The sequence below is a fragment of the Micromonospora sp. DT44 genome (assembly GCF_049841635.1).
Taxonomy (GTDB): domain Bacteria; phylum Actinomycetota; class Actinomycetes; order Mycobacteriales; family Micromonosporaceae; genus Micromonospora.
On sequence record NZ_JBNCKS010000036.1, the window covers coordinates 1 to 54,731 of the forward strand.

Here is a 54,731-nt window from a genome sequence, read left to right on the forward strand (position 1 = left end):
GAGGATCTTGGGCGCGGGGCGCGGGGCGCGGGGCGCGGGGCGCGGGGCGCGGGGCGCGGGGCGCGGGGCGCGGGGCGCGAGGCGCGAGGCGCGAGGCGCGAGGCGCGAGGCGGAATGAGAGGTTCGACCCGCTTGGGGCTCGTGGGCCCGGCAGGATGACGATGTCGACTTGGACTAGCTCTGCGTCGATTGATGCGTCGATTCTTGGAGTGAGCGCGAATGTCCGGACGAGGGGGCTTCGGCCGGGCCACGCTGGTCGCGGTGGTGGTCGTGCTGGCCTGGTTGGTGATCGGCGCGGTGGCCGGCCCGTACGCCGGACGGCTCGGTGAGGTCTCCACCAACGACAACGCCGCCTTCCTGCCCAGCGACGCCGAGGCGACCCGCGCCCAGGATCTCGCCGGTGGGTTCGTCGACCGGCAGACCACTCCGGCGCTGGTGGTCTACGAGCGGTCGTCGGGGATCACCGACGCCGACCGGCAGCGGGTCGCCGCCGACGCGGCCCGGTTCGCCCGGGTGCCGGGCGTCGTCACTCCGTTGCCTCCGCCGATTCCCAGCGAGGACGGCCAGGCACTCCAGGTCGTCGTGCCGGTGGACGACGCCGAGGGCGAGGAGATCGGCGCGGTCGTCCGACAGGTGCGCGACATCGCCGGGGGCGACCGGGACGGTCTCACCGTGGACGTCGCTGGCCCGGCCGGTCTGCTCGCCGACCTGATCGAAGTCTTCTCCGCCATCGACGGGCCGCTGCTGCTCGTCACGCTCGTCGTGGTGCTGGTCATTCTGCTGATCGTCTACCGCAGCCCGGTCCTGTGGGTCTTCCCCCTGCTGGCCGCGGGGATGTCGTACGCCCTCGCCGCGGTCTTCGTCTACCTGCTCGCCGACGCCGACGTCCTCAAACTCAACGGCCAGGCGCAGGGCATCCTCACCGTGCTGGTCTTTGGCGCCGGCACCGACTACGCGCTGCTGCTGATCGCCCGTTACCGGGAGGAGTTGCACCGGCACGACCGTCCGTGGGGCGCGATGCGTGCCGCGTGGCGGGGTGCCGCGCCGGCCATCATCGCGTCCGGCGGCACGGTCATCGTCAGCCTGCTGTGCCTGCTGCTGTCCAGCCTGAACTCCAACCGGGCGCTCGGGCCGGTCGCCGCCATCGGCATCGCCGCCACGCTGCTGGTGATGCTCACCTTCCTGCCCGCGCTGCTGGTGCTGGGCGGTCGGTGGGCGTTCTGGCCCCGGCGTCCCCGGGTGGACCAGGCCGACCCGCAGGCCGAGCACGGCATCTGGAGCCGGATCGCCGGCTTCGTGGCCCGGCACGCCCGCCCGATCTGGTTGAGCACGGCCGTCGTCCTGGCGGTGCTCACGCTCGGCCTCACCCAGCTCGGTGCGACCATCCTCGGTCAGTCCGACCTGTTCACCCAGCGCACCGACTCGGTGGACGGTCAGGAGGTGATCGCCCGGCACTACCCGGCCGGCACCGGCAGCCCGGCCACCATCTTCACCACCGAGCAGAGCGCCCGACAAATCGCCCAGCTGGCGAAGGGCGTGCCCGGGGTCGCTGACGTTCGCCCCCTCACCGCCGGCCCGCAGACCGGCCCACCCCAAGAGAACGCCGCCCCGAAGGTCGTCGACGGTCGGGTGCAACTGGAGGCGACCCTGACCGACCCACCGGACAGTGACGGCGCCGAGCGGACCATCCGTGACCTGCGGGAGGCCGTACACCGGGTGCCCGACGCGGACGCCGTGGTCGGCGGCTTCACGGCGATCAACGTGGACACCTCGGACGCCGCGAAGCGCGACCAGAACGTCATCATCCCGGTGGTGCTGGTGGTCATCGCGGTGATCCTGGCCCTGCTGCTGCGCGCCCTCCTCGCGCCGCTGCTGCTCATCGGTACGGTGCTGCTCAGCTTCGCGGCCACCCTCGGCCTGTGCGCGCTGCTGTTCCGCCACGTCTTCGGCTTTCCCGGCGTGGACTCGTCGTTTCCGCTGTTCGCGTTCGTGTTCCTCGTCGCGCTCGGCATCGACTACAACATCTTCCTGACGAGCCGGGTCCGCGAGGAGTCGGTCAAGCGGGGTACCCGGGCCGGTGTGCTCGCCGGCCTCGCCGTCACCGGTGGGGTGATCACGTCCGCCGGCATCGTGCTCGCCGCGACGTTCTCCGCCCTCGCCGTCCTGCCGCTGGTGGTGCTTGTCGAGTTGGGTACGGCGGTCGCGATCGGGGTACTGATCGACACGATCATCGTCCGGTCGCTGCTGGTGCCCGCGCTCGCGTACGACATCGGGCCGAAGATCTGGTGGCCGGGCCGGTTGTCCCGGGCGAACGGTGAGCGGGAGGCGCGCGATGCTGGCTGAGACCGATGTGGTGGTCGTCGGCGGCGGCCTGGCGGGTCTCGCCGCCGCCCGCCGGCTGCACCGCGCGGGCGTGCCCTGGCGGCTGCTGGAGGCCGCCGGCCGGCTCGGGGGCCGGGTCGCGACCGACGTCGTCGACGGGTACCTGATCGACCGGGGTTTCCAGGTGCTCAACACCGCCTACCCGCGACTCGGCACGCTGCTCGACACCAACCGCCTGAACCTCGGATACTTCACCTCCGGCGTGCTGGTCCGTCGGGGCGACGACCTGCTGCGGCTGGTCAACCCGCTGCGCGAGCCGGCCGGCGGCCCGCGTACCGCCCTCGCCGGTGTCGGTTCGCTGCTCGACCGGATCCGCTTCGCCGCGCTCGCCACCGGTGCCGCCACGCTGCCGGCGTCCCGCCTACTCGCCGCGTCGGAGACCACCACCGAGACGGCGCTGCGCCGGGCCGGTCTCTCCGACGCGATCATCGAGGAGCTGCTGCGGCCGTTCCTGTCCGGTGTGTTCATCGACCGGGAGTTGGCGACCTCCAGCCACGTGTTCGCGATGGTGCTGCGCTCGTTCGCCCGGGGGCGCATCGGCCTGCCCGCCGAGGGGATGGCCGCGCTGCCCCGGGCCATCGCCGGCCCGCTCCCCACCGACCTGCTCGACCTGGACACGCCGGTCGCGCAGGTCGCGCCCGGCCTGGTCCGCACGCAGGCCGGCGACATCAGATGCCGGGCCGTCGTGGTCGCCGTCGACCCGCCCGCAGCGGCCGCGCTGCTGCCGGCTCTGACGACGGTACGGATGCACAGCTACACGACGTACTACCACAGCGCTTCCGAACCGCCGCTTCGCGAGCCGATCCTGCTCGTCGACGGCGACCGTCGGGAGATCGTGGCGAACACGGTGGTGCTCAGCAACGCCGTGCCGACGTACGCCCCGGCCGGCCGGCACCTCGTGGCCACCTCGGTGGTCGGCCCGACGGCCCCGCCCGAACCGACCATCCGGGCCGAGTTGACCCGGCTGTACGGACGATCCACCGCCGACTGGACGCACCTCACCACCGTGTCCGTACCGGACGCGCTGCCCGCCGCCCCGCCCCCGCAGGGACGGCTGCGCAAGCCGGTCGCGCTCGGGCAGGGGCTGTTCGTGGCCGGTGACCACCGGGACAGCCCATCGATCCAGGGCGCTCTCGCCAGCGGTTGGCGTGCCGCCGGCTCGGTGCTCGAGGAGTTGCGCACCGGTTGAGTCGGTGCCGAAAACGAGGGCACCGCAGCCGTAAATGATCACCTATGATCGCCGCCATGCCCGCCACCATCCCGGCGCCCACCTTCGACGTCGCCGACGCGTACCCCGAGGTCAGTGACCTCTACAAGGCGCTCGACGCCGCCGACTGGCCCGCGGTGCGGGCGGTGTTCGCGGACCGCGACCCGGACGGCCGCACGCTGCTCGTCGCCGCGGCGGGCGACAAGGTCGGGACCGAGCCGTTCCTGCGCCAGGTGTACGACGCGGACCCCACCGACCCGCTCGCCGGGACCCTGCTCGGCAACCAGCTCATCCGTGCCGGCTGGCGGATCCGCAGCGGCTACCGGGCCCGGTACGTCAGCCGGGAGCAGTTCGACCAGTTCCACGACCATCTGCGTCGCGCCGAGCGGGTCCTCATCGACGTCACCGCCCGGTACCCCGACGACGCGGCCGCCTGGACCCAACGCATCACCATCGCCCGGGGTCTGCAACTGGGCCAGAACGAGGCGCGTCGCCGCTACGACCGGCTCGCCCAGCACCACCCCCACCACGCGCCCGCCCAGGCGACGCTGCTTCAGCAGCTCTGCCCGAAGTGGAGCGGCGACTGGGACCGTGCCTTCGCCTTCGCCCGCGAGTGCGCGCAGGCCGCGCCCGCCGGCGCGCCCAACGCCGTGGTGCTCGCCGAGGCGCACCTGGAACGCTGGCTCGACTTCGACACCGAGCGGGAACGCGCCGCGTACGTGCGCAGCGCCCCCGTCGTGGAGGAGATCATGCAGGCCGGGCAGCGGTCCGTGTTGCACCCGGACTTCGTCGACCGGCCCGGCTGGGTCTGGGTCCGCTCGTCGTTCGCGCTGATGTTCAGCCTCACCGAGCAGTGGTCCGCGGCGGCCAGCCAGTTCTCCGCTCTCGGCAACCTCGGCTCGGAATTCCCCTGGACGTACGCGGACGACGCCGAGGGCTACACGAAGTACCGCGCGAAGGCGTACGCGAAGGGTGGCCAGTCGTGATCCAGCACCTGGACGTGGACGGGGTGCCCACGCTGCTCGCCCCCACCGGTGGGCCGATGCGCGCCGGGCTGACCTTCCGGGTCGGCACCGCCGACGAGACACTCGCCCGCGCCGGCACCACCCACCTCATCGAGCATCTCGCGCTCGCGCCGCTCGGCCTGGCCGACTACCACGTCAACGGCGTGACCGCGCCGGCGTTCACCATGTTCCACACGCAGGGCTCCGAGACCGACATCGCGGCGTTCCTGACCGCCGTCTGCGGGCACCTGTCCGACCTGCCGGTCGCGCGACTCGACGTCGAGAAGGACATCCTGCGTACCGAGTGGAGTAGCCGGGGCGCCGCCGCGATCGACGACTTCCCGCTGTGGCGACACGGGGCGCGCGACTTCGGGCTCAGCAGCTACCCGGAGTGGGGCCTGGGCGCGCTGACCGCCGACGACCTGCGCGAGTGGACGGCCCGGTGGTTCACCCGGGAGAACGCGGTGTTGTGGATCTGCGGCGACCGGGTGCCCGCGGGACTCCGTCTGCCGCTGCCGACCGGGGTACGCCAGCCGGTCCCGGCGGTCTCGTCGGCGCTGCCGCAGACCCCCGCGTACTTCGTGCACGGCGCCCGGGCCGTGGTGCTCGACGCCGTGGTGCGGCGCAGCGCCGCCGCGGCCGTCTTCGCCGGTGTGCTGGAACGGGAGCTGTACCGGTCGCTGCGCCAGGAATCCGGCCTCTCCTACACCGCCACCACCGGGTACGACCCGCGCGGCGACGGCAACGCCACGCTGCGGGCGCTCGCCGACGCGCTGGCGGAGAAGCAGGACGCCGTCCTCGGGGGCTTCGTCGACGTGCTCGCCAAGCTGCGGGTCGGCCGGATCGAGCAGGCCGACCTGGACGCCACGGTGGCCAAGCGCGCGGATCTGCTCGGCACCGCCGAGGTCGATGCCGCGCGACTTCCCGGGTACGCCCTGAACGTGCTCACCGGGGAACCCAACCTCTCCATCGACGAGCACCGCGCCGAGTTGAAGGCCGTCAACCTCGCCGACCTGCACGAGGTCGCGGGCGAAGTGATGGGCTCAGCGCTGCTGATGGTGCCGCGAGGGCTCACCGCCGACTGGGCCGGCTTCGTCGCCGCGCCCACCCACTCGACGGAGATCCTGGAAGGCACCGGCTACTCGGCGAAGGAGGGCAACGCCGCCCTGCGGATCGGCGTCCACGGCGTGACCCTGCTGCAGGGCGACACGCCGCTGACCGTCCGCTACGCCGACTGCGCCGCCATGCTCGCCTGGCCCGACGGCGCGCGGCAACTGATCGGCGCGGACGCCATCGTGCTGCACATCGAGCCGACGATGTTCCACCTGCACCCGGCGGCGCTCCCGATCATCGACGCCCAGGTGCCGGCCGACCGGCACATCAGCATGCCGGCACGTACGCCGGACGAGATCCCGCAGCCCTCCGCGCCGGAGAAGCCGGCGCGCGCGCCCGGCGACCGCCCCTGGTGGGAGGTCGCGATGATCGTGGTCAGCGGCGTCGCCGTTCTCGTGGTGGGCGCCGTGAGCCTGCTGGTGACCTACGTCATGGTCGCCGCCGGCACCGAGCCGGGGGAAGAATGGCTCTGGGGCGTCGTCGTGGCAGGCTGGCTGCTCACTGTTATCCTCGCGTTGCCCATCGTGCTGCTGTGGCGACGGCGGCGGTGATGGGACGGGGCCGCATTGGCGCTGGCCCGTGATCCACCGGGCGGGATAAGATCCGCGCGGTTCCGGGGCGGTAGCTCAGCCGGTTAGAGCAGGGGACTCATAATCCCTCGGTCGCGGGTTCGAGTCCCGCCCGCCCCACCAACCAGTTCCCCTGTTCAGCCATGCTGCCGACGACCTGGATGGGCCGGCGTCGAGTTCGGAACAGGTGGGGAGACGAGGCTCTGGCCGAGGTCGTCGCCTGTTCGCTCGATCGCGTCCGTGGTCAGGAGGTCGTCGGGACGTGGCCCCGAGGGGCTGCTTCCCAACGCACGCCGGGCGGAACGAGGCCGAACCAGGCTCCGATGGCGGCCATCGAGGCGACGAGGTACGCCGCCCACCACCCGAGCAGCGCCCACATACCGTGGCCGACGAGGTCGGCCAGGCCGAGCACGAGGAACACGAGAAAAAGGTAGGCCAGACGGCCGTACGAGAGGCTCCTGCTCTTCGGCAACTCATGGGCCTTGCGGAACGGAATGAGGCTGACCCCATAGGGACGACGGAGCAGCGTGAAACTGGCCGGCCAGAGCCGCCCGTACCCGGCCACGTCGACCACGCTGACGCCGGGGCCGTGCCGGATCGTAGCCGGACGCGACCTGGTCAGCTCGCGCAACCACGGTTCCCAGACGACACGTTGGTGCAGGACACCGCCCCTGCCCCGGCCGCTCACCGTCAGCCACACGGAGTATCCCCTGGGGCTAGTGTCGGACCCGCCGGCGGCGCTTACGGCGTGCGCCGCAGCGGTGACCCGCCCCGCCCGCCCCGCCCTTCCCCCCTGCGACCCCTGCGCCAGATGCGCGGTCACCAGGACGCGCCTCGCGGGAGCACGAGCGGCACCCCACCACTGCACCAGGCGGACGAGCCAGGACAGCACCAGAAAGGCTCCCGGAGCCAGCGTCGCGCGGATGACGGCCCCTCCGTGCCCGACCCGCGGGTCGGTACTCAGCCGATACCCCAGCGCGATGAGGGCGGCCAACGCCACGACGCTGCCGATCACGAACATCGGCGCGCGAGCACGCCGATTCGCCAAGCTAGCTGCATTTCCGCTGCTGGCCATCGCGTCGTCCTACCTGTTCGCCCCTTAGACGTAGCCACGACGCTAGCAACGCCGAGCAAGGCTCACATCGCGCGTCCGTTCCAGATTCCCACCGCGTTGCTCGACAGGCGTACCGCAGGGGCATGAATATGACTCGCTGGTATATCCGAACGCGAGTCCCTATTCCGGGGACGGGGGATCGACGTACTCGCCGAACGGCTCGACCGATCCGTCCCAGCCGAGCCAACCCTGTTGGGTCATCCGTCCGTCGGCGTAGATGTAGGACCAGCGGGCGCCGTCCTCACCTTCGAAGTGGACGACGCCGGAGCGAACGAACGGCGCGATCGCGACGTAGAAGGCGATGGCCTGCTTCGACCACTTGGGGTCGCCCTCGTCGTCGTGATCGAACTCGATCCAGTCCCCGTCGCGGGTGATCGAGGCCCTGGCCTCGCTCGCTACGTCGACGAGCCGGTCATTCACCTCAGCCATGTCGGGCTCGTACCAACCACTCTGTTCGGCCATGGCGGCCTTGGCGGCGGCGGTCGCAGCGGCATCGTCCGACTCCGGTAGGTGCAGACGGCCGGAAGGCCACACCGAATATCCCACGGCGGGCAGTCTACGGTCGTCGATGTTCTGCGACTCGAACAGCGACCTGGCGCCGGGTCAGTCCGACGGCGGCGGCCAAGCGGGCGACGTCGGCTGTTGTGGGGCCGGCTCGTAGCGTGGCGGTCAGCGTCTCCCGGCCGACGGGACGGGTCCGCGTCTCCGCAGGCGCGATGCGATCGGCGCTGACCAGGGCCTGGCCGGCTCCGGCCGCGTCGCCGAGGTTCAGGTGAGCACGTGCGATGTCGATCAGGTGGGCGGCTCGATGTTCGGCGGGGAGCGGGTGTCAGCCGTTGGCACCGATGGCCCGTCGGCGATGTCTGGTCGCACGAGGACGTGCTGCGAACCTCACGTGAGCCGACGGTGGGCCGATGAGCGGCATGGCGTAGCACGGTGCTACGCCTCAGTAGACTCGCCACCTTCAGTGACGTAGAACTGCCTCTCGTTCCAATGATCAAAGTGATAGCTGACATCGGGGGTCAGTGCCAAGTCACTGGTGAACAGAAGGAGTTCGACATCCGTGTCTCCCAAGATTCCGGCTAGCCACTCGCGCCAGTCGTCCTCCTCTTCATCGAAGAGCGCAGGGCTCATGTCGGCGAGAAGCTCGGCCTCCTCGAAGATCAGGTAGAGCGCCAGTTCCTCCAGCACGGTGTGCGCGACGAGGTCCCCATGAGCAAACCGCCGACGAAGTCTGATGACTGCTGCCCTGAGTTCGTAGACGAACTCGTAGTCGTAACGGGGCAGGAACTGGGGTGGCAGTTCACCGTCGAACCACGAGGCTGCAAGTTGGCCCAAATGCGTGCCTCGCGGATGTTCCGCTAGAGCCCTGAGGTCGTCCGCGAGGTGATCGTGGACGAGGTCGCTACCTACCGCGAACGTCGTTGCGCAGGCTTGGCTGTACAGTTCGTTGAGCGCTTCGGACCAGGCGTCATGGCTCTGGTCGATCTTGCGAAGCCAGTCGTCCTCGGCTTTGTCGGAGCTGTGCACGTCTCCTGGCAGCTTGCTCCAGCCCAGGGCCCGGCAGACACCCCGAACCTTGTCTCGGCGGATGGCGGCCCCCGACTCGTAACGACTCCAGGACTTCGCACCAACTCCAGCCTTCGCGGCTGCCTCGTCGATGCTCAGGTTGAGCGCGATTCGTCGTTCACGGATGGCGCTCGCCAGCGCCGTGCTTCCCGAGGTGGTGCGAGGAGGCATGAACGTCTCCTTAGTGACCGGACACAACCAGGTAAGTATAGACAAGGCAGGGTGGCGAGTCGAGCAGCGGCTATGGAGCTTGAGTGCCTGGGCGTGTACTACCGTCACGGGTGTGAAGGAACGCGCTGCGGCTTATGAGCCCCTGACGGTGGAGCGTCTGGCTCCCCTGCTTGTCAGTGCTAGTGAGGCGCGGCGGTGGCGGCTGGTGGCAGAGTTCCTGGAGGAGTATCGATGGGAGCCGGCCGAGCTTCGAGCAGGTCTGCTGGACGTGGAACCGGCTCCAACCGGCGATGAGCGTTGGGACGTGTTCCTCGCGGCGTTGGCAGAGCACCTGGCTGCCAAGGATGGGCGCGGCGCGCCATCGTGGGTTGCGACGCGGTCGCTGCGCCAGTTCTGGTTCCCCTTCAATACCCCAGCAGCTCGGGTCGACGCGGTGGTGCATGCCCCGGCAGCGTTCAGGCGGCGTGGGGTGTATGTAGCGGCCCAGGAGTTGAACGTCGCGTGAGCGCGGATGAGCCCCTGCTGGATCGCGCGTCGATCGAAGACGCTTTTCGCCGACTGGGCGACCGGCTGGCGAAGCGGGGGGTGGTTGCGGATGTTTACATTTTTGGTGGGGCTGCGATGGCTCTGGCCTATGACGCCCGTCGGGCGACCCGGGATATAGATGCCGTTTTTCAGCCGCACGGTGTCGTGCTCGACGAAGCAAGGGCTGTCGCAGACGAGCTTGGTCTTCCGTATTGGTGGCTCAACGAGCAGGCGAGCGTCTACGTGGCTCCCGGCGGCGATGTGATGGCCCCTCGTGTGTTCGACCACCCTGGCCTACGGGTGGCGGCGGCGTCTCCAGAGCATCTGCTTGCCATGAAAGTGCTCGCTGCGCGGCGACGGGACGCCGAGGATATCCGCTTCCTGGTCGAGCGACTTGGACTGACCAGTTCGGATCAGGTGGTCAGCCTGTGCGCGGAAGTATTTCCAGACGAAGAGGTACCGGCCCGGGCTCGACTCGTACTCGATGACGTTTTCACCGACGGCAAATAGGTAGCCATTCTTCGAACAATCCGCCAGGCGATACCGGAAGGGCTTCCGGAGGCACCACCGGCGTCGATGAACGTCGTACCGTGTTCCGATGGTCTCGGGTGCGGTGCGGTACTACGACGATTTCCTCACCGAGCGGGACTGGCTCGCCGAGGGGCTGAGCTGGGCCGTGGTGCAGCCGGCGAGTGTCGAGGCCACCGTCGACGGGGTCATCAGGCGGCTGCGGGCCAGGCGTGTCGAGCCGGGTGACGACCAGTCGGGCGAGCTTGCCGACCTGGCCCAGATCGGCCCGAACGTGCTGGTGTTCCAGGACAATGGCTGCGCGTTGAGCCGGCCCGAGGTGCTGCGCTGGCTGAGCGACGGCACGCGGGTGCACACCGTCGAGTGGACCGTGAACGGCAACGGCGGCCTGACGTACGCGGTGTACGGCCGGGTGCTCGCCTGGATGGACCTGAACGACCCGGAGCGGCGACACGGCGACGACCCGTCCGCATTCGCCGAGGACCTTGACGACGTACGCGCCGCGCGCGGAACCGGGTACGTGCGGTCGGCGGCGATGGCGTTCGTCGAGCGGCGGACCGGGGTGCGGCTGCCGGCCGAGTGGATGGGCGACGAGGGGGCCGATCCGCAGGCCGGGCCGTGGGTGACCGTGCGGCTGCCGCACATCCCGGCCGACCCCAGGCCGCCGTCGAACTTCGGGCACTACGAGCCCGACCTGGACGCGCGGCTGCGGGCCGCGCCGGATCAGGTACGGCGGGCGGCGGTGGCGCACGCCGTACGGGCGGTGGCCACGCGGCTCCGGTTCAGCGACGACGACCTGGCGAGGCAGGCGGTCGAGGCCGTCGAGCGGGGCCTGACCGTGGACGGGGAGACCCGGTGGAGGATCGTCCGCCTCACGGCGCAGGGCGGTGACGTCCGGGCCGGCGCCGATGCCGTGCACGCCCTGCACGCGGCGCTGGGCGCGGGAATGGCCGCCGTCGACGCGCTGGGCGCCGCGCGGCACGCGCTCGGCGACGGCTGGCCGGCGGTGCGTCAGGACCTGTACCGCCTGGTACGGGAGACCGGCTGACCGAGCTTGATCGACGCCAAGATCTGCACAACATGCCTGATGTTGCTGCCTCAGCCACGCGTGAGACAGCAACATCCCCGAAGTTGCTGCCACGAACACCACGCCACGAACACCACGCCACGAACACCAGGTCAGCGGGCGGCGGGACTTTTTCCGCCACCGCGTCGAATCGGGGGCTGCTCGTTCGTGGTACGGGTGGAGGCGGTCGGCGGAAGGCCGCCCCGGAGAAGGGGAGTTCTGAGATGGCGCGGTACCTGATCTCGTTCAACGACGGTGCGATGGACCACATCCCCGCCGAGGAGTTGCCCGAGGTGGGCAAGGCGGCGCACGCCGTGCTCCAGGAGGCCGTCGACGCGGGAGTCTGGGTGTTCGGCGGCGGCCTTCAACGGCAGCAGGCCAGCATCGTAGCCACGGACGGGTCGGTCACCGACGGCCTCTACCCGGAGACCAAGGAGGTCATCGGCGGGTTCGTGGTCGTCGACGTGGCCACCCGCGAGGAGGCGCTCGGCTGGGCTGCCAAGTTCGCCGCCGGCTGCCGCTGCGCCCAGGAGGTCCGGGAGATCATGGCCGACCCCGAGATGGAGGAGATGCTCCGCCGCGCCGACCGTCGAGGGTGACCTCGTGTCCAGTGCGCGACGAACCGATCGAGGCTGCGGCCTGCGGATTTAGCCCGGGCCAGTGGCGTCGATCGCTGACCCGGGCGTACGCGTCCGGCTGCTCGAGCCGGTGGAGGTCGTCGTCGCCGACGGCCCCCAGGCGGTGAACGGCGTACGCCGCGAGGCGGTCCTGGCGACGTTGGCGCTGCACGTGGGCCGGGTCGTGAGCGTCGACCGACTCGTCGACGTGGTCTGGGGTGAGAGTCCACCCGCGACGGCCGGGAACACGCTGCAACGTCACGTCTCCTACCTGCGCGGGGTGCTCGGCGAGCCTGGATCGATCGTGGCGCGTCGGCCCGGCTATCTGCTTCGACACCGGGCCGGAGTCCATGGACGTCCAGGCCGCCGAGCGCCTTCTCGACCTGGCTCGGCGTACGACGGATCGGGCGGAGCGGGTGGTTCTAGGTGTGCTGAGGAGCGGTATACCTCAGAGGTATGAACATTCCACCGAGGTATACCGCTCACCACCGCCAGCGCCCGCCGCGACCACCGGCGACCCAGCCGGCCGGGTAGCGCAGGCTGTACCAGAAGGAGGGCAGCAGGGGGGATCGTCCCTGGATCGGAATTCTTGAACCCTTGATGGCGTCAAGCGTTTCCGAGACAGAGGAGCAGTCATGCCGCCGCACGCCGTTACGTCCACGCGCCGCCGAGCCCTGCGGGCGGTCGCCGCGACGCTGGCCGCCGCCACCATCCTGACCGGCTCGGCCGCGTTCGCCGCCACCGACAGCGGTCGCCCGGCCGGGCCACGCGACGCCGTGCAGCGGCAACTGGACGGCCTGGTCAGCGAGAGCGGCTTCCCCGGCGTCCTCGCCTCCGTGCGGGGGGCCGACGGCCGGGTCCGCGACTACACCGCCGGGGTCGGCGACCTCCAGACGCGCCGCCCGGTTCCCCGGGACGGCCAGGTCCGCATCGGCAGCAACACCAAGACCTTCACCGCGGTGGTCGTCCTGCAGTTGGTGGGGGAGGGACGCATCGACCTGGATGCCACGGTCGAGCACTACCTACCCGGAGTCGTGCGAGGTCACGGCAACGACGGCAACGCGATCACCGTACGTCAGCTGTTGCAGCAGACGAGCGGCCTGGCGGACTACGACGACGTGCTCTTCACCAAGGTGCAGGACCTCGTCGACAAGAGCCACTCGTACTACCAGCCGAGGCGGCTGGTGGATGCCGCGCTGACGAACGCGCCGCACTTCGCGCCGGGTGCGAGGTGGGAGTACAGCAACACGAACTACGTCCTCGCCGGGCTCGTCGTCGAGCAGGTCACCGAGCGTCCCATCGGCGAGGAGATCACCAATCGGATCATCAGGCCACTCGGCCTGCGCGACACCTACTGGCCGGGGGTGGGGGAGCAGACTCTTCGGGGTACGCACCCGCACGGTTACGTCGGACTGGCCCCGGGCGCACCGTGGGTGGACGTCACCGACATGGACCCGTCGCTGGGCTGGGCCGCCGGCCAACTGGTCTCCACGCCCGACGAGCTGCGGACCTTCTTCCAGGCGCTCGTCGACGGCCGTCTGCTCAAGCCCGCGCAGCAGAAGGCGATGATGACGACGGTGCCCGCGCCCGGCTTCGAGCCGACCGGCGAGTACGCGTACGGGCTGGGCATCGCCAGCCACGAGCTGCCCTGCGGCGGCGAAGCCTGGGGCCACGGTGGCGACATCCAGGGCTTCGAGACCCGCAACCTGGTCACCCGCGACGGCCGTGGGGCCGTGGTCGCCGTGACCGGCCTGCCGACCGGTGAGCAGATGCTCGCCGAGGTGAACGAGAGCGTCGAGACGGCGCTGTGCGCCACCGACCACTGAGCATCGTCGGCCCGGTGACATCGCACGCCGACCTGCGCGCCTACCTTCCGGCCGCTACGCCGAGCCGACGCCGTAGGAAGGCGGCTCCCAGCGGGTGCCGGTAATCCCGGCCGCCTGCTCGTGCGCGCGGTTGAGGATCGACTCCGCCTCCCGCCGCGCGGCCGTCACGATGCTCTCCGCCTCGAGTCGCGCGACGGCGCGGTGGTCCTCGGCCTGCTTCTCGGCGAGGTCGAGGATCTGCTCCACGCGGGAACCCAGGCCGCTGAGGGTCGGCGTCTCCCGCTTGCGCCGTCGCGGAGCGGCGACTCCCGTTCCGGCGGCGGCCCGGTCGTCCTCCCCCCGGTCGGCCAGGCCGTCCTCGACGAGGTGGGACTCGCTGGTGCCGATCAGGGAGAGCGCGACTCCGATCGCGGCGACCGCGACACCGGACCAGACGGCGGCCGGCCCCAGGGCCGGACCGACCGCGCCGCCGACGCCGAGCCCGACGAGGACGGCTGCGGTCCTGGCTGGCTTGCGCACGGGTCCTCCAACGACGGTACGAGCGGGGGCATCGGCTTCCAGCATGACGATCAAGTCAAGCTCTCCGGCCCGAAAACTCCATCGTGGAACGAGGTCGGTCACCGTGCGGGGGAGTGGATTCCCGCCAGGGAGAGGGCCAGGAGTCGTTCCGCCTTCGCGGCGTCGGCCGGTTGGGCAGCGAGAGAGATGGCGTTGGCGAGGGTCATCACGTCCGCCATGACGACATCCGGGCGTACGGCTCCTTGCTCAACGGCCCGACGCAACAGCTTGTCGCCCGCTGCGCTGAGCGTCGCGCCGCAGGTCTCGTTCTCCTCGGGTGGCGCGTTCAGCAGTGTCACCGCGAGCCCACGGGTCGTCGTGGCGTACACGGTGACCTCCCGCAACCAGGTGGTGAAGGCGGCGAGAGCGTCCGGCTCGGCCAGCAGGTCCTCGGCGCGACCGGCGAGGTTCCGCACGCAGGTCCGGAAGACGGCCTGGAGCAGGGACCACCGGGACGGGAAGCGCCGGTGCAGGGTCGCCGAGCCGACCCCGGCGGAGCGGGCGATCTCCTCCAGCGAGGCGTACGCGCCATCGCGGGCGATCGCCTCGGCGGCCGCCTTCACGATGAGGTCGTAGTTGCGTTGTGCGTCGGCTCTCATGGCCCGCCCTTGCCAAAGTGGGGTGGTCCCCCATATCGTAACCGACGACAAGTGGGGGGACGCCCCACTTAATTTGGAGGCATCATGGCTGTCCTCGTCATCGGCGCGACCGGCAAGCAGGGAGGGGCTACCGCCCGGGCCCTGCTCGACCGTGGCGTCGAGGTCCGTGCCCTGGTTCGCGACGTCGCCACCGACAGCGCCCAGGCTCTGGCCGCGCGCGGCGCCGAACTGATCAAGGGCGACCTGGACGACCTCGCGTCGCTGCTCGCCGCGGCCCAGGGGATGGACGGCCTCTTCTCGATCCCGTTTCCCGACGTGGCGAACCTGCAGGGCGACGCCGAGCTGACCCGCGGTCGGAACGTCGTCGAGGCCGCCCGCCGGGCCGGCGTGGCACACGTCGTACACAGCAGTGTTTCCGGCGCGGGCGACTTCCACCGCAGCCAGCCCGGCTGGGCCGAGGGCCGCTGGGACCGGCACTACTGGGAGAGCAAGGCGGCGATCGACGAGATGGTCCGCACCGGCGGCTTCGCGCACTGGACCGTGCTGGCGCCCTCGACCTTCATGGAGAACCTCGTCGGCTGGTCGTACCTCTTCGGTGACTGGTCCAGCGGCACGATCATCACCGGCTTCGCGGCGGACACCCAGCTCCCCTGGGTCGCCGTCGACGACATCGGAGAGGCCGCGGCGATCGCGTTCACGGACCCGGGACGGCTCGACGGCCTGGACGTCGAACTCGCCGGCGACCTGCTCACCATGACCGAGGTGGCCGCGATCCTCGGCGAGGTCACCGGCCGGACGATCTCCGCGCCCGTGCTCACTCCCCGGGAAGCCGTCGAACGCGGACTGCTTCCCGCCATGATCAATACGGTCGAGCGGATCAACGAGAACGGCAGCCCGGCCCGTCCCGAGATCACCCGGGCGCTCGGCCTGCCCACGACCGACTTCCGGACGTGGGCACGCCGCACGTTCTCCTGAGGGGTCACATCGAGGCGGTGGCCGGGGTCCGGGTCGCGCTGACCCGGCGGCGGCGCACCGGGTACGGGATCGGGTGGGAGATGCCCCAGGCGGCGCCCTTGCAGACGACCTCCTTGTAGCGGGCCGCCAGCCGCCCGGTCAGCTGGGACGGCTTGGCCCGGTCGTCGGCGGTCACGTACTGGATGATGCCGTCGCGGCGGCCGAGGCTGATGCACTGGTTGAAGTAGCGCAGTGGCGCGTTCGGCATCTTCGTCCGGCCGGTCAGGCGCGCGGCGATGGCGTCGGCCGCCTGCCAGGCCATCGGAGTTCCCGAGGCGCAGGACATCCGTAGCGGCTTGCCGCCCGGCCCGGCGGCGAGTCCGGCGTCGCCGACCGCGTACACGTCCGGGTGCGAGACGGACCGCATGGTGTCGTCGACGATGATCTGCCCGGTGGCCGCGACGGTCAGACCGGTGGCGGCGGCGATGGGGTGGACGGCGAAGCCGGCCGTCCACACGGTCACCGTGGCCGGGATCGTCGCACCGTCGGCGGTGACCACGCCGGCCGGCTCAACCCGAACGACGTCGGTTTGCTCGTGCACCGTGATGCCGAGCCGGTTCGTGACGCCCCGCAGGTGGTGTCGCGCCCTGTCGTTCAGCCAGTCACCGAGACCGCCGCGGACGGCGATCGCGACGTCGAGGTCGGGCCGGGCCTCGGCGATCTCGGTGACGGCCTCGAGGCCGGTGAGACCTCCGCCGACCACGAGCACCCGCTGCCCGGCCGCGAGGTGGGCGAGACGGTCCCGCAGCCGCAGCGCCGACGGTCGGCCCGCGAGGTCGTACGCGTGCTCGGCGACGCCGGGAACGCCGTGGTCGGCGGAGGCGCTGCCGAGGGCGTAGACGAGCGTGTCGTACGCGATTTCGTCGTTGCCGTGCTCGTCGGTCAGTGCGACGGTCCGGCGGTCGACGTCGACGGCGGTGACCCGGGCGACGCGGACCCGCACGCCGGTGCCCGCGTACACCCGGCTCAGCTCGCGGCGCGTGAGGTCCTGGCCGGCGGCGAGCTGGTGCATGCGTACCCGCTCGACGAAGTCGGCCTCGGCGTTGACAACGGTGATCTCGATGTCGTCGGGGTGCAACCGGCGGGCGAGGCGGCCGGCGGCGGTCGCTCCGGCGTAGCCGGCTCCGAGGACGACGATGCGGTGCTTCATGGCGGCGCTCCTGTCTCGGCGATGGTCGCTACCTGAACCGGGCGGCGACGCTGTTGCTGACAGGAGGCGGCTATGACCTGGGTCACCACACGTGCAGGAGCGGCTCCGAGTGCGCGGTGACGGACCACTGGCGGGTGACGCGTTCGAGCTTGTCGGGGTTGACCTGGACGCGGATCGCCGCGACTCCCTCGGGTGTCATCTCCAGGGACATGACACCGACGACCTGCTCGCCGGTCACGACGACGACCGCGGGGCCGCCGTTGACGACCTCGGCGTAGAGGGCGGGGCTGCTGCCGCCCACCAGGTTCCGCTTCACGTCGCTGGGCCGGAAGAGGCCGCGCAGGAACTTCGCCACCGCCAGCGCGCCGACGACCGGCGTGGTGCGGGCCGGGATCTTGCCGCCGCCGTCACCGACGCTCGTCACGTCCCCGGTCAACAACTCCACCAGCCGCTGGATCTGGCCGCTGTTGGCCGCCGTGAGGAACTCGGTGACGATCTTCCGGGCGGCGGCGTCGTCCACCTCGCCGCGCGCCCGGCCGGCGGCGACGTGCTGCTTGGCACGGCGGTAGATCTGCTGGCAGTTCGACTCGGTGAGGTCGAGGATCTCGGCGATCTCGCTGTGCGGGTAGCCGAACGCCTCGCGCAGCACGTACACCGCGCGCTCGTTGGGCGACAGCCGCTCCATGAGGGTGAGCACCGCCATCGAGACCGATTCGCGCTGCTCGACGGTGTCGACCGGGCCGAGCATCCGATCCCCGGCGAGGACGGGCTCGGGCAGCCAGGTGCCCACGTAGGTCTCGCGCCGGGCGCGCGCCGAGGTGAGCTGGTTGAGGCACAGGTTGGTGAGCACCCTGGTCAGCCAGGCCTCGGGCGTCTCGACGCGCTCCCGGTTGGTGGCCTGCCAGCGCAGGAACGTGTCCTGGACCGCGTCCTCGGCGTCGCTGGCCGAGCCCAGCAGTCGATAGGCGATCGCCTCCAGGCGGGGCCGGGAGCGCTCGAACACCTCGATCTCGTCGGGACGCAGTGGCATGGCTCGACAGTAACCGCGCTTGTCGCGCAGCTATCCGTCCGTCAAGGACAGATGTCGCTAACCGGACAAGACGGTAAAGCCCCTGGTAGAGGACCCTTGAGGCAGGCGAGAGGGCGAGGGATGTCGGGCCACATCCCCACCCGCGCGCCCGGTGCGGACAGCATCGTCCGCTCCGGTGCCGCCCTCGCCGGCCCGGCCCCGCCGGTGCGGGCCCGGCACAGCCGCCGGCCCCGACGAGGCGTACGGCTCGGCCGTCCCACACCGCTGGAGGCGCCCGCAGCGGTGTCACCGTCCACCGCCGGCGACGTCGCCCACCGGCACGTCGCCTATGTGCCCTGTCGACCACACGCATCGTGGATCCCGCCCTGTTCGGCGTCGCTCACCCGCGCGCCCGACCGGGCGACCGAATCAGAGAGGCCCTGTCATGGCGGCTCCCACCGCGACCGCAGCCCTGAACGCATCCGTCTTCTCGCCGGGTGACCAGATGCTGCTGACCGTCACGTACTCCGACGCCGACACCAAACCGCTGACCGTCACCATCGTGGTCACCGACGCGCAGGGCAACAGCAGCGCGCCGGTCAAGGTCACCGCGGTCATCGACCCGCTCACCGTGACCGTCTCCGACAACTCCGGACGTACCTGGACCCGGGTCTCCGACAACGGCTCGGTTGCCGTGTACCGGGCGGTGGCGTGATGCCCCGGGTCACCGTTCAGGTCCGCGACGCCGCCGGACACACGGCGACCGCCGGGGTCGACTACACCGTGCGCCAACCGGTGCTCGGCGGCTACTACCTGTCCGGCGGGGCCGACCCCACCGCCGACATGGCCGGCGGCAACTTCCGCTCGTTGACCCAGTACCGCAGCTTCGCCGACGGGTACATCTTTCCCGGCTACAACCGGCCGTGGCTGGTCAACCTGGGCAAGGCCGGCGTGCAGATGAACATGGTCCTGGAGCTGAAGCACTACGGCGCCGGCAACGCCGGGCCGCAGACCTTCACCGTGGACGGCGTCACCTACACCGTTCCCGCGCCGTCGATGACGATCCAGCAGCGCCCCGGCACCAGCTGGCCGAAGGCGTACGGCTACACCCAGGTGCTCAACGGCCAGTGCGACGGGTTGTTCGCGCGGGCCCTGTCCCAGTACCGGTCGCTCGGCTTCGGGGTGAACATCCAACTCGCGTCCGAGTTGGACACCGACCACGAGTTCGGTACGACCGAGGCCGGCAAGGCGTACACCTGGGCCGAGTCCGACGCGCGGGCGGTGCAGGCCGTGACGTACATCGTCACCTGGTTCAAGGCCCGGACCCTGCCCACCGGCACGACCTTCTCGGTCGGGGTGGGCGGCTTCGACCGGGCGTGCTTCCAGCGCACCCACACCGAGGCGCTGATGTCACGGCTGGACTACCTCCAGTGGAACGCCTACGCGACCGCGTCCGGCCAGACCGCGCTGGCCCGCTTCCGCCGGACCAAGGACTGGGCGGTGGCGGACCTCGGCCCGGTGGCGCTGTCCCGGCCGGTGATCATCGCGGAGTACGGGGTGCGGTCCGCCGAGATCCCCGACCAGGCCGCCTGGATCGCCACCGTTCCGGCGGCGATCGCGCAGCTCAACGCCGAGCGGGGTCCCCTCATCGCGCGGACCAACTACTTCAACTCCGGGTGGGGCACCCTGTCGCCGAAGGCGGCCGGGTTGGCCGCGCTGCGGACCGCGTACGCCACCCGGCCGTACGTCTGATCGACGCGGTCACTCCGCTTCGAGCCGCTCGGCGTACGCGTCGCGCAGTGCGGGCCAGCCGAAGTCCTTGGCCTCGGCGCCGCGGATCGGGCCGACCGGGTCTCCATCGAGCAGCCGGTCGGCCACGTCGAGGCAGAGGTGCCAGCCCGCGGCGACCATCGGCAGCGCGCCCGGTTCGGCGACGGTGTGTCGCAGGGTGAGCCGGGTGTCGCTGCCCGAGGCCGTCAGCTCCCACCGCAGCAGGTCGTCGCCCCAGGTGTATTCGAGCAGGTGAGGCGGCTCGGCTCGGCGTACGGCCGCGGTCTGCTGCACGGACGTCTCGCCGTCGACGAGGGTGAGCACGGCGGCGCCGGGGATGCCGAGGTCCCGGTCGGCGAGGAACGGCGCCCACTGCGCGAGCTGTGCCGGATCGGTCAGCGCCGCCCAGACCGCGCCGGGTGGATGCCGCAGGTCACGGACGAACACCAGGGTCGCACCGCCGTCGGCGTGTTCGGCGCGCGCCTCGGCGGGTGGGCTCGGGCGGAACGCGTCGCGGTCCATGTCACTGCTCCTGACTGTCGAGGTGTCGTTGCAGGGCGTCCAGGTGCCGACCCCACAGCCGGCGGTACGGGTCGAGCCAGCCGTCGACCGCTCGCAGCGGACCCGGGTCGAGGCGGTAGATCCGCTGCCGGGCGGCGACCCGGCAGGAGACGAAGCCGGCCTCGCGCAACACCCGCAGGTGTTTGGAGACGGCTGGCTGGCTGACGCCGAGCCCGTCGACCAGTTCGTTGACGCTGCGGTCGGCGTCGCGGAGCGCGTCGAGGATGCGGCGTCGGGTGGGCTCGGCGAGGACGGTGAAGGCGTCGGTGGACACCCGCTCAATATGCCTCTGCCATCATATGTCTGTCAACGTATATGACGGTGGCGGTCGTCCCGGAGCGGCATCGGGGACGGCTACCTATGCTCGGAGCATGGAACTGCGGATCTTCACCGAACCCCAGCAGGGCGCCACCTACGACCAGTTGCTCGCGGTCGCCCGCCGCGCCGAGGACGCCGGCTTCGGCGCGTTCTTCCGCTCCGACCACTACCTGAAGATGGGCTCGGTGAGCGGCGACCCAGGCCCCACCGACGCGTGGACGACGCTGGCCGGTCTGGCCCGCGACACCAGCCGCATCCGGCTGGGCACGCTGATGACCGCCGCCACGTTCCGGCTGCCCGGCCCGCTGGCGATCACGGTGGCGCAGGTCGACCAGATGAGCGGCGGTCGGGTGGAGCTGGGCATCGGCACCGGCTGGTACGGCGACGAGCACAGCGCGTACGGCATCCCGTTCCCGGCCCTGGGTGAGCGGTTCGACCGGCTGGAGGAGCAGCTCGCGGTCATCACCGGCCTCTGGTCCACCCCGGCGGGGGAGACGTTCAGCCACCCCGGCCGGTACTACCCGGTCACCGACTCGCCCGCCCTGCCCAAGCCGGTGCAGCAGCCCCGCCCGCCGATCCTGCTCGGCGGGATGGGGCCGAAGCGGACGCCCCGGCTGGCCGCCCGCTACGCCGACGAGTTCAACCTGCCGTTCGCCTCGCCGGCGGACTCGGCGGCGCAGTTCGAGCGCGTCCGCGCTGCGTGCGCCGAGATCGGCCGCGACCCGGCGGAACTGGTCTGGTCCAACGCCCTGGTGCTCTGCTGCGGACGCGACGACGCCGAGGTGGCCCGCCGGGCCGCCGCCATCGGCCGTGACCCGGACGAGCTGCGGGCCAACGGTGTCGCCGGCACGCCCGACGAGGTCCTGAACACCATCGACCGGTACGCCAAGATCGGCAGCCAGCGGATCTACCTCCAGGTGCTGGACCTGGCCGACCTCGACCACCTCGACCTGGTCGCGAGCGAGGTGCTGGCGAACCTGTGACCCGTCAGGCGCGGTGCTGCGCGTGCCGGCCCGGCTCGCGCAGCACCGTGTCCAACCGGCCGTCACGGTCGCTGTCCACATAGGTGATGTCCGGTACGCCGTCACCGTCCACGTCGATCTGGACGATGTCGGCCACGCCATCACCGTCGAGGTCGGTGACGATCTCGACCGACCCGTCCAGGTGTCGCGTCACGATCGACCGCGACTCGCCGGCGGGCTCGCGGGGCGGTGGCCCCGGCGACGGTACGGGCGTGGGCGCGGGAGCGGGCGCGGGCGTCGGCCGGGGACCGGGTGTGGGCGCCGGGTGGTTCGGCAACCGGACGTCTGGCGGCGCACTGGCCGGCTCGACCGCGCTGCCGGTCGGGTCCAGCTCCTCCTCCGACGGGAAGACGTCGCCTCGCAGGGCCGGATCACGGTAGCTGCTCATGAGCGTAGGGTTCCCCGACGACGGCGAGAACAACCGTGCCCGATCGTCGGGTGTCCTCGGTGCCCGGTCTGGCGGAAGATGTCGGGACCGACGCCACGGTCATGAAACGGGGGTCCACGGGTGGAATTGCGCCGGAATCGGGGGGCCCGTGCGCTCGCCCTGGCCTGCGTACTCGGTGGGGTGATCCTGCTGGCCTATCCCAGCGACCGCGCCCTGCTACGGACGATCATCGCGGTGGGTGCCATCGCGCTCGGCGCGGTGGCGCTGGTCAGCGCGATGCGGCCGTTCCGGTTCGGGATCCACGCGGACGGGCTGAGCATCCGGCGGCCGGGCCTGCGCCGGGAGTTCCAGTGGGCCGAGGTCGACGCGGTGGTCCTCGACGAGCCGCCTCGACGTGATGGCTACCCGACCCCGCCGAGGTTGTTGCTGGTACCTGCGCAGGGTGTGCCGCGTGAGCCGGTGACCGCCCGCCACCCGCTCGACGGTCGGCCGGCCATCGAGCTGCTCGTCCTCGACCAGGTCCGCGAGCAACCCGAGCAGGTGTCCGAAGCGCTCACCCGGCATGCCGGAGACCGCTTCGTCGACCTGCTCGCTCTGCGGCGCGCCGCCTTCGCCGTCCCGGACATCAGTGTGGGCCTGCGCGGCTACGCCATGGACCGGGTCGATCGGTTGATCCGGCGCGGCCAGGACGCCCTGCTGTCCGGCGACGAGGCGGCCCGGCAGGCGGCCTGCGGTGAGATCGAACGCGCCACCGCGGCCGGTCTGCCGCGCGCCCAACGTGGTTACAACTCGTACCAGGTGGATACGGTTCTAGACGCCCTCATCGCCGCCCTGAGCGACCAGCAGTCCACCGATCGGGAGACCGCCACGTGACCACCCCGGGACCGAACGCCACGTCGACCGCAGCTTCCGAGGTGCCACGCCGCAACTGGGCCGGCAACGTCCGGTACGCGGCTCGGGCGTTCCACCGACCGACCTCCCTCGACGACGTGCGTCGCCTCGTCGCCGGCAGTCGGCGCGTCCGCGCCCTCGGCACGGGGCACTCCTTCAACCGCTTCGGCGACACCGACGGCGACCTGGTGAGCCTGGCCGGCCTGCCGCCGACCGTCGAGGTGGACCGCGAACGCGGCCAGGTCACCGTGAGCGGCGCGATGCGCTACGGCGACCTCGCCGGACACCTGCACACCCAGGGGTACGCGCTGGCCAACATGGCCTCGCTGCCGCACATCTCGGTCGCCGGCGCGGTGGCCACCGCAACCCACGGCTCCGGCCCCACCCACGGCAACCTGGCCAGCGCCGTCGCCGGCCTGGAGCTGGTCACCGCCGACGGCGACCTGCTGCGGGTCGACCGCGACGACGACACGTTCGCCGGCATGGTGGTGGGGCTCGGCGCGCTCGGCCTGGTCACCCGGGTCACCCTGGACCTGGTGCCGGCCTTCGAGCTGCGCCAGTACGTGCGGCTCAACCTCGACCCGGCCGCGCTGAACGAGGCGCTCGACTCGGCGTACAGCGTGAGTGTCTTCACCGACTGGCGTACGCCGCGCCTGCGGGAGGTGTGGCGCAAGCAGCTCGCGGACCAGCCGCCGCCGGAGGCGGACTGGCTCGGCACCACCCCGGCCGACCAGCCACGACACCCGGTGCTCGGCATGCCGCCGGAGAACTGCACCCCGCAACTCGGCGAGCCCGGCCCGTGGCACGAGCGCCTGCCGCACTTCAAGCTCGGCTTCACCCCGAGCAGCGGCGACGAGTTGCAGTCCGAGTACCACCTGCCGCGTACCGCCGTCGCCGACGCGCTCGCCGCCCTGGCCGACGTGGCGCACCTGATCGCCCCGGTCCTGCACGTGTGCGAGCTGCGGACGGTGGCCGCCGACGAGCTGTGGCTGAGTCCCAACCACCAGCGGGACAGCTTCGTCGTCCACTTCACCTGGGTCGACGACACCGACGCGGTGCTACCCGTGCTGGCCGAGGTGGAGGCGCGACTGGCCCGGTTCGCTCCGCGCCCGCACTGGGGCAAGGTGTTCGTCACCGCCCCCACCGAACTGGCCGCCCGCTACCCCCACCACGCCGACTTCACGGCCCTGCTGACAAAGCTGGACCCCAAGGCCAAGTTCCACACCAACCAGCTGGCCCACTACTTCCCCCGCTGACCCCCGGCCCGGGTGTTCAGGCCCTCGCCCGGGTGTTCAGGCCCCCGTTGATCATGAAGTTATTGCCCTTCGGCGCGGCGTGTCGGCGCAATAACTTCATGATCAGCGGGAAGGGGTGGGGGTGCGTAGGGTGGCGCGTTGGACTGCGCGGCTGATGTCGCTGGGGGAGACGATTCCGGTCAGGCGGCCGTCGTCTCCTACCACCAGGGCTCGGCCGTCGGCGCACTCGGTGAGCCGGGGGAGCAGGTCGTTGAGCTGTTCACCCGGCTGGGCGAGCACCAGCTCATCGGCCCGGCAGGCCACCTCGGCCAGCGTGGTCGACGCGCGCCGTTCAGCCGGTACGCCCCGCACCCGGTCCACGGTGACCAGGCCGGTCGGCCGCCCCTGGTCGGTCAGCGGCAGCGCCGAATGCCGGTACGCGAAGAGGTAGTGGTCGACGAAGTCGGCGACCGTCATGTCCGCCGACGCGGTCTGCGGCTGTGGCGTCATCACGTCGCCGACCCGGACTCCGCGCAGCGCGGTTCCGGTGCGGGCCTGCCGCTCCTCCACCCCGGCGGCGCCGATCAGGAACCAGCCGATCAGCGCCAGCCACAGCCCGCCGAAGCCGACGCCGGACAGGAACTGCCACAGCCCGAGGCCGATGAGCAGCGCGCCGAGCACCCAGCCGGCCCGCGCGGCGACCACTGACGCGCGGGTCCGGTCGCCGGTGGCCTTCCACACCGCCGCGCGCAGCAGCCGACCGCCGTCCAGCGGCGCGGCCGGTAGCACGTTGAAGACCGCCAGCAGCACGTTGATGCCGGCCAGCCACGCGATCGCCCCGAAGAGCAGCCCGCCCTGCCCGGCGAGCGCGAACAGCAGCGCGATGGCACCGAAGAACGCCCCGAGCAGCAGACTGACCAGCGGGCCGACGCCCGCGATGCGCAACTCCGCGCCCGGGTCGCGCGGCTCGCCCTTCAGCTCGGCCACGCCGCCGAACAGCCACAGCGTGATGCCGTCGACCTCCAGGCCGTTGCGTTTGGCCACCACGGCGTGCGACACCTCGTGGGCGAGCAGGCCGACGAAGAAGACCACCGCCGCGGCCAGGCCGGCGAGCGTGTACGCCACGGCGGAGCGATCCGGGTACGAGCGGGGAAACTGGTTGGCGGCCAAGCCCCACGCGATCAGCGCGAAGATGACCAGCACGCTCCAGTTGACCCCGACCGGTACCCCCGCGATCCGACCGATCCGGAAACTCGCCCTCATCCCGGGCTCATACCCACGGTCAGCCGAGCCATGCGACACGCGGTGTCAGAGGTGTTCAGTCGGCCGAGCCGGGTGGGACGACCCACGCGCTGGGTTGCCCGGTAATAGCGCTGATCAGGTCAAAGTCCCCGTCGTAGTGCAGGACGGTGACGCCGTGTCGCTCGGCGGTGGCGGCAATCAGCAGGTCCGCCATGGACAGCGCGCGGTGGTTGCCCTTGTGCAGCGCCTGCACCTGCACGTCGATTGCCCGGTCCCAGATTTCGTCGGGCATCGACAGCCACCGGAAACCGCCCATCAGCCACCGCGCACGTTGGGCGTCCTTCGCAGTACGGGCACTGTGGATGACCTCGATCTCGACCGCTCCGCAGACGGCGAGCAGGCCTCGGTCGGAGAGTTCGCCGAGGACGGGAGCTACGAGACGCTTGGGCCAGCGGGCCAGGGCCGATTTGTCGAGCAGGTACTGCTCGTGGTTCACGCCGCGTCCGGCGCAGCGGTCTCCACGGGGCCGGTGAGGTCGGGAAGCCCGCCACTCTTGAGCCAGTCGGCGAACTCGCGTCGCTTTTCCCGGTCGACGACCGCCTTGAGGGCTGCGTTGACGGTGGCCTTCTTCGTCGAGGTGCCGAGAATCTGCCCGGCTTCGTTGAGCAGTTCGTCGTCGACGTCAAGAATCGTCCGGCTCACGGTGCCTCCTCAGCTTCCCGGCCGCGCCGATGATATCAAGAATGCGGTGCGTTGATATCAACGGCGAGGCCGAGTCCCTGGCCGTCAGCGGCGGGGGGTTTCGCTGGCGATGGTCGCCTCGCGGGGCAGCGCCGCCGCCCGCATCGCCCAGTCCAGCGCGTAGTCGGCGATCTCCTCCCAGCCGGGCGCCCCGACGGTGAAGTGCGACCGGTCGGGAAACTCCTCGTACGCGGTGAGCGCGCGGGACTTCTGGTAGAGCCCCGCGTTGGCGCGGACCACCGACGCCGGCACCACGTGGTCCTGCCCGCCGGCCATCAGCAGCAGCGGCGCCCGGTCGACGCGTCCGCTGTCGACGCGGGCGGGCGAGCGCGGGTCGACGTTGGCGAACGCGCCCTCGAAGAACACCCGGCCCGCTCCGGGGACCGCGTAGCGCTGCCAGGCCCGGTCGGACTCCTCGCGGCTCAGCGTGTTGCCGAAGGTGTAGGCGAAGTCGTCCGGGGTGAACGGGACGGCCTTGCTGCGGTTGGCGGGGCTGCGCAGGATCGGGAAGCCGGAGCGCAACTGGCTCAACGGCACCTTGAGCACCCCCTTGATCGCCGCCGGATGCACTCCCACCACCGCCGCGCCGAGGCCCCGGTCGGCGAGGACCTGGGCGAACAGCCCGCCGAACGAGTGGCCCATGATGATCGGCGGACGCGGGAGCGCCCGGATGATCCGGTCGTAGTGGGCGACGATCGTGGCCATGCTCTGCTCGGCGATCGGGCTGGGGTCGTCGCGCAACTGTTCGACGGAGCGGTCCATGCCGGGCCACGCGGGAGCGATGACGTGCATGCCGCGCTCGGTGAATCGCTGGGCCCACCCTTCCCAGCTCCGTGGGGTCATCCAGAGCCCGTGGATCAGCACGACCGTGTCGACCTGGCCCTGCGGTGTGGCACCCATCGCGTCCTCCCGGTGTCGCGGCGTCCGGCGGCGCGCTTACCCGCTGCCGCCCCCGGAATGCCTGTGTCGGGGGCGGATGTGCCGGTGGGCGTGATGACTCAGGGGCATCTTGATGACTCGGTGGCATCACGCTCGTCGAGGTCCTCGCCCGCCGGCCCGTCACGCTGCGTGCCCGCCGGGCTCGGAGCCGTGCCCTCCGGGCCCTGACAAATGTCACGGCCGGAACGTGACGGCCGCTTCAGGAGTTGAGGTCCGCGACACCCCAGCATTATTGCCATGACGAGTACGCATCCGGCCGTCGAGCTGAACGGCCTCACCAAGACCTTCGGTACGGTCACCGCGGTCGACGGACTGAGCCTGCGGGTGCAGCCCGGCGAGGTGGTGGCGTTCCTCGGCCCCAACGGCGCGGGTAAGACCACCACGATCGACATGCTGCTCGGCCTGGCCCGCCCGGACGCGGGCACCGTGCGCGTTCTCGGTGGCACCGCCGACGAGGCGGTGGCCCAGGGGCGGATCGCCGCCGTGCTCCAGACCGGCGGCCTGCTCAAGGACCTCACCGTTGGCGAGACGGTACGGATGACCGCGCACTTCTACCGGCACACCCGACCGGTGGCCGAGGTGCTGGCGCGCGCCGGTATCGCCGACATCGCCGACCGGATCGTCGGGCGGTGCTCGGGCGGTCAGCAGCAGCGGCTGCGCTTCGCGTTGGCGCTGCTGCCGGACCCGGACCTGATGGTCCTCGACGAGCCGACCACCGGCATGGACGTCGAGGGGCGGCGGGACTTCTGGCAGGCCCTGCGCCGAGACGCCCGCGACGGCAGGACCGTCATCTTCGCCACCCACTACCTGGACGAGGCGGACGCGTACGCCGACCGGATCGTGCTGGTCCGCCAGGGCCGCGTCGTCGCCGACGGCACCACCGCCGAGATCAAGAACCTGGCCGCCGGCCGTACGGTGCGGGCCACCCTGCCCGGCGCGGACCAGGCCACGCTCGCCGCGCTGCCCGGCGTCGACGCCGTGGAGGTCCGCGGCGACAGCGTGCTGGTGCGTACCGGCGACTCGGACGCGATCGCCCGGCACCTGCTCACCCGGACCGCCGCCCGGGACGTGGAGATCACCTCCCGCAACCTCGAGGACGCCTTCCTCGCCCTGACCACCGAACGTATCGGAGCCTGACGATGTCCACCCCCATGGCCACCAGCACCGACCGTCCTGCCCGGCCCGATCGCCGGCCGTCCGCTCTGGGCGGTTTCGCTCCGGCCGTCCTCGGCATCGAGCTGCGCCGGGTGTTGCGCAATCGCCGCACCCTCGCCTTCACGCTGATCATGCCGGGCGTCTTCTTCCTCATCTTCGGTCTGCCGCAGCGGGGGCAGACGCTCGACAATGGCCGGCCCGTCACGGCGTACGTCATGATCAGCCTCGCCGTGTACGCGGCGATGGTGGCGACGACCAGCGCGGGTGGCGCGGTCGCCACCGAGCGCGCGTTGGGGTGGAGCCGGCAGCTACGGCTCACTCCGCTGCGGCCGACCGCGTACGTGGCGACGAAGCTGGCCACCGCGATGACCCTCGGCCTGCTCGCGGTGGTCGTGGAGTTCCTGGTGGGGGTGGCCGCCGGCGTCCGCCTCCCGCTGGACGTCTGGCTGCTGTCCGGGCTGGCCGCCTGGGTCGGCTCGCTGGTGTTCGCCGCGTTCGGCCTGTTCATCGGCTACCTGGTGCCGGCCGAGAACGTCATGCAGTTCATCGGGCCGATCCTGGCGGTGCTGGCCATGTTCGGCGGGCTGTTCGTGCCGGTCGAGGTGCTACCGCACGTGCTCCAGCAGGTCGCGAAGTTCACCCCGGTGTACGGCATGGGTGAGCTGGCCCGCTCGCCACTGACCGGCGACGGCGTGAGCATGGCGGCGGTGGCCAACATCGTCATCTGGACCCTGGCCTTCGGGGTCGGCGCGACCCGGCTGTTCCGCCGGGACACCGCTCGGGTCTGACGGCCGCGACCGCTAGCGTGGACTCGATGGACCTCCCGACGGGGCAGCCCCGGCCGATGACCCGCCACTGGCGGTACATCGGCTGGCTGCTGGCCGCCGTGTGGCTGTTCTTCCTCAACGTGCCGATCTCCACGGCGCTGCACCAGCCGGAGCCGTGGCGGCGGGTCGTCGGTGTGACCGCTCTGGTCGGCTTCGGCCTGGGCTACGTGCTGCTGTTCCAGTGGGCCCGCCGGCTGCGCCAGCTGCTGCTGCCGATCCCAGCCGGGCGGGCGCGGGTGGGCCTGCTGTTGCTGCTCGCGGTGGGCCTGGTCAGCATCCCGGGCACCGGCGGCGACTGGTTGGCGACCCTGGTCTACGTGGCCGCGGCCGCGGTGTTCCTGCTGCCGCTGTGGGAGGCGCTGGCCACCGTGGCGCTCTGCGCCGTGACCCCCGCGCTGGCGTCCCGGCTGGTGAGCGGGTGGGAGTCGGAGAATGGCATCGTCTTCGCGGTGCTGCTCGCCTCGTTCGCCATGTTCGGCGTGTCCGGGCTGGCCCAGCGCAACAGCGAGCTGCAGGCCGCCCAGCAGGAGATCGGTCGGCTCGCGGTCGCCGAGGAGCGGGCCCGCGCCGCGCGCGACCTGCACGACATCCTCGGGCACTCGCTGACCGTGGTGGCGATCAAGGCCGAGCTGGCCGGCCGGCTCGTCGAGGTCGACCCGCCCCGGGCCGCCGCCGAGATCGCCGAGGTGGAGCAGTTGGCGCGGGCGGCCCTCGCGGACGTGCGACAGACCGTCGGGGCGTACCGGGAGGTCACCCTCGCCGGTGAGCTGGCCGGCGCGCGGTCCGCGCTCGCCGCGGCGGGCATCGCGGCCGAGGTGCCGGCCGAGACGCCGGAACTGCCGCCCGAGTGGGACCGGTTGTTCGGATGGACGGTGCGCGAAGGGGTGACAAACGTGGTCCGGCACAGCGGGGCGCGGTGCTGCACGATCCGGGTACGCCCGGACGGGGTCGAGATCGGCGACGACGGGCGAGGCCCGTCCACACCCGACGCCGCCGGGTACGGTCTGGTCGGCCTACGGGAGCGCGCCCGCCGGCTGGATGCCGTGGTCACCATGGGTCGGCGTAGCGACGGCACCGGTTTCGTGCTGCGGGTGCACGCCCCGGGGGAGGCCCGGTGAGCGGCTCGTCGACGCCGATCCGGCTGTTGCTCGCCGACGACCAGGCCCTCGTGCGGGGCGCGCTGGCCGCGCTGCTGTCGCTGGAGCCGGACCTGACCGTCGTGGCCGAGGTCGGCCGGGGCGACGAGGTGGTGCCCGAGGCCCTCCGGCACACGCCCGACGTGGCCCTGCTGGATGTCGAGATGCCCGGCCTGGACGGCATCGCCGCCACCGCCGCGGTGCGGGCCGCGCTGCCGTCCTGCCGGGTGCTCGTGGTGACCACGTTCGGCCGGCCCGGTTACCTGCGTCGCGCCATGGAGGCCGGCGCGAACGGGTTCGTGGTCAAGGACACGCCGGCCCGGCAGCTCGCCGACGCCGTCCGACGGGTGCACGCCGGCCTGCGGGTGGTGGACCCGACCCTGGCCGCGGAGACGCTGGCGACCGGGGCGAGTCCGTTGACCGAGCGCGAGACCGAGGTGCTGCGGGCGGCGCGCGGCGGCGGCGCGGTCGCCGAGCTGGCGAGGGCGCTACACCTGTCCGAGGGGACGGTCCGTAACCATCTGTCGGCGGCGATCGGCAAGACCGGCGCGCGGAACCGGGCCGCGGCCGTCCGCATCGCCGAGCAGAACGGTTGGCTGCTCGGTGACTGAGCGGCCCGCTCAGGCGGTCGGCGGCGGGGTGGGGAGCTGGTCGACGACCACCAGGCTGCTGCCGGGTCGAACCTCGGCGAGTAGTTCCCGCTGACCGCTGCGGGTCACCCGGATGCAGCCGTTGGTCGTTTTCTCGCCCAGTTCGTCGTCGTTCTGCCAGGTGTGCAGGCCAATGTGCGCGCCCTTGAGCCCGGTCGGCACCGCCTCCGGGTCGTCCGGCACCGAGCCGAGGGCGTAGATGTCCACGCCGCCGTAGACCTCCTCGGGTGGCGGGGTGCGGCCCAGGATGAAGGTGCGCCCGAGCGGCGTCTCCTGCCCCGACTGGCCGAGGCTCGTCTCCCAGGAGCGCACCGCCTTGCCGGCCCGGTACCAGGTCAGCCGGTGCGCCTTGCGTTCCACCACGATCTGGTCGCGCAGCGCCACGGTGTCGAACCCACCCGGCGGCAGCCAGGCGAGCTGCCGGTTCGCCGACGGCAGCAGGACGGCCGTCCAGCCGGCCCGCCGCTGGGCGATCGGCACGGTCAGCTCGACCCCCGCGAGCGTCGGCTCGACGAAGGCCAGCGGCCGGCCACCGGGAGCGTCGTACGCGGCGATTCGTCGGGTCGGGTGCACGCCCTCGGTCAGCGGCGTGATGTCCATCGTGGCCGGGTCGGCGGGGAAGCCCTTGGGCGCGGGCTCGTAGTCGAGCACCGGCAGCCCGTCCGGAGCGGGCGCGGCCGGCGGGACCGACTCCTCCGGGCTCTGCTCGACGCTGCTCGGCGTCGGATCGGCGACCACCACGTTCTGCTCGTCGGGGGCAGTCGAGCGCGGGGTGAGAGCCTGGCCGATCAGCAGCGCGGCGACCAGCAGCACGGGTACGGCGACCGCGCCGGCGATCCAGCCGGCGCGACGACGGTAGGGGGACATTCGGTCAAACAGCACTAAACCACTCTAGGGCGGTGAACGGTCCGGGGCCTCCGGTTCGGCGATACCCGCAAACCGGGGGCCCCGGGAGTCGGTCAGAGCCGCGCGCCGATGTGGACGGCCACCGCGTCGTGCGCCGGCACGCTCGCGGCGAACCAGCCGTTGCCGTCCACGGTGATCACCGGGCCGCTGCACGATCCGTTCGCGTACGTGCCGTGGATGACGTCGCAGTACCGGCCGGCGGGTAGTCCGGTGTAGTACGAGCGGCCGTTCACCGCGGCGTCCTCGTCGTTGACGGTGATGTAGCCCTTGCCGCTGCGGCTGAACGCGATGTGGTTGTTGCCGTTGTCGTACCAGTTGGCCATGGCGGCGCCCTCGGTGGCGTTGCGGAAGCCGACCATGTTGGCGATCACCGGCCAACGGTGCTCGCACTCCCAGCCCGAGTAGCAGGTGGTGTTGAGGGTCTTGTTGCTGCCGTCCGGGGGCGGGCCGGCGTCCCGGTCGCTGAAGGTGTAGCTGGACATGACGGTCGGCGACCCGTACGGCCAGGCAGCATGAAGGCGTTCGCGAGGGCGTAGATCCCCCGGTCGCGGTAGGTCAGCACGCCGCTGAAGTCGCGCTGGGTGTCGTGGTTGTCCACGAACACCGAGGCCGAGCCGGAGGGCAGGTGCCCCCAGCCCTCGCCGAAGTTCTTCAGGTAGGCGAGCCGCTCGGAGCGGAACACCCGGGCCAGGTCCTTGCCGTAGCGGAACTCGTGCACGTCGCCGTTGCCGGTGTACTCGGTCGGCTGGACCGGCTCGCCGGCGCCGTAGATGACCTCCTGCACGACGTACGCCGACCGGGACAGCTTGCCCCTGATGGCGGCGATGTCGGTGGCCGGCATGTGCTTGCTGGCGTCCATCCGGAAGCCGTCCACACCGAGGGACAGCAGGTCGTTGAGGTACGACGCGATCTTCGTACGGACGTAGTCCGACTCGGTCTTCAGGTCGGACAGGTTGACCAGCTCGCAGTTCTGCACCTCGTACCGGTCGTTGTAGTTGGCGATGTCGTCGCCGCCGTTGCGTCCGCAGTGGTGGAAGTCCTGGGTCTGGTAGATGCCCGGGTAGTCGTAGTGCGCGTACGACGAGCCGGCCCAACCGGTGCCGCCGTTGTCCTGGCCGGACATGTGGTTGATGACGGCGTCGACGATCACCTTGACGCCGGCCGCGTGGCAGGTGTTCACCATCGACTGGAACTGGGCCCGGGTGCCCTTGCGGGACTCGATCCGGTAGCTGACCGGCTGGTACGCCATGTACCACTGGTTGCCCCGCACGTGCTCCTGCGGGGGCGAGACCTGCACGTAGCCGTAGCCCTTGGGGCCGAGGGTGCTCTGGCACTCGCCGGCGACCGACGGCCAGTTCCACTCGAAGAGTTGGGCGATGACCTTCTTGGCGCCGGACGGGCTGGCCGCGGCCGGGGACGCCGTCGCGGTGAGGGGAACCAACAGGCTGGCGACCAGGCCGAGGGCGAGGATCGCCGAGCCGCGTCGACGTTGGCGCATCGGGACTCCTGACGGGGAGCGGGGGTGGGGGTGGTGGTGCCGGGGGAGCGCCTGACTGCTCGGATCTTGCAATCCGTGCTGAAAATTTGCCGAAAGGTTACAAGCGTGTTGCAAGGACTGTCAATGCATGGACCTGCGTCACTGCCTGTCACGTGCGAGGAGCGTGCACAACGCACCGCGAAGCCATTTGGTTCGATGGCGGCCCAGAATTTTTTCCCCCGGGTGATCCGCGCGCGCCGCCGGTCCGTACTGGATGGGGGAGCAGGGGTCGGCCGGTGGTACGCCGCCGCGAGACGATCGAGGAGCAGATGGCCCGGGCAAAGCAGAACCAGAAGGCCGCCGAGGTCCGGACCAGCACCAGCAGTCGGGGGGTGCGGACCCGGTCCCGCTCGGCGACGACGATGCTGATCGCCTCGTTGCTCGCCGCCTTCTGGGCGGCGACCATGCTGACCGGCGCCGGTCAGATGGCGTACGCGTACGGCTTCTTCTTCACCGAGTTCTTCGCCGGCGTGATCGCCCTGGTGTCGCTGAGTCTCACCGTGATGCTGGGACTGCTCGCCACCGACCGGCTGGTGCTGAACATCTCGCACCGCGTGCTGATGCAGTCCGCGCACCGCGCCACCGGCGTCCTGGGTACGGCCGGACTGGTCTTCCACGTGCTCACCAAGATCGCCACCGGTCGGGCCGCGGCGACCGACTCACTCGTGCCGTTCATCGGTGGCCGAGGGCTCTACGTCGGCCTCGGCACCGTGGCCGCCCTGCTCATGGTCAGCGTGATCTGGACCGGCATCATCCGGGCCCGCTTCGCGGGCGTCGGTCCGAAGTGGCTGTGGCGCACGCTGCACTCCGCCGCCTACCTCGCCTGGCCGTTCGCGATCTTCCACGGCCTCAACGCCGGTCGGGCCGCGGCGTCCTGGGTGGTCCTCAGCTACTTCGCGTGCGTTCTGCTCGTCGTGTTGGCGCTGCTGGTGCGGCTCTCGGTCACCATCGGCCGGCGCAGTCGCGAGCAGCAGCAGGCCGCCGTGCGCAACGCGGTGATGGCCGGGCGGGCCACCGACGAGGGCCGTGGCCGCTCGCTGCTGGCCGGCCTGGGCCGCCGCCAGAGCAGCGAGGACAAGCGTCCGGCCTGGGCGGAGACCACCACCGCCACGTGGACGGCGCCGACCGGTCCGCGCCGGCGTGACCCCGAGCGGTTCACCGTTCCGGTGGTGCCCGAGCCCGGTTCGCTGGCCGAGCCGGCCCGGCCGAGTCGCCGTCGCCGCGACGAGGAGGAGATGGAGCCCGCGACCCGGCGGCGCGCGTCGCGCAGCCGCGACCGGGACGAGGAGACCGCCCCCACCCGGCGGCGGCGCACCGAGGAGCCGGCGGCCGAGCGGAGCGGACGACGGTCCCGCACCGAGGACGAGGGCACCCGGTACTCGGCCCCGCCCCGGCGGGCCACCGACGAGCCGGAGGAGCCGTGGGACAGCCCGCGCCGTTGGCAGGCCGCCGAGCCGATCTCGGCCGGTCCGGTCTCGGTCGAGCCGATCTCGGCCGGCCCGATCTCGAGCAGCCCGATCTCGGCCGGTCCGATCTCGGCGGCGCCGCGCAGCGGCAGCGGCCGGCACAGCGCGGAGGACGACCTTCCGGAGGAGCCGGACTACTGGCGCCCGCCGGCCCGGTACGTCCCCGACGAGGTCCCGCCGCCCGTCGACGACACCCCGACCCTGGTCGACCTGGCATCTCGTCGCGCGCGGCGGGCCGAGGGCCGGTCCGCCAAGCGCCGCAAGGCCAGCGCGGACGCCGTGGACGGTGCGTACTGGGCCGGACTGCGGGGTGAGGCGAAGTGATGCGGACGACCGTGCCTCCGGTGGCCTGCGTCGGTGAGCCTCGACTGACCGCCGGGTTCGCCGAGTTCGGTCGCCTCGATTTGGCCGCCCACGAGGAGGTGCACGGACCGATCGGCCCGATGGAGCCGGCGCAGCTCCTCCGGCTCGCCGAGGGCATGCAGCTCAAGGGCAAGGGCGGCGCGGGTTTCCCGTTCGCCCGCAAGATGCGCGCCGTGCTGGAGTCGTGCGAGCGGCAGGACCTCTCCGCGGTGGTGGTGGTCAACGCCACCGAGGGCGAGCCGGCGAGCTGGAAGGACAAGGTGCTGCTGACCCGCGCCCCGCACCTGGTCCTCGACGGCGCGGCGCTGGCCGCGTACGCGCTGGACGCCGACGAGATCGTGATCGGTGTGGCGGACGACGGGGTCGGCCGGGACTCGCTGATGGAGGCCCTCGACGAGCGCCGGATGCCGGTGCCGACCACCATCGTCACCGTGCCGCACCGGTTCATCTCCGGCGAGGGTGGCGCCCTGGTCAACGGGATCAACGGGCTGCCGCACATCCCGCCCGGCACCAAGAAGCGCTCCAGCGACTCCGGGGTCAGTGGCCTGCCCACCCTGTTGTCCAACGCCGAGACGTACGCCCAGCTCGCGGTGGGCGCGCGACTCGGCCCGTACGAGTACGCGGCCCTCGGCACCGACGACGAGCCGGGCACCGTGCTGCTCACGGTGACCGGCGCGGCGGCCCGGCCGGCCGTGGTGGAGTGCACCGCCGGCATGCCGCTGCGCGACGTCCTCGACCTCTGCGAGGTGCCGGACGTGCAGGGCATCCTGATGGGCGGCTACCACGGCAAGTGGATCACCGCCGAGGCGGCCGAGAAGGCCGAGGTCTCCCGCAAGGGCCTCGCCGCGGTCGGCGGCACCCTGGGCGCGGGCATCATCATTCCGATCGGGCTCGACACCTGCCCGCTCGGGGAGGCCGCGCAGGTGGTGCGCTACCTGGCCGGCGAGTCCGCCGGCCAGTGCGGCCCGTGCAAGATGGGCCTGCCGGACCTGGCCCGCGCGGTCGACCTGGCCGTGGCCGGGAGCCAACCGGCCGACGTCGTCCGCGCGGCTGCGGGCGAGGTCAAGGGCCGGGGAGCATGCAGCCACCCCGACGGTACGGCCCGGTTCGCGCTCTCGGCGATCGAGGTATTCGCCGAGGACCTGCGGCTGCACAGCACCGGCGACGGCTGCGGTCGGCGGGTCAAGGGCGTCATGGGGCTGCCCGGCGCACCCGACCCGAACCCGCAGAAGCTCACCCTGGACTGGTCCCGCTGTGACGGGCACGGCCTCTGCGCGCACGTGGTGCCGGACTTCATCCGGCTCGACGCCAACGGCTACCCCGCCTTCCCCGCCACGCCCGTGCCGACCTGGCTGCGCGAGGGCGCCCTCAAGGCGGTCAAGGTCTGCCCGGAACTCGCCCTGCGCCTCGCCAAGGCCGAGTAGGGAAAGGCACTGACCACCACACCCGTCGAACGGAGCTGCGGATGCGCAAGCGGAACGGGCGGACGGCGGCGGCGTACCCGCCCCGGGTCGCCATCGTGGGGGCGCTCGTCGCCGCCCTGCTCGCTACGACGGCCTGCACCGGCACGGTGCCGCCCGACGCTGCCGCCGCCGGGACCGCGCCGGCCCCGACCAGCTCCCCGACCCCCTCGGCTGCCCCCTCGGCCGGCGCGTCGTCGGCCCCGGCGGCCCCGGTCGCGGTCCCGGACACCCTGCGCTTCACCGGTACGACCCTCGCCGGCAGCGCCTTCGACGCGACGCGACTCGTCGGCCGGCCGGTGGTGCTCTGGTTCTGGGCGCCGTGGTGTGCCACCTGCGCCAGCCAGGCCTGGACGGTGGCCGAGATCGCCCCGAAGTATCGGGACACCGTGCCGATCGTCGGCGTCGCCGGGCTGGGCGAGCAGCGCGACATGAAGAACTTCGTCACCGAGTTCGACCTCGGCGACATGCCCCAGATCGACGACCGCAAGGGCGTGCTCTGGAAGCGGTTCAAGGTCACCGAACAGAGCATCTTCGTGATCATCGACCGGGACGGCAAGGTCGTCCACCAGGGCTTCCTGGACGGTGAGTCACTCACCGCCCGGGTTAGCGCGCTGGCCGGGGCGTGACCGGCCCGCTGCTGCTCGCGCTGACCGCCGGCATGCTCGGCGCGGTCAACCCGTGCGGATTCGCGTTGCTGCCCGCGTACCTCTCACTGCTGGTCGCCGGAGCGTCGGACGCCCGCGGCGCGGTCGGCCGCGCGCTCACCGCGGCGGCCGGGCTGACCCTGGGGTACGTGGTGGTCTTCGGCGCCTTCGGTCTGGCGCTCGCGCCGCTGGCCGGCTGGCTGCGACCCCGGCTGCCGTGGCTGACGGTGGTGCTCGGGCTGCTGCTGGTGGCGGCCGGTTGCTGGCTGCTCGCCGGCCGGCGACTGCCCGCACCGGGCTGGACCGCCCGGGCGCCCCGGCTGACCAGGTCGTGGCCGTCGATGGCGCTGTTCGGGGCGGCGTACGCGCTGGCCTCCCTGGGATGCGCCATCGCGCCCTTCCTGGCCATCGTGGTGACGAGCCTCCAGGCCGGCTCGACCGGGCGTGGGCTGGCCCTGTTCGGCGCGTACGCCCTCGGGATGGGTCTGGTCGCCGCGGTCGCCGCGGTCGGTGTGGCGCTGCTGCGCGACTCGCTGGTGGCCCGGCTGCGCGTCGCCGGCGCAATGGTGCCCCGGCTGAGCGGCCTGGTGCTGCTGCTGGCGGGCGGCTATGTCGCCTGGTACGGCTGGTACGAGCTGCGGCTGGCCGCCGGCCAGCGAGAAGCCCTGCACGATCCGGTCATCCGAGCAGCCGCCCAGCTCCAACGCACCCTGGCCGACACTGTGGATCGCGCCGGCCCAACGGTCCTCCTGGCCGCCCTAACGGCCCTCCTCCTCCTAACTGCGCTCCGGTCAAAACGCCCCCGCCGGGTCCCCGTTGATCATGAAGTTATTGCCCCGACACGCCGAGGTGAGGAGCAATAACTTCATGATCAACCGCTGGAACGGGCGACTGGTTCAGCGCAGGGGGGTTAGACGGTCGGTTCCCAGGCGGTCCTGGAGGACCTTGGGGATCAGGACGCTGCCGTCGGCCTGCTGGTTCTGCTCCAGGATGGCCGGGAAGAGGCGGCTCGTGGCCAGGGCGGAGCCGTTGAGGGTGTGCACGAAGCGGGTCTGCTTGCCACCCGGCTCGCGGTAACGGATGGCCGCCCGACGCGCCTGGTAGTCACCGGCCCAGGAGACCGACGAGACCTCCTTGTACTTGCCCGTGCTCGGCATCCACACCTCGATGTCGAGGGTCTTCTTCATCGAGGCGCTGGCGTCACCGGCCGAGAGCAGCGTGCGCTGGTAGTGCAGGCCCAGCCCCTCGACCAGGCTCTCGGCGTGGGCGAGCATCTCCTCCAACGCCGCGTCCGCCTGCTCGGGCAGGGTGAACTGGAAGATCTCCACCTTGTTGAACTGGTGCCCGCGCACCGTGCCACGCTCGTCCGAGTGCGACCCGGCCGACTCCCGGCGGTAGCACGGCGTGTACGCGAACGCCTTCAACGGCAGCTTCGTGGTCTCCAGGATCTCGTCCTGGTACGCGCCCAGGATCGCCGTCTCCGAGGTGGGCAGCAGGAACTGTCCACGCGGCGCGGAGGCGGCGTCCAGGTGGTAGACGTCGTCGTAGAACTTGGGGAACTGGCCGGCGGCGAACCCGGCCGAGTCGAGCAGCAGGTGCGGCGGGAGCAGGAACTCGTACCCGGCCTTGATGTGCTGGTCGACGAAGTAGTTGAGCAGCGCCCACTCCAGCCGGGCGCCGATCCCCGTGTAGATCCAGAAGCCGGAGCCGCCGAGCTTGACGCCGCGCTCGTAGTCGACCAGGCCGAGCGCCCGGGACAGCTCCACGTGGTCGCGGACCTTCTCGATCACCGGCGGCTCACCGAAGGTCTTGACGACCCGGTTGGCCTCCTTGCCGCCGGGGAGGATGTCGTCGGCGGGCAGGTTCGGCAGCTCGCTCATCGCGTCGCGCAGCCGGGCCTGCACCTCGTCCAACTGGGACTCCAGCTCGGCGAGCTGCTTGCGCTCCGCCTCGGGGGCGGAAACCTGCGGCTCGGTGCCGGCGCGCTTCGCCTGCGCGTACGCCCGGGCCTCGGCCTTGCGGCGTTGCCGCTCGGCGTCGATCTCCGTGATCAGGGCGCGGCGTTCCTGGTCGAGCCGCTGGATCTCGTCCAGGGATCGGGTGACCTCGGCGGGATCCAGTCGCTTCGCCAGCGCGGTCGCCACCGCCTCGCGATCCTTCCGGATCAACTCCATGTCGAGCATGCTGCTCCGTACGCCTCCGTCCGGGGTTCACTGGTGAACCATCAGATGTTACCGTCGCGCACGTTTCCACCCGGGGACGGGGAGCGCGAGGGGTTTCTACAACCGGATCGGCATCAGGACGGAGAAGGTGTCCTCGTCGTCCGGGCGGCGTACGGCCAGCGGGGCGATCGGCCCGTCCAGCTCCAGCACCAGTTGCGGGCCGCCGGCCGCGTCCAGCGCGTCGAGCAGGTACGCGCTGTTCACCCCGAACCGCAGCCCGCCGTTCGGATCGGCGGGCGGCCCGGTCAGCTCGGTGGGGTGCAGCAGCCGCAGGCCGCCCGCCTCGTCGAGGCCGAGGACGGAGACCGCCAGCGGCGTGCCCGCGTACTCGCGGGCGAGTGTGGGTGCGGCCGGGTCGCGCAGCTCGGCGCGCAGGGCCACCACGTCCACCGGGATGCGGTACGCGGCCGGCCGCGCGCCGACCGCGTCGCGCAGCAGCCGCCGGTAGTCCGGGAAGTCGTACGGCAGGGCGACGCCCGTGAGCGTCCGGCCGGCCACCATGACCCGCAGCTCGGGCCCGGCCACCGTCAGTCGTACCGGCCCGTCGTCGGTGTCCAGCAGCCGGCGCAGGCGGTCGACGAGGTCCACCGGCAGCAGCACCCGCACGGGCGGCCCGTCGACGGCGGCCCCGGCCCGGGCCAGCGCGAGGCGGTGCCGGTCGGTGGCGACCAGCCGCACCCCGTCCGGCTCGACGTCGAGCAGCACCCCGGACAGGGCCGGCAGCTCCGGGTCGACGCCGACGGCGAAGCGCACCGCGTCGAGCGCGGCGGCGAACTCGGCGGGGGAGAGCAGCAGCGTGGTCACCACGGCCGGGGCCGGATCGACCAGGGTACGCAGCCGCGTGATCTCCCGGCGTGCGTCGGCGAGCCCGTCGGTGAGCCGGCGCAGGTGCGCGTCGAGCAGCCGGTGCACCTCGGCCGGCTCGGCGCGGACGGCGGCGGCGATGTCGGGCACCGGCATGCCGACCCGGCGCAGCCCCGCGACCAGCCGGGCCGGGGCGACCTGCGCGTCGGTGTACCAGCGGTAGCCGGTCACCGGGTCGACCAGGGCCGGCGTCAGCACGCCCGCCCCGTCGTAGAAGCGCAGCGCGCTGACGGTCAGGCCGCTGGCCCGGGCCAACTCGCCGATGCTGTGCAGGTCGCTCACCACGTCGGGCATCCTGCCCCCTCGACCTGGTCGAGGGTCAAGCGGCCGGGTGCGCCGGGGCCGTCTGCGCCCGCTCGAGCACCCGGAAGGTGAGCCCGGCGCGGACCAGCCGGTCGAGCAGCGCGTCGCCCATCGCGGTGACCGGGGTGAGCTGGCCGGCGGTCGGCGGCAGGTCGTCGAACGCCAGACACAGCGCGGACTCGGCGAGCATCTTCGCCGTCTCGTCGTAGCCCGGGTCGCCGCCCGCGACCTCGGTGACCACGCGCTGCCCGCCCCCGATGCCGACGAACCGGACCCGGAACCAGGACGTCGCCCGCTGCTGCGCGCTGGGCCCCTGCCCGGAGGCGAGCCGCCCGAGCAGCCACCGCCGGGTGGGCGGCACCTTCACCAGGCCGATCAGCGCGCCGAGCCCCACCGCGCCGACGAGCACCGTCGGCAGCCGCTTCAGCGCCGCGAAGTGCCGGTAGCGGAAGTCCGGCCCGTACTCCGGGCGGGCCGCGGCCGACCTGCGGACGACCTGCGGATCGATGGTGGGCAGCGGCACGGTCCAGATGCCCAGCTCCGCCGAGCGGGCCAGCCGGCCGGGCACCGCGCGGACCCGGCGGTCGGTGGGACGCGGCTCGACCGCCCGGCGGGCCCGGGCGGCCCGGCTCGCCTCCCCGGTCCGGGCGAAGGCGGTGAGCGCGGAATGGTACGTGCCACCGGAGAACCGGGCGCCGGCGCGCACGTAACCGTCCACGGTGATCGGTTCACCGGCCGGCAGGTGCTTGACGGTGTACCAGACGCCCAGGTCGTGCGGGACGGAGTCGAACCCGCAGGCGTGCACCAGGCGGGCGCCCGTGCGGGTCGCCTCGGCGTGGTGGCGGACGTACATCAGGTCGACGAACTCCGGCTCGCCGGTGATGTCCAGGTAGTCGGTGCCGGCCCGGGCGCAGGCCGCGACCAGTGGCTCACCGTGGTGGACGTACGGCCCCACGGTGCTGGCGACCACCCGGGCGCTGTCGGCCACCACCCGCAGCGACTCGGCGTCGCCCACGTCGGCGTGCAGCAGCGGCAGGTCGACAAGCGCGGGGTCGATCGCGGCGAGCCGGTCCCGCACGGCGGCCAGGCGACCGGGATCGCGTCCGGCCAGGGCCCAGCGCAACCCGGTCGGCGCGTGCCGGGCCAGGTACTCGGCCGTCAGCCCGCCCGTGAAGCCGGTCGCGCCGAACAGCACCACGCCGTACGCCCGCTCGCCAGTCATTCTCCGAGTCTGCCACCGGTCATCGTCGCGCGCCGATCCGGCGAGGGCGGGTCACGGCGTGAACACGGCCCGGACGCAGCCGTCGGCGCGGTCGGCGAACAGCGCGTACCCCGACGGGCCGTCCGCGAGCGGCAACCGGTGGGTGGCCAGGTGCTCGGTCCGCAGCTCGTCGCGGGCCATCCGGTGCAGCAGCATCGGTACGTCCCGCAGGTCCGGGCGGCGGGCCCCGCGCACCGTGAGCCGCTTGTCGGTGACCGTGCCCAGGGCGAACCCGTCGACGGACCCGTGCGTGCCGCCGAGCACTACCACCACGCCGTCCTTGCGGCAGGCGTGCACCGCCTCGCGCACCGGGTCCGGGCGGCCGCCGCCGGCCAACCGGTCGACGACCGAGCGGGGCGGCGGCGGACCGACCGCGACCACGCACACGTCCGGGCCTCTCCCACCGCTACGCTCGCGCAGCTCGGCCGTCACATCGGCCTGGCGGTAGTCCAGCGGCTCCGCCCCGGCGTGCCGTTCGGCCATCCGCAGCCGCTCCTCGTGCCGGTCGACGACGAGCACCCGGGCCGCGCCCCGCAGCACGGCGGCGTGGGCGGTCAACTGGCCCACCGCGCCGGCCCCCCAGACGGCCACCACGTCGCCGGGTCGCACCTCGCCCAGTTCGGCCGCCAGCCAGGCGGTCGGCGCGGCGTCGGCGGCGAAGAGGGCCCGGTCGTCGTCGACCGCGTCCGGCACCCGGAACGCGCCCACGTCGGCGTACGGCACCCGCACGTACTCGGCGTGCCCACCGGCGAAGCCGCCCGCCGCCCGGGGCCGGCCGAAGCAGCCGGCGTCCGGACGTTCCCAGCCCGGATCGACGCTCGCCACGTCGACGCCGGCGTTGTCGCAGCACGAGTGCCGCCCCTGGCGGCAGTACCAGCAGCCGCCGCACGCCACACCCGCGCCGACCACCACCCGGTCGCCGATCCGGTGCCGCCGGATCGCCGGCCCGGCCTCGACCACCTCGCCCACGAACTCGGCCCCCAGCACGTCACCGGTGCGCAGCAGCGGGTCCCGTCCCGCCAACAGGGGCAGGTCACCGCCGCAGGTGGCGCTGCGGCGGACGCGGACGATGACATCCCGCTCGTTGCGCAACTCCGGGTCGGGCACCTCGCGTACCGCCAGCTCGTCGGCGGCCACCCAGCACAGCGCCCTCACCCGGGGACCCTCGGGCGGTCCAGCGCCGAACGGTCCGCGCGCAGCACCTCGCCGGCCTCGGCGCGCTGCTTCACCTGGCGCAGGGTCCGCCGGACCAGCAGGCGCGGATCGTCGCCGACGAGGTGGGCGGGGAGGCCCGCCGTGGCGGTGGCTCGGGCCAGTGGCCGGGCGGCCAGCTCGGTGCCCCGCTCACCCGGCGCCGGTCGCACCCGCACCTCCACCACGCCGTCCAGGCGGCGCAACGGCTCCGGCCACCGGCCGTCGGGAAGCACCTGCCCCGGGGGCCGGTCCACGGTCACCACCTCCCACCCGGCCGCGGTGAGGTCGCGGTCCGCGCCGGACCGGCCACGCCACCGGGGTACGCGCAGCAGACGTGCCGCCCCGGCCAAAGCGCCGCCGCCGAGGGCCGATCCCGCCCGTGCCAGCCGTCTCCTGCGTCCCATCGGTCCTCCCGGTCCACGTCCCCCGATCGTCGGTCGGGCCCGGGTGAAGCGGGCTCGCCCGGAAGGGGTGAACCGGCCCCCGCCGGGTAACCGCTCGCCGACCGGGGGGCGGAACGCGGGCGGTGGGGGTGGGAGCCGGGTGCCGGAACAGCAGGATTCCGCACGGGTCGGCACGGCGGCGGTGCGGCCGGGGGAGCAGCGGCCGCTGCTGTCATCGCGGCTGACGCCGACCGTGCCGCCCGAGCCGGTGGTGGCCCGACCGCGCCTGCTGCGCCGCCTCGACGAGGGCAGCGCCGGGCCGGTCACCCTGGTCGTCGCGCCCGCCGGGTGGGGCAAGACGACCCTGCTCGCCTCCTGGGTACGCCTGACCGAACCCGAGGACGCGCCAGCGCCGGCGTGGGTCTCGGTGGAGGTCGGCGACGACGGCGACCGGCTGTGGGCGTACCTGGCGGCGGCCCTGCGCACGGCCACCGGCGCGGCGGACGACGACCTGGTCGCCCCCCTGCCGACCGGCCCACCGCGCCCCGACCAGCTGGAACTGCTGGCGGCCGGGCTGGCCGCCGCCGAACGGCCCGTACTGCTGGTCCTGGACGATCTGCACCGGATCACCGACCCGGCCGCGCTGAGCGGGTTGGAGTTCCTCCTGCGGCACTCCGAGCAGCGGCTGCGCCTGGTGGTCGGCGCGCGGGCCGGGCTGCCACTGGCCCTGCACCGCCTCCGCCTCGCCGGCGAGCTGACCGAGGTCGGCACGGACGAGCTGGCCTTCACCGACGACGAGGTGGCCGACCTGCTGACCGCACACGCCGCGCCGCTGCCGGCCGCCGCCGTGCACCGGCTTCGCGAGCGCACCGGAGGCTGGCCGGCCGCGCTGCGGATCGCCGCGCTGGCGTTGCGCGGCCAGCCCGACCCGGAACGGTGGGTGGGGCACTTCGGCGGCGACCAGCCGGAGATCGCCGGCTACCTGCACGAGGAGGTGCTGGCCGCGATCGACCCGGCCGATCGGGACCTGCTGCGTCATACGGCCCTCGCCGAGAGCGTCTGCGCCGAGCTGGCCGAGGCGTTGACCGGTCGCGCGGACGCCGAGCAGGCGCTGGCCAACCTGGCCGGGGCGGGCGGCCTGCTACGCCGGGAGGACAGCCGACCACCCTGGTACCGCTGCGACCCGCTGCTCGCCGACCTGCTCCGCGCCGAGCTGGCCCGGCTGCCCGCCGACGAGGTGCGGGAGCTGCACGCGCGGGCGTCCGACTGGTACGCCGGCGCGGGCCGACCGGCCGACGGCCTCCGGCACGCCCTCGCCGCCGGCCGCTGGGACCTGGCCGCCGAGCTGTTCGTCGCGCACTGGCCGGAGCTGACCCGCTACGACCACGATCCGGTCGGTGGCCCGACGCCGCCCTCTGCGCCCCCGGAGGCGGTCGAGGCCGATCCGGAGGTGGCGCTGGCCAGTGCCGCCGAGCGGGCGTACGCCGGCGACCTGAGCGCCGCCACCGGCCACCTGCGAACCGCCGCGTCGTACGCGGACGCGCTGCCGACGCCACGGCGGGACCGGTTCCTGCGACTGGCGACCGCGCTGGAGCTGACCCTGGCGCGACTCGCCGGTGACCTGCCGCAGACCCGTGCGGCGGCAGCCCGACTGCTGCGCACCCGCCCGACCGCCGCCCCGACCGCCGGCTCACCCGACGGCCCGCCCGCCGGGCCGCTGACTGACGCCTCGCGGCCCGAGGACGCCGACCTGCGGGCGTTCACCGGGACCGCGCTGGGCCTGGTCGGGATGTCCGCCGGCGGGCTGCCCGACGCGCGGTTCGTCCGGGCCCGGGCGGCGGCCCGGGAGGCCGGCCGGCCGCGTACCGAGCTGGTCGCCGCCAGCCGCACCGCGCTGCTGCTCGCCGTGCGCGGTGACCTGCGTGCGGCGGAGCGGACGGCCCACGAGGCGCTGGGCATGCCGCCCTGCCGGGGCTGGTCCTGCCGGCTCGACTGCGGCTACTCGTACCTGGCGTTGGCGGTGGTGGCACTGCACCGTGACCAGCCCGAGGAGGTCGCCGCGAACCTCGCGCTGGCCGCACCGGCCACCGACGCGCCCGGCGACGAGCCGGTGGCGGCGGCGGTCCTCGCGCTGTGCCGCGCGGGTCTGGCCCGGGATGCCGCTGACCCGGCCGCCGCCCAGCGGCTGCTCGTGGGCGCGCGCGAGGCACTGCCCGATGAGCCGGCCGCCGCCGAACTGTCGAGTCTGCTCCGGGCCGCCGAGGCCGACGCCCGCGCCGAGCGGGGCGACCTGGACGCCGCCCGGGACCTGCTGGCGGACGTCACCGGCGACCCGGCCACCCCGGCGCTCGACGTGGCCCTGGCCCGGGTCGAGCTGCGGGCCGGCGACCTGGGCGCCGCCGGGCGGGCCCTACCGGACTGGCAGGGGCCGCCGGCCGCAGCCTGGCCCCTGTCGGTACGCCTGGACGCCGGCCTGCTGGAGGCGGTGCTCGCCGAACGGGCCGGGGACGGACGACGGGCCGGGCGGGTCCTCGAACAGGTGCTCGACCTGGCCGGCCCGCAGGGCTCTCGTCGGGCGTTCACCCGGGCGCAACCGTCGGTCCGGGACCTGCTGGCCGCCCACCTCGACGCGGGTACCGCGCACTTCCCGCTGGTCGGCGACCTGGTCCGGGGCGTCGAGGAGGGCACGCCCCGGCCGGCGGTCGAGCCGGGCGGCCTGCTCGACGAGCCGCTCACCGAGCGGGAGCTGACCATCCTGCGGTACCTGCAGAGCATCCTGTCCAACGTGGAGATCGCCGGGGAGCTGTCGCTGTCGGTCAACACGGTCAAGACGCACGTACGCAACATCTACCGCAAACTCGGCGCGACCCGCCGGCGCGAGGCGGTCCGGCGGGCGCGCGAGCTGCGGCTGATCTGAGCGGCGGTTCGCCGCCCGGATCAACCGACGTCCGTCAGGCGTTCGCCGCCGCGTCCACGGCGGCCAGCAGGTCGGGCAGGTCGTACCCGCCGTCGTGCCGGACGTCGTTGACGAAGAGGGTCGGCGTGCCGTTGACCCCGCTGCGGATCCCGCCCACGAAGTCCCGACGGACGCGGTCGGCGTACGTCCGGCGGTCCACCTCCCCGTTCACCTCGTCCGTCGGCAGCCCGAGCTGCTCGACGCCGAGCGAGAGGTGTACGGGGTCCAACTGGTCCTGGTGCTCGTACAGCCAGTCGTGCATTTCCCAGAACTTGCCGCGCGCCGCCGCGGCCTCCGCCGTCTCGGCGGCCCGCTCGGCGTACGGGTGGACGTTGGCGATGGGGAAGTAGCGGTAGACCAGCCGTACCGTGTCGGCGCGCTGGCGCAGCAGCTCGTGCAGGTTCGGGTACGCGGCGCCGCAGAACCGGCACTGGAAGTCGCCGTACTCGATGATGGTCACCGCGGCGTCGGACGGCCCGCGGACGTGGTCCTCGACGGTCAGCGGCTCGCGCAGCCGCGCGGTGACCTGCAGTGGCGTGGTCATCGGGCCATCACCTTCCGCTCGTTGGTCAGGTTGTCCAGCGCGTCGAAGATCCCGTCCGCGCCCGGGTTGACGTCGGGAGCCGACAGGTAGCTCCACGCCACCGTCCCGGCCTGGTCGAGCACCACCAGCGCGCGGGCCGACTCGCCCCGCGGGGTGTACGCGCCGTACCGGCGGGACACCTCACCCTTGGGCTCGAAGTCGGACAGCAGCGGGAAGGTGATGCCCTGGCTCTCGGCGAACGCCCGGTGCGACCAGATGCTGTCCACCGAGATGCCCAGCACCATCGCCTGGTACTGCTCGAACACCGGCGCCGCCGCCTGGTAGAGCGACATCTGGTCACCGCAGACGGGGCTCCAGTCGGCGGGATAGAAGACCAGGACGACCGGCCGACCCCGGAACTGCTCGGGGCCGGTCTGACGCCCGTCCGGAGTGCTTGCCAGGGTGAAGCCGGGGGCGGGGTGCCCGGGTTGGATCAGCCCGTTCGGATCACTCATGCCACCAGCCTGCCGCCGGGACGGGTGAGACGGACTCACCCGTCCCGGGTGGTACCCGCGCTCAGCGCAGCACCGGGGCGACCGCGATGTGGTTCTGGACCTCCCGGATGCCCGGCGCGGACCAGGCCACCTGCTCGACCTCGGCGCGTTCGGGCATGGAGTGCACCAACCCGGCGAGCACCGCCGTGTCGCCGTGCACCCGGACGGTGATCCGCTCGGCCTCGGTGGCGCCGGCCCGGGCCAGCGCGTCCACGATCTTCCCGGCCAGGTTCACGCCGTCCGGCGTCGCGTTCGGCTGGACGGTGATGCCGTTGCTGACCCCACGGACGCCGGTCAGCCGGCACACCGCTCGTTCGGCGGCCCGGCGCTGGTACTCCCACTCGACCTCACCGTGCAGCGTCACCCACCCGGCCGATACGGTGACCTGGAGCTTCTCGATGGGCACGAACGCGTCCCACTCCAGCGCGTCGCCGGCCGCGGCGGCCAGGTCCGGGTCGGCGCGTTCGTCGCTGCCGGCCAGTTGCACGGTCAGGTCGTTGGCGACCGCCCGGACACCGGCGACGCGGTGCGCGGCTCGTTCCCCGGCCCACTTCTTCGCGTAGCTGTCCACCCGTCCACTCAGCGTGACGACGCCCTCGGCCACGGTCACGCCGATCTCGTGCGGCTGCACCCGGGGTTCCCAGGTCAACTCGTCGAGGACGGCGGACTGGATGTCCTGGTCGGTACGCGTGATCGTCGCGATGGCCATCTGCCCCTCCCATCCGCTCGCGTGCCTGGCGGACCGGGGTGTTGGCCGTGACCGGCCCGCCGAGGTCCGATGCTGCCGGCCGAGCGGGTTATCCGTCCTCACCCGATGCGGGTGGGACCACCCTGCGGACCTGCGTGCGCGGCAGGCTCGCCAGCAGTGTTGGGAGCGCTTCCATAGCGGCGTCGGATCGGTTAGTGTGAGTGCGTTCCTCGATCGCGGGAGCCTCGCGTCGGGTGGTTGGAGCCAGGGCAGCTCCGATCCGTCCCCCGCGTCGTCGTCCGTCCCCCGGGCCCCGACGCGTCACCTCTGGTCGACCCGTCCCCGCGTCGCCGTGCTCGTCCCCCGAGCCGCGACGCCACCCCGGTCGATCCCGACTCCCGGGTCCCCACCCCCGAGAGGAACCACAGATGCCCAGATCACTGGCCAGCGTGGTCGTCGCGGCGCTGACCGTCGCCACGGCCGTCGTGGCGGTCCCGATCACCGCCGCGGGCTCGGCGCCGGCCCCGGCCGCCGCCGAGGCGTACACCTGGCGCAACGTGCCGGTCGGCGGCGGTGGCTTCGTGCCGGGCGTCGTCTTCAACCCCACCGAGAAGAACCTGATCTACGCCCGGACCGACATCGGCGGGGCCTACCGCTGGGAGCAGGGCAGCCAGTCGTGGACGCCGCTGCTCGACTGGGTCGGCGCGGACCGCTGGGGCTACAACGGCGTGGTCAGCATCGCCACCGACCCGGTGCAGACCAACCGGGTGTACGCGGCCGTCGGCATGTACACCAACGGCTGGGACCCGAACAACGGAGCGATCCTGCGCTCGACCGACAAGGGCGCCACCTGGCAGGTCACCGAGCTGCCGTTCAAGAACGGCGGCAACATGCCGGGCCGGGGCATGGGCGAACGGCTGGCTGTGGATCCCAACCGCAACAGCGTCCTCTACTACGGCGCCGAGGGCGGGAACGGGCTGTGGCGCAGCACCGACTACGGGGCGACCTGGGCCAAGGTCACCGCCTTCCCGAACGTCGGCAACTACCGGGCCGACCCCAGCGACCCGAACGGCTACAACGGGCAGAACCAGGGCCTCACCTGGGTCAGCTTCGACAAGAGCACCGGCGCCGCCGGCACCACCACACAGACGATCTACGTGGGTGTGGCGGACAAGGACAACCCGGTCTACCGCAGCACCGACGGTGGTGTCACCTGGGCACGGATTCCCGGGCAACCCGCCGGCTACCTGGCGCACAAGGGTGTCGTCGACCCGGTCGGCGGTCACCTCTACATCGCCACCAGCGACACCGGTGGCCCGTACGACGGCGGCAAGGGTGACGTCTGGAAGTTCACCCGGTCCACCGGGGCCTGGACGCGGATCAGCCCGATCCCCTCCACCAGCGGCGACGACTACTTCGGCTACAGCGGCCTGACCATCGACCGGCAGCGCCCGAACACGCTGATGGTGGCCACCCAGGTCTCCTGGTGGCCGGACGCGATCTTCTTTCGCAGCACCGACGGTGGGGCGAGCTGGACCCGCATCTGGGACTTCACCAGCTACCCGCAGCGGTCCAAGCGCTACACGATGGACATCAGCTCGGTGCCGTGGCTGACCTTCGGCACCAACCCGGCGCCTCCCGAGGAGACACCCAAGCTCGGCTGGATGAACGAGTCGGTGGAGATCGATCCGCACGACTCCAACCGGATGATGTACGGCACCGGGGCCACCATCTACGGCACCACCGACCTCACCAAGTGGGACACCGGCGCTCAGTTCACGATCCGGCCGATGGTCCGGGGCCTGGAGGAGACGGCCGTCCTCGACCTGGTCAGCCCACCCACCGGCGCGCCCCTGATCAGCGCGCTCGGCGACGTCGGCGGCTTCCGGCACACCGACCTGGACACCATCCCGTCGATGCTCTTCACCCAGCCGGTCTTTACCAGCACCACGAGCCTGGACTACGCCGAGAGCAAGCCCGCCGTCCTGGTGCGTGCCGGCAACTTCACCGACTCCGACCGGCCCAACGACAGCCACGTCGCCTTCTCGACCGACGGCGGGGCCACCTGGTTCCAGGGCACCGAGCCGTCGGGCGTCAACGCCGGCGGTACGGTCGCCGCGGCGGCCGACGGCAGCCGGTTCGTCTGGTCGCCCGGCGACGCGGGCCAACGAGTTGTCTACGCGGTCGGCTTCGGCAACTCGTGGGCGCCGTCCACGGGCATCCCGGCGAATGCAACGATCGAATCCGACCGGGTCGACCCCAACCGGTTCTACGGATTCAGCGGCGGCCGGCTCTACCTGAGCACCAACGGTGGCGCGAGCTTCACCGCGACGGCGGCGACCGGCCTGCCCACCTCCGACGTGCGCTTCAAGGCGTTGCCCGGCAAGGCGGGCGAGCTGTGGCTGGCCGGTCCGGGCGGGCTCTGGCGGTCCACCGACTCCGGGGCCAGCTTCACCAAGCTGGGCGGCGTCAGCGCCTCCGGCAACGTCGGCTTCGGCAAGGCCGCGCCGGGGCGGACCAACCCCGCCGTCTTCCTCTACGGCACGGTGGACGGCCAGCCCGGCGTACACCGCTCCGACGACGGCGGCACGACGTGGGTACGCATCAACGACGACCGTCACCAGTACGGCAACCCGACCGAGGCGCTGACCGGCGACCCCCGGGTCTACGGGCGTGTCTACCTGGGCACCAACGGTCGCGGCATCCTGGTGGCCGATCGCACCGGCGGCACGCCGACGACGCCACCTCCCACCACGCCGCCTCCCACCACGCCGCCTCCGACGACGCCGCCTCCGACGACGCCGCCTCCGACGACGCCGCCTCCGACGACGCCGCCTCCGACCACGCCGCCTCCGGTCGGTGGGTGCGCGGCGACCTACCGGGTGACCGGCTCGTGGACCGGCGGATTCCAGGCCGAGATTGTGGTCAGCAACCCCGGCACCAGGCCCATCGCGGGCTGGACGCTCGGCTGGACCTTCCCCAACGGCCAGCGCGTCAGCCAGCTCTGGGGCGGCACCCACACCCAGACCGGGGCGGTCGTCTCGGTCGTGGACAGCGGCTGGAACGGCGCGCTCGCCCCCGGGACCAGCACCACGATCGGCTTCCTCGGTTCCTGGACCGGCACCAACTCGCCGCCCACCTCGGTGAGCTGCACGAGTCGCTGACCCGGTGGCCCGGCGTCGTCCGGGCCACCCGAGAACACCGGTCCGCCGGGGCTGCCTGAGGGGTCCGGCACCCCGGCGGACCGGGCGTAATTCCGCCCAGCACCGCCACCGGTACGCGAGCGGGCCCCGCCGACGCGATGTCGACGGGGCCCGCTCGGTGTACCGGTGGCTAGTCGTCCAGGCCGACGGGGGAGTTGGGGCGGTCGACGTCGACGAACTCGACGTCGTCCACCGCGCGATCGTCCCGACTGCCGGCGGCGCGAGCGGCGGAGCCGACGGCCCAGCCGACCGCCGCGCCGACCAGCGCGGCGCCGATCAGCAGCGTCCACGGCAGCGCCGGCTGGCGTCCGGCGAGCGCGTCGAAGGCGCGCGACGCGCGACGCCGTGCCTCCTCCGCCGCCGAGCCCACCAGGTCACCGGCGCCGTCGGCGAGGTCGCCGCTGCTGCGACGGGCCGACCGCGCGGTGTCCCGGACGCTGTCGCCCGCGGAGCTGACGGCGGAGAGCAACTGCTCCCACGCCTGGTCCGCGATCCGCTCCGGCTTACTGCGCCGGTCCAGCAGGTTGGTTCCGAACATCGTGGTTACCTCCTCAGGTGCCGAAGCCGCCGGCCACTTCGGACCTCGGCGTCCGTCCAGCGCGACACGGTTCGCTGACTGCGCAGTGCCCCGGGCCGGTCGCGCGCAAACCCGGCCCCGCGTGGCGCACCCGCCGGGGTCAGCGCACCGCCACCGCGGCCACACCGCGGGCGAAGTCGTCGTCATCGTCGTCGTCGTCGTCTCCGCCGCCGAAACCGCAGGCCAGTACGAGGGCGAGTAGTAGACCGACGCCGGCCAACCCGGCCAGTCGCTTGATCATCGAAGGTCCTCTCCGTCACGGTGGGTGTCCCGGGCCGATGCTAGGAAGCGTCGGCAACCACGCTGGCGGGTCCGACCGCGACACGCCGGTCCCACGCGGGGCGGGTGTACGGGACGGGACGGATGTCGGGCTTGCCGGACCGCGACCGCTACCCTGGTCCGGCGACGCGTCGGTTCCGACCGAGCGTCGACTGATCAGATAACGAAAAGTATTGAATGATCAGATGCCGAAAAGTGGGGATATGGGCGACTTTGTCCGCTCGGATCCGTGAATTGCTCATCCCGAGGGGTGGCGACCGAGGCCGTTGGAGGAATACTCTCGGTCGCGGCCCGCGTACTGATGAGGCGCCCGGGGGACGGGCGGGTGGAGGTGCTCGCGTGAGCCTGTCGATCGTGAAGTCGGTCCTGTCCGGTGGTGTCGTCGAGATCGCCCCGCGGGGTGAGATCGACGTCGACACAGCGTACGAGGTGCGTGAGGCCATTGCGGAGGTGCTGGCCAAGAGCCGCCCGCTCCGCATCGAGCTGAACATGAGGCTGGTCACCTTCATCGACTCCGTGGGCATCAGCGCCATGGTCGCCGGCTTCCAGACCGCCGAGGTCAGTGGCGTCAAGCTGGCCGTCACCGAGCCGAGCCGGTTCGTGCACCGTCAGCTCTGGGTGACCGGCCTGCTCGGTCTCTTCGGCGCGCCGGAGCCCTACTTCGCCGGGGCCGCCACCCCCGAGGTGCTTCCCGGCGCCTGAGGCGCGGGCTGCCACCGTCAGGCCTGCTCGTCCAGACCGGTCAGGGCCACGTCGGTCACCTCGCTGACCGCCCAGATCGCCGTGACTGACGCGTACCCGGCCGTCGGCGTCCACGGCGGCGTGTCCCTCTTCGTCACAACCGGTGATTTCCCATCAGCCGACCGTGGTGGGAACGCTGCGCGAATGCCGGGACAACGCAGGGTGTCCGTCCGGCCGTTGCCACCCCGCGCGGCGTACGGGACGATCGTGCGACCAGCGACGTCGGGAGACGGTGTGCTCAGCAGCGATACCTTCAGCTACTCCGTCCAGGCCCGCTGCTCAGTCGCCGAGGCGGCGGCGCTGTTAAGCGACCTGACCCGTCAGGGTGAACTGCATCCCCTGATCGTGCGGGTCCGCGAGGTGCCGCCCCGCCCGGGCGCCCGCGCCAGCTACACGATCAACGACAGGCTGGTCGCCGGCCCGCTGCGCTTTCGCACCACGTACCACGCGGACATGCTGGTCAGCGAGCCCGACGAGATCGTCACTGTGGCCCGTCAGTGGCCCGCCACCACGGTTCGCAACCACACCCGGCTGCGCGCCGAGCCGGACGATCTGGTCCGCATCGACGTCGACATCACCCTGCGCGCGCCGACACCCCTGTTCCGGTACGCCTTCAATCAGGCCCGCGCCGCCCACCTCGCCCTGGCCGCGCGCCTCGGCGCGGTCCTCGACAACCCCGCGCCCTGAGCCCATAAGCCGTCGAGGGTGGCTGCGCGATCAGGCGCGCGTCGCGCCGACCGCCGCGCTGCGGCGGGGTTGGCTGGGTCGGCGTCCCCAGGGCTTGTACGTCGACAGCACCGTCGCGATGATCATGAGACTGGTCGACACCGCGGGCGCGATCACCAGGTCGGCGCGATCCCGCGCCGGTAGCGCGGCGCCCAGCGCGCCGGCGTGCCGCAGGTTCGGGGTGAGCAGGAACAGCACCAGCCCGACCATCACCGTGGTGATCACGAGCTTGATCACCACCCAGCGGTAACGCAGCAGGCCCCAGGGGGTGAGCAGCGCGCTGGCGACACCGACGAGCCACACGAGCACGCTCAGCGGCGCGAAGAGCACGGTGCCGACGAGCCCGGCGACCGGGTAGACCACCGCCGGGTCGGCGCCGCGCTGTGCCGCGATGCCGAGCGTGAGCAGCACCAGGTCGGCCCCGAGCCAGCCGAGAGACGTGACCAGGTGCAGGGTGAGCAGGGCCTTGCGGGTGCGGGGCGCGATTCGCGGCATACCCGAATGCTCCCGGTCCGACCCCGCGTGGTCGTCCGACCAGCGACGACGTCCGGGGTACGCCCGCTGACGTACCCCGGACGGCGTCGGTGGTCAGTACACCGACAGGTGCACGTGGTTGGTGTGGTCGCTGGAGGGGTCGCCGTTCCCCCCGCTGTACGACTTCCAGCCGCTGCTGGGCAGCCAGATCTGCTTGAACCAGATCACGTAGAGCACCGCGAGCCGATCCGAGTTGCGGATGAAGTACGCGGCCAGGTTGTTGCCGTACGTCTTGTCGCCGCCGCTGGCGATCCCGCCGAAGCCACCCTTCTGCGCGGCGAAGTCACAGGCCCGGCCCTTGGGGTGCTCGCCCGAGCCGCCGTTGCGGTGACAGGAGACGTACCGGGTGAAGCCGGCGGCCTTGGCCTGGTTGAGCGCGTGCAGGGTGCGGGGGGTGATGCAGCCGCTGGCCGGGGTGGGGTCGTTGATGCTGCACGACTCGGACGGC

The 54,731-nt window shown here is 72.4% G+C and carries 57 protein-coding genes and 1 tRNA gene (1 of these 58 running past the window's edge); 29 read left to right on the forward strand and 29 right to left on the reverse strand.

What is annotated here, in order from left to right; genetic code table 11:
* The first annotated feature begins 219 nt into the window (after window positions 1–219).
* From ACLQ25_RS20710 to ACLQ25_RS20730, 5 genes are all read left to right on the forward strand, one after another.
* The gene (locus tag ACLQ25_RS20710) at window positions 220–2,343 is read left to right on the forward strand and encodes an MMPL family transporter (RefSeq protein ID WP_425732456.1); all 2,124 of its coding nucleotides are present in this window, start codon (window positions 220–222) and stop codon (window positions 2,341–2,343) included.
* Window positions 2,333–3,571, forward strand: coding sequence for an FAD-dependent oxidoreductase (locus ACLQ25_RS20715; RefSeq protein WP_425732457.1), 1,239 nt, complete (start codon window positions 2,333–2,335; stop codon window positions 3,569–3,571). Before ACLQ25_RS20710 ends, ACLQ25_RS20715 begins: the two co-directional genes overlap by 11 nt.
* 56 nt (window positions 3,572–3,627) lie before the next feature.
* Window positions 3,628–4,575: a hypothetical protein gene (locus ACLQ25_RS20720; RefSeq protein ID WP_425732458.1), complete on the forward strand. Its 948-nt coding sequence runs from the start codon at window positions 3,628–3,630 to the stop codon at window positions 4,573–4,575.
* On the forward strand, window positions 4,572–6,257 hold the full coding sequence (locus ACLQ25_RS20725) for an insulinase family protein (protein WP_425732459.1): 1,686 nt from the start codon (window positions 4,572–4,574) through the stop codon (window positions 6,255–6,257). Before ACLQ25_RS20720 ends, ACLQ25_RS20725 begins: the two co-directional genes overlap by 4 nt.
* 64 nt (window positions 6,258–6,321) lie before the next feature.
* A tRNA-Ile gene (locus ACLQ25_RS20730) sits at window positions 6,322–6,398 on the forward strand.
* Window positions 6,399–6,519: 121 nt separating this feature from the next.
* Here ACLQ25_RS20730 and ACLQ25_RS20735 read toward each other — a convergent pair.
* The 3 genes from ACLQ25_RS20735 to ACLQ25_RS20745 form a co-directional block, all read right to left on the reverse strand.
* Window positions 6,520–6,975 (reverse strand): hypothetical protein, encoded by a 456-nt coding sequence (locus tag ACLQ25_RS20735; protein WP_425732460.1) that lies wholly within the window; start codon window positions 6,973–6,975, stop codon window positions 6,520–6,522.
* Between the two features lie 534 nt (window positions 6,976–7,509).
* A complete protein-coding gene (locus ACLQ25_RS20740) occupies window positions 7,510–7,935 on the reverse strand; it encodes a hypothetical protein (protein WP_425732461.1) in 426 nt (141 codons plus the stop codon).
* Window positions 7,936–8,328: 393 nt separating this feature from the next.
* Window positions 8,329–9,129 carry a helix-turn-helix domain-containing protein gene (locus ACLQ25_RS20745; protein WP_425732462.1) on the reverse strand — a complete coding sequence of 267 codons (801 nt, stop codon included), beginning with the start codon at window positions 9,127–9,129 and terminating at the stop codon, window positions 8,329–8,331.
* 112 nt (window positions 9,130–9,241) lie between these two features.
* Here ACLQ25_RS20745 and ACLQ25_RS20750 point away from each other — a divergent pair, with 112 nt between their 5' ends.
* The 6 genes from ACLQ25_RS20750 to ACLQ25_RS20775 all read left to right on the forward strand — a co-directional run bounded on the left by ACLQ25_RS20750 (window position 9,242) and on the right by ACLQ25_RS20775 (window position 13,691).
* The gene (locus tag ACLQ25_RS20750; RefSeq protein WP_425732463.1) at window positions 9,242–9,634 is read left to right on the forward strand and encodes a hypothetical protein; all 393 of its coding nucleotides are present in this window, start codon (window positions 9,242–9,244) and stop codon (window positions 9,632–9,634) included.
* Entirely contained in the window at window positions 9,631–10,164 is a 534-nt protein-coding gene (locus tag ACLQ25_RS20755) for a DUF6036 family nucleotidyltransferase (RefSeq protein ID WP_425732464.1), read from the forward strand. The genes ACLQ25_RS20750 and ACLQ25_RS20755 overlap by 4 nt, the downstream gene beginning before the upstream one ends.
* Window positions 10,165–10,252: 88 nt before the next feature.
* Window positions 10,253–11,230, forward strand: a complete 978-nt coding sequence (locus tag ACLQ25_RS20760; protein ID WP_425732465.1) for a DUF6461 domain-containing protein — start codon at window positions 10,253–10,255, stop codon at window positions 11,228–11,230.
* Window positions 11,231–11,472: 242 nt separating this feature from the next.
* Complete coding sequence (locus ACLQ25_RS20765; protein ID WP_425732466.1) at window positions 11,473–11,847, forward strand: YciI family protein; 375 nt, start codon at window positions 11,473–11,475, stop codon at window positions 11,845–11,847.
* Window positions 11,848–11,908: 61 nt separating this feature from the next.
* On the forward strand, window positions 11,909–12,325 hold the full coding sequence (locus ACLQ25_RS20770; protein WP_425732467.1) for an AfsR/SARP family transcriptional regulator: 417 nt from the start codon (window positions 11,909–11,911) through the stop codon (window positions 12,323–12,325).
* 175 nt (window positions 12,326–12,500) lie between these two features.
* A complete protein-coding gene (locus tag ACLQ25_RS20775) occupies window positions 12,501–13,691 on the forward strand; it encodes a serine hydrolase domain-containing protein (RefSeq protein ID WP_425732468.1) in 1,191 nt (396 codons plus the stop codon).
* Window positions 13,692–13,745: 54 nt separating this feature from the next.
* Here ACLQ25_RS20775 and ACLQ25_RS20780 read toward each other — a convergent pair whose 3' ends face one another.
* Together ACLQ25_RS20780 and ACLQ25_RS20785 are read right to left on the reverse strand one after the other, a co-directional pair.
* On the reverse strand, window positions 13,746–14,210 hold the full coding sequence (locus ACLQ25_RS20780; protein WP_425732469.1) for a hypothetical protein: 465 nt from the start codon (window positions 14,208–14,210) through the stop codon (window positions 13,746–13,748).
* Window positions 14,211–14,308: 98 nt separating this feature from the next.
* Window positions 14,309–14,848 (reverse strand): TetR/AcrR family transcriptional regulator, encoded by a 540-nt coding sequence (locus ACLQ25_RS20785; RefSeq protein WP_425732470.1) that lies wholly within the window; start codon window positions 14,846–14,848, stop codon window positions 14,309–14,311.
* Window positions 14,849–14,932: 84 nt separating this feature from the next.
* Between ACLQ25_RS20785 and ACLQ25_RS20790 the strand changes: the two genes are divergently transcribed.
* Entirely contained in the window at window positions 14,933–15,823 is an 891-nt protein-coding gene (locus ACLQ25_RS20790; RefSeq protein WP_425732471.1) for an NmrA/HSCARG family protein, read from the forward strand.
* A 4-nt stretch (window positions 15,824–15,827) separates the two neighbouring features.
* Here the strand turns inward: ACLQ25_RS20790 and ACLQ25_RS20795 are convergent, their stop codons facing one another.
* Both ACLQ25_RS20795 and ACLQ25_RS20800 read right to left on the reverse strand, forming a co-directional pair.
* A complete protein-coding gene (locus tag ACLQ25_RS20795) occupies window positions 15,828–17,012 on the reverse strand; it encodes an NAD(P)/FAD-dependent oxidoreductase (protein ID WP_425732472.1) in 1,185 nt (394 codons plus the stop codon).
* Window positions 17,013–17,094: 82 nt separating this feature from the next.
* Window positions 17,095–18,042, reverse strand: coding sequence for an RNA polymerase sigma-70 factor (locus ACLQ25_RS20800; protein ID WP_425732473.1), 948 nt, complete (start codon window positions 18,040–18,042; stop codon window positions 17,095–17,097).
* A 424-nt stretch (window positions 18,043–18,466) separates the two neighbouring features.
* On the opposite strand from ACLQ25_RS20800, the gene ACLQ25_RS20805 reads away from it, so the two are divergent.
* Both ACLQ25_RS20805 and ACLQ25_RS20810 read left to right on the forward strand, forming a co-directional pair.
* Complete coding sequence (locus ACLQ25_RS20805; RefSeq protein ID WP_355051350.1) at window positions 18,467–18,736, forward strand: hypothetical protein; 270 nt, start codon at window positions 18,467–18,469, stop codon at window positions 18,734–18,736.
* On the forward strand, window positions 18,736–19,773 hold the full coding sequence (locus ACLQ25_RS20810; protein ID WP_425732474.1) for a hypothetical protein: 1,038 nt from the start codon (window positions 18,736–18,738) through the stop codon (window positions 19,771–19,773). The genes ACLQ25_RS20805 and ACLQ25_RS20810 overlap by 1 nt, the downstream gene beginning before the upstream one ends.
* Before the next feature lie 9 nt (window positions 19,774–19,782).
* On the opposite strand, the gene ACLQ25_RS20815 is transcribed toward ACLQ25_RS20810, so the two are convergent.
* Complete coding sequence (locus ACLQ25_RS20815; protein ID WP_425732475.1) at window positions 19,783–20,313, reverse strand: SRPBCC family protein; 531 nt, start codon at window positions 20,311–20,313, stop codon at window positions 19,783–19,785.
* Between the two features lies 1 nt (window position 20,314).
* Complete coding sequence (locus tag ACLQ25_RS20820) at window positions 20,315–20,626, reverse strand: ArsR/SmtB family transcription factor (protein WP_425732476.1); 312 nt, start codon at window positions 20,624–20,626, stop codon at window positions 20,315–20,317.
* A gap of 97 nt (window positions 20,627–20,723) precedes the next feature.
* On the opposite strand from ACLQ25_RS20820, the gene ACLQ25_RS20825 reads away from it, so the two are divergent.
* The gene (locus ACLQ25_RS20825; RefSeq protein ID WP_425732477.1) at window positions 20,724–21,653 is read left to right on the forward strand and encodes an LLM class F420-dependent oxidoreductase; all 930 of its coding nucleotides are present in this window, start codon (window positions 20,724–20,726) and stop codon (window positions 21,651–21,653) included.
* Window positions 21,654–21,657: 4 nt separating this feature from the next.
* Here ACLQ25_RS20825 and ACLQ25_RS20830 read toward each other — a convergent pair whose 3' ends face one another.
* Window positions 21,658–22,080 carry a hypothetical protein gene (locus tag ACLQ25_RS20830; protein WP_425732478.1) on the reverse strand — a complete coding sequence of 141 codons (423 nt, stop codon included), beginning with the start codon at window positions 22,078–22,080 and terminating at the stop codon, window positions 21,658–21,660.
* A gap of 120 nt (window positions 22,081–22,200) precedes the next feature.
* Between ACLQ25_RS20830 and ACLQ25_RS20835 the strand changes: the two genes are divergently transcribed.
* Window positions 22,201–22,953: a hypothetical protein gene (locus ACLQ25_RS20835; protein WP_425732479.1), complete on the forward strand. Its 753-nt coding sequence runs from the start codon at window positions 22,201–22,203 to the stop codon at window positions 22,951–22,953.
* Window positions 22,950–24,227, forward strand: a complete 1,278-nt coding sequence (locus ACLQ25_RS20840; RefSeq protein WP_425732480.1) for an FAD-binding protein — start codon at window positions 22,950–22,952, stop codon at window positions 24,225–24,227. Before ACLQ25_RS20835 ends, ACLQ25_RS20840 begins: the two co-directional genes overlap by 4 nt.
* A 102-nt stretch (window positions 24,228–24,329) precedes the next feature.
* Here the strand turns inward: ACLQ25_RS20840 and ACLQ25_RS20845 are convergent, their stop codons facing one another.
* The 4 genes from ACLQ25_RS20845 to ACLQ25_RS20860 form a co-directional block, all read right to left on the reverse strand.
* Window positions 24,330–25,469: a site-2 protease family protein gene (locus tag ACLQ25_RS20845; protein ID WP_425732481.1), complete on the reverse strand. Its 1,140-nt coding sequence runs from the start codon at window positions 25,467–25,469 to the stop codon at window positions 24,330–24,332.
* Window positions 25,470–25,524: 55 nt separating this feature from the next.
* Window positions 25,525–25,944, reverse strand: coding sequence for a PIN domain nuclease (locus ACLQ25_RS20850; protein ID WP_425732482.1), 420 nt, complete (start codon window positions 25,942–25,944; stop codon window positions 25,525–25,527).
* Window positions 25,941–26,150 carry a type II toxin-antitoxin system VapB family antitoxin gene (locus tag ACLQ25_RS20855; RefSeq protein WP_355051360.1) on the reverse strand — a complete coding sequence of 70 codons (210 nt, stop codon included), beginning with the start codon at window positions 26,148–26,150 and terminating at the stop codon, window positions 25,941–25,943. The genes ACLQ25_RS20850 and ACLQ25_RS20855 overlap by 4 nt, the downstream gene beginning before the upstream one ends.
* An 84-nt stretch (window positions 26,151–26,234) precedes the next feature.
* On the reverse strand, window positions 26,235–27,089 hold the full coding sequence (locus ACLQ25_RS20860) for an alpha/beta hydrolase (protein ID WP_425732483.1): 855 nt from the start codon (window positions 27,087–27,089) through the stop codon (window positions 26,235–26,237).
* Between the two features lie 276 nt (window positions 27,090–27,365).
* Between ACLQ25_RS20860 and ACLQ25_RS20865 the strand changes: the two genes are divergently transcribed.
* Genes ACLQ25_RS20865 through ACLQ25_RS20880 form a run of 4 tightly spaced genes read left to right on the forward strand, consistent with a single transcriptional unit; the run spans window position 27,366 to window position 30,857 of the window.
* Window positions 27,366–28,265, forward strand: a complete 900-nt coding sequence (locus ACLQ25_RS20865; RefSeq protein WP_425732484.1) for an ABC transporter ATP-binding protein — start codon at window positions 27,366–27,368, stop codon at window positions 28,263–28,265.
* 2 nt (window positions 28,266–28,267) lie between these two features.
* Window positions 28,268–29,071 (forward strand): ABC transporter permease, encoded by an 804-nt coding sequence (locus tag ACLQ25_RS20870; RefSeq protein WP_425732485.1) that lies wholly within the window; start codon window positions 28,268–28,270, stop codon window positions 29,069–29,071.
* A gap of 26 nt (window positions 29,072–29,097) precedes the next feature.
* Complete coding sequence (locus ACLQ25_RS20875) at window positions 29,098–30,228, forward strand: sensor histidine kinase (RefSeq protein WP_425732486.1); 1,131 nt, start codon at window positions 29,098–29,100, stop codon at window positions 30,226–30,228.
* Window positions 30,225–30,857, forward strand: a complete 633-nt coding sequence (locus tag ACLQ25_RS20880; protein ID WP_396798891.1) for a response regulator — start codon at window positions 30,225–30,227, stop codon at window positions 30,855–30,857. Before ACLQ25_RS20875 ends, ACLQ25_RS20880 begins: the two co-directional genes overlap by 4 nt.
* A 9-nt stretch (window positions 30,858–30,866) precedes the next feature.
* On the opposite strand, the gene ACLQ25_RS20885 is transcribed toward ACLQ25_RS20880, so the two are convergent.
* The 3 genes from ACLQ25_RS20885 to ACLQ25_RS20895 form a co-directional block, all read right to left on the reverse strand.
* On the reverse strand, window positions 30,867–31,778 hold the full coding sequence (locus tag ACLQ25_RS20885; RefSeq protein ID WP_425732487.1) for a L,D-transpeptidase: 912 nt from the start codon (window positions 31,776–31,778) through the stop codon (window positions 30,867–30,869).
* Window positions 31,779–31,855: 77 nt separating this feature from the next.
* On the reverse strand, window positions 31,856–32,173 hold the full coding sequence (locus tag ACLQ25_RS20890) for an alpha amylase C-terminal domain-containing protein (RefSeq protein ID WP_425732488.1): 318 nt from the start codon (window positions 32,171–32,173) through the stop codon (window positions 31,856–31,858).
* Window positions 32,170–33,300, reverse strand: a complete 1,131-nt coding sequence (locus ACLQ25_RS20895) for an alpha-amylase family glycosyl hydrolase (protein ID WP_425732489.1) — start codon at window positions 33,298–33,300, stop codon at window positions 32,170–32,172. Before ACLQ25_RS20895 ends, ACLQ25_RS20890 begins: the two co-directional genes overlap by 4 nt.
* Window positions 33,301–33,575: 275 nt before the next feature.
* On the opposite strand from ACLQ25_RS20895, the gene ACLQ25_RS20900 reads away from it, so the two are divergent.
* From ACLQ25_RS20900 to ACLQ25_RS20915, 4 genes are read left to right on the forward strand one after another with little or no spacing between them, the layout of a single operon-like run.
* Complete coding sequence (locus ACLQ25_RS20900; protein WP_425732490.1) at window positions 33,576–35,129, forward strand: hypothetical protein; 1,554 nt, start codon at window positions 33,576–33,578, stop codon at window positions 35,127–35,129.
* Window positions 35,126–36,592 (forward strand): NADH-ubiquinone oxidoreductase-F iron-sulfur binding region domain-containing protein, encoded by a 1,467-nt coding sequence (locus tag ACLQ25_RS20905; protein ID WP_425732491.1) that lies wholly within the window; start codon window positions 35,126–35,128, stop codon window positions 36,590–36,592. Before ACLQ25_RS20900 ends, ACLQ25_RS20905 begins: the two co-directional genes overlap by 4 nt.
* A 41-nt stretch (window positions 36,593–36,633) precedes the next feature.
* Window positions 36,634–37,257 (forward strand): thioredoxin-like domain-containing protein, encoded by a 624-nt coding sequence (locus ACLQ25_RS20910; protein ID WP_425732492.1) that lies wholly within the window; start codon window positions 36,634–36,636, stop codon window positions 37,255–37,257.
* Complete coding sequence (locus ACLQ25_RS20915) at window positions 37,254–38,138, forward strand: cytochrome c biogenesis CcdA family protein (RefSeq protein ID WP_425732493.1); 885 nt, start codon at window positions 37,254–37,256, stop codon at window positions 38,136–38,138. Before ACLQ25_RS20910 ends, ACLQ25_RS20915 begins: the two co-directional genes overlap by 4 nt.
* A 33-nt stretch (window positions 38,139–38,171) precedes the next feature.
* On the opposite strand, the gene serS is transcribed toward ACLQ25_RS20915, so the two are convergent.
* The 5 genes from serS to ACLQ25_RS20940 all read right to left on the reverse strand — a co-directional run bounded on the left by serS (window position 38,172) and on the right by ACLQ25_RS20940 (window position 43,523).
* Window positions 38,172–39,458, reverse strand: a complete 1,287-nt coding sequence (serS, locus tag ACLQ25_RS20920) for a serine--tRNA ligase (RefSeq protein ID WP_425732494.1) — start codon at window positions 39,456–39,458, stop codon at window positions 38,172–38,174.
* Between the two features lie 96 nt (window positions 39,459–39,554).
* Window positions 39,555–40,655, reverse strand: coding sequence for a MerR family transcriptional regulator (locus ACLQ25_RS20925; RefSeq protein ID WP_425732495.1), 1,101 nt, complete (start codon window positions 40,653–40,655; stop codon window positions 39,555–39,557).
* Between the two features lie 25 nt (window positions 40,656–40,680).
* Window positions 40,681–41,886 (reverse strand): saccharopine dehydrogenase family protein, encoded by a 1,206-nt coding sequence (locus tag ACLQ25_RS20930; RefSeq protein ID WP_425732496.1) that lies wholly within the window; start codon window positions 41,884–41,886, stop codon window positions 40,681–40,683.
* Between the two features lie 51 nt (window positions 41,887–41,937).
* Entirely contained in the window at window positions 41,938–43,080 is a 1,143-nt protein-coding gene (locus ACLQ25_RS20935; protein ID WP_425732497.1) for an alcohol dehydrogenase catalytic domain-containing protein, read from the reverse strand.
* Window positions 43,077–43,523 carry a hypothetical protein gene (locus ACLQ25_RS20940; RefSeq protein WP_425732498.1) on the reverse strand — a complete coding sequence of 149 codons (447 nt, stop codon included), beginning with the start codon at window positions 43,521–43,523 and terminating at the stop codon, window positions 43,077–43,079. The genes ACLQ25_RS20935 and ACLQ25_RS20940 overlap by 4 nt, the downstream gene beginning before the upstream one ends.
* 67 nt (window positions 43,524–43,590) lie before the next feature.
* On the opposite strand from ACLQ25_RS20940, the gene ACLQ25_RS20945 reads away from it, so the two are divergent.
* A complete protein-coding gene (locus tag ACLQ25_RS20945) occupies window positions 43,591–46,419 on the forward strand; it encodes a LuxR C-terminal-related transcriptional regulator (RefSeq protein WP_425732499.1) in 2,829 nt (942 codons plus the stop codon).
* Window positions 46,420–46,453: 34 nt separating this feature from the next.
* Here ACLQ25_RS20945 and ACLQ25_RS20950 read toward each other — a convergent pair whose 3' ends face one another.
* The 3 genes from ACLQ25_RS20950 to ACLQ25_RS20960 all read right to left on the reverse strand — a co-directional run bounded on the left by ACLQ25_RS20950 (window position 46,454) and on the right by ACLQ25_RS20960 (window position 48,244).
* Window positions 46,454–47,002 carry a DsbA family protein gene (locus tag ACLQ25_RS20950; protein WP_355051378.1) on the reverse strand — a complete coding sequence of 183 codons (549 nt, stop codon included), beginning with the start codon at window positions 47,000–47,002 and terminating at the stop codon, window positions 46,454–46,456.
* The gene (locus ACLQ25_RS20955) at window positions 46,999–47,496 is read right to left on the reverse strand and encodes a redoxin domain-containing protein (RefSeq protein WP_425732500.1); all 498 of its coding nucleotides are present in this window, start codon (window positions 47,494–47,496) and stop codon (window positions 46,999–47,001) included. The genes ACLQ25_RS20950 and ACLQ25_RS20955 overlap by 4 nt, the downstream gene beginning before the upstream one ends.
* Window positions 47,497–47,557: 61 nt before the next feature.
* Window positions 47,558–48,244: a BON domain-containing protein gene (locus ACLQ25_RS20960; RefSeq protein ID WP_396798912.1), complete on the reverse strand. Its 687-nt coding sequence runs from the start codon at window positions 48,242–48,244 to the stop codon at window positions 47,558–47,560.
* Window positions 48,245–48,651: 407 nt separating this feature from the next.
* Between ACLQ25_RS20960 and ACLQ25_RS20965 the strand changes: the two genes are divergently transcribed.
* A complete protein-coding gene (locus ACLQ25_RS20965; RefSeq protein ID WP_425732501.1) occupies window positions 48,652–51,387 on the forward strand; it encodes a cellulose binding domain-containing protein in 2,736 nt (911 codons plus the stop codon).
* Window positions 51,388–51,556: 169 nt separating this feature from the next.
* On the opposite strand, the gene ACLQ25_RS20970 is transcribed toward ACLQ25_RS20965, so the two are convergent.
* Together ACLQ25_RS20970 and ACLQ25_RS20975 are read right to left on the reverse strand one after the other, a co-directional pair.
* Window positions 51,557–51,964, reverse strand: a complete 408-nt coding sequence (locus ACLQ25_RS20970) for a hypothetical protein (RefSeq protein ID WP_355051382.1) — start codon at window positions 51,962–51,964, stop codon at window positions 51,557–51,559.
* A 139-nt stretch (window positions 51,965–52,103) separates the two neighbouring features.
* Window positions 52,104–52,244, reverse strand: a complete 141-nt coding sequence (locus tag ACLQ25_RS20975) for a hypothetical protein (protein ID WP_355051383.1) — start codon at window positions 52,242–52,244, stop codon at window positions 52,104–52,106.
* A gap of 377 nt (window positions 52,245–52,621) precedes the next feature.
* Between ACLQ25_RS20975 and ACLQ25_RS20980 the strand changes: the two genes are divergently transcribed.
* Window positions 52,622–52,984 carry an STAS domain-containing protein gene (locus ACLQ25_RS20980; protein WP_425732502.1) on the forward strand — a complete coding sequence of 121 codons (363 nt, stop codon included), beginning with the start codon at window positions 52,622–52,624 and terminating at the stop codon, window positions 52,982–52,984.
* Between the two features lie 273 nt (window positions 52,985–53,257).
* Complete coding sequence (locus ACLQ25_RS20985) at window positions 53,258–53,710, forward strand: SRPBCC family protein (protein WP_425732503.1); 453 nt, start codon at window positions 53,258–53,260, stop codon at window positions 53,708–53,710.
* Window positions 53,711–53,740: 30 nt separating this feature from the next.
* On the opposite strand, the gene ACLQ25_RS20990 is transcribed toward ACLQ25_RS20985, so the two are convergent.
* Both ACLQ25_RS20990 and ACLQ25_RS20995 read right to left on the reverse strand, forming a co-directional pair.
* Window positions 53,741–54,244: a hypothetical protein gene (locus tag ACLQ25_RS20990; protein WP_425732504.1), complete on the reverse strand. Its 504-nt coding sequence runs from the start codon at window positions 54,242–54,244 to the stop codon at window positions 53,741–53,743.
* A gap of 93 nt (window positions 54,245–54,337) precedes the next feature.
* On the reverse strand, window positions 54,338–54,731 hold the 3' end of the coding sequence (locus tag ACLQ25_RS20995) for a coiled-coil domain-containing protein (protein WP_425732505.1). It continues 683 nt past the right edge of the window; the window shows 394 of its 1,077 coding nt (coding positions 684–1,077); its start codon lies off the right edge, out of view; it ends in the stop codon at window positions 54,338–54,340.

Coding starts and splice junctions, on each gene's coding strand:
- ACLQ25_RS20965 (WP_425732501.1), top strand. CDS start 48,652: ATGCCCAGATCACTGGCCAGCGTGGTCGTCGCGGCGCTGACCGTCGCC.
- ACLQ25_RS20960 (WP_396798912.1), bottom strand. CDS start 48,244: ATGGCCATCGCGACGATCACGCGTACCGACCAGGACATCCAGTCCGCC.
- ACLQ25_RS20795 (WP_425732472.1), bottom strand. CDS start 17,012: ATGAAGCACCGCATCGTCGTCCTCGGAGCCGGCTACGCCGGAGCGACC.
- ACLQ25_RS20775 (WP_425732468.1), top strand. CDS start 12,501: ATGCCGCCGCACGCCGTTACGTCCACGCGCCGCCGAGCCCTGCGGGCG.
- ACLQ25_RS20990 (WP_425732504.1), bottom strand. CDS start 54,244: ATGCCGCGAATCGCGCCCCGCACCCGCAAGGCCCTGCTCACCCTGCAC.
- ACLQ25_RS20790 (WP_425732471.1), top strand. CDS start 14,933: ATGGCTGTCCTCGTCATCGGCGCGACCGGCAAGCAGGGAGGGGCTACC.
- ACLQ25_RS20765 (WP_425732466.1), top strand. CDS start 11,473: ATGGCGCGGTACCTGATCTCGTTCAACGACGGTGCGATGGACCACATC.
- ACLQ25_RS20950 (WP_355051378.1), bottom strand. CDS start 47,002: ATGACCACGCCACTGCAGGTCACCGCGCGGCTGCGCGAGCCGCTGACC.
- ACLQ25_RS20830 (WP_425732478.1), bottom strand. CDS start 22,080: ATGAGCAGCTACCGTGATCCGGCCCTGCGAGGCGACGTCTTCCCGTCG.
- ACLQ25_RS20955 (WP_425732500.1), bottom strand. CDS start 47,496: ATGAGTGATCCGAACGGGCTGATCCAACCCGGGCACCCCGCCCCCGGC.
- ACLQ25_RS20860 (WP_425732483.1), bottom strand. CDS start 27,089: ATGGGTGCCACACCGCAGGGCCAGGTCGACACGGTCGTGCTGATCCAC.
- ACLQ25_RS20845 (WP_425732481.1), bottom strand. CDS start 25,469: ATGAGGGCGAGTTTCCGGATCGGTCGGATCGCGGGGGTACCGGTCGGG.
- ACLQ25_RS20865 (WP_425732484.1), top strand. CDS start 27,366: ATGACGAGTACGCATCCGGCCGTCGAGCTGAACGGCCTCACCAAGACC.
- ACLQ25_RS20760 (WP_425732465.1), top strand. CDS start 10,253: ATGGTCTCGGGTGCGGTGCGGTACTACGACGATTTCCTCACCGAGCGG.
- ACLQ25_RS20810 (WP_425732474.1), top strand. CDS start 18,736: ATGCCCCGGGTCACCGTTCAGGTCCGCGACGCCGCCGGACACACGGCG.
- ACLQ25_RS20715 (WP_425732457.1), top strand. CDS start 2,333: ATGCTGGCTGAGACCGATGTGGTGGTCGTCGGCGGCGGCCTGGCGGGT.
- ACLQ25_RS20800 (WP_425732473.1), bottom strand. CDS start 18,042: ATGCCACTGCGTCCCGACGAGATCGAGGTGTTCGAGCGCTCCCGGCCC.
- serS (WP_425732494.1), bottom strand. CDS start 39,458: ATGCTCGACATGGAGTTGATCCGGAAGGATCGCGAGGCGGTGGCGACC.
- ACLQ25_RS20875 (WP_425732486.1), top strand. CDS start 29,098: ATGGACCTCCCGACGGGGCAGCCCCGGCCGATGACCCGCCACTGGCGG.
- ACLQ25_RS20825 (WP_425732477.1), top strand. CDS start 20,724: ATGGAACTGCGGATCTTCACCGAACCCCAGCAGGGCGCCACCTACGAC.
- ACLQ25_RS20815 (WP_425732475.1), bottom strand. CDS start 20,313: ATGGACCGCGACGCGTTCCGCCCGAGCCCACCCGCCGAGGCGCGCGCC.
- ACLQ25_RS20940 (WP_425732498.1), bottom strand. CDS start 43,523: ATGGGACGCAGGAGACGGCTGGCACGGGCGGGATCGGCCCTCGGCGGC.
- ACLQ25_RS20975 (WP_355051383.1), bottom strand. CDS start 52,244: ATGATCAAGCGACTGGCCGGGTTGGCCGGCGTCGGTCTACTACTCGCC.
- ACLQ25_RS20710 (WP_425732456.1), top strand. CDS start 220: ATGTCCGGACGAGGGGGCTTCGGCCGGGCCACGCTGGTCGCGGTGGTG.
- ACLQ25_RS20895 (WP_425732489.1), bottom strand. CDS start 33,300: ATGCGCCAACGTCGACGCGGCTCGGCGATCCTCGCCCTCGGCCTGGTC.
- ACLQ25_RS20970 (WP_355051382.1), bottom strand. CDS start 51,964: ATGTTCGGAACCAACCTGCTGGACCGGCGCAGTAAGCCGGAGCGGATC.
- ACLQ25_RS20870 (WP_425732485.1), top strand. CDS start 28,268: ATGTCCACCCCCATGGCCACCAGCACCGACCGTCCTGCCCGGCCCGAT.
- ACLQ25_RS20805 (WP_355051350.1), top strand. CDS start 18,467: ATGGCGGCTCCCACCGCGACCGCAGCCCTGAACGCATCCGTCTTCTCG.
- ACLQ25_RS20745 (WP_425732462.1), bottom strand. CDS start 9,129: ATGCCTCCTCGCACCACCTCGGGAAGCACGGCGCTGGCGAGCGCCATC.
- ACLQ25_RS20720 (WP_425732458.1), top strand. CDS start 3,628: ATGCCCGCCACCATCCCGGCGCCCACCTTCGACGTCGCCGACGCGTAC.
- ACLQ25_RS20930 (WP_425732496.1), bottom strand. CDS start 41,886: ATGACTGGCGAGCGGGCGTACGGCGTGGTGCTGTTCGGCGCGACCGGC.
- ACLQ25_RS20785 (WP_425732470.1), bottom strand. CDS start 14,848: ATGAGAGCCGACGCACAACGCAACTACGACCTCATCGTGAAGGCGGCC.
- ACLQ25_RS20910 (WP_425732492.1), top strand. CDS start 36,634: ATGCGCAAGCGGAACGGGCGGACGGCGGCGGCGTACCCGCCCCGGGTC.
- ACLQ25_RS20925 (WP_425732495.1), bottom strand. CDS start 40,655: ATGCCCGACGTGGTGAGCGACCTGCACAGCATCGGCGAGTTGGCCCGG.